Annotated in this window: 50 protein-coding genes (2 of these 50 only partly in view); 35 read left to right on the forward strand and 15 right to left on the reverse strand. The window is 60.6% G+C overall.

Features of this window, described 5'->3' with window-relative positions:
* Both V1T76_RS19330 and V1T76_RS19335 read right to left on the reverse strand, forming a co-directional pair.
* Positions 1-372, reverse strand: partial view of a V-type ATP synthase subunit D gene (locus V1T76_RS19330; protein WP_330562273.1) — the 5' portion only. 252 nt of this gene lie to the left of the window's left edge; only the first 372 of its 624 coding nucleotides appear in the window; its start codon is at positions 370-372; its stop codon lies off the left edge, out of view.
* Complete coding sequence (locus tag V1T76_RS19335) at positions 372-1,739, reverse strand: V-type ATP synthase subunit B (protein WP_330562274.1); 1,368 nt, start codon at positions 1,737-1,739, stop codon at positions 372-374. The genes V1T76_RS19330 and V1T76_RS19335 overlap by 1 nt, the downstream gene beginning before the upstream one ends.
* Before the next feature lie 679 nt (positions 1,740-2,418).
* Between V1T76_RS19335 and V1T76_RS19340 the strand changes: the two genes are divergently transcribed.
* Both V1T76_RS19340 and V1T76_RS19345 read left to right on the forward strand, forming a co-directional pair.
* Entirely contained in the window at positions 2,419-4,206 is a 1,788-nt protein-coding gene (locus V1T76_RS19340; RefSeq protein WP_330562275.1) for an ethylbenzene dehydrogenase-related protein, read from the forward strand.
* A 52-nt stretch (positions 4,207-4,258) separates the two neighbouring features.
* The gene (locus V1T76_RS19345) at positions 4,259-5,275 is read left to right on the forward strand and encodes a 2Fe-2S iron-sulfur cluster-binding protein (RefSeq protein ID WP_330562276.1); all 1,017 of its coding nucleotides are present in this window, start codon (positions 4,259-4,261) and stop codon (positions 5,273-5,275) included.
* A 25-nt stretch (positions 5,276-5,300) separates the two neighbouring features.
* Here V1T76_RS19345 and V1T76_RS19350 read toward each other — a convergent pair whose 3' ends face one another.
* The 3 genes from V1T76_RS19350 to V1T76_RS19360 all read right to left on the reverse strand — a co-directional run bounded on the left by V1T76_RS19350 (position 5,301) and on the right by V1T76_RS19360 (position 10,488).
* Complete coding sequence (locus V1T76_RS19350; RefSeq protein ID WP_330562277.1) at positions 5,301-8,207, reverse strand: bifunctional diguanylate cyclase/phosphodiesterase; 2,907 nt, start codon at positions 8,205-8,207, stop codon at positions 5,301-5,303.
* Entirely contained in the window at positions 8,207-9,010 is an 804-nt protein-coding gene (locus V1T76_RS19355) for a PstS family phosphate ABC transporter substrate-binding protein (RefSeq protein ID WP_330562278.1), read from the reverse strand. Before V1T76_RS19355 ends, V1T76_RS19350 begins: the two co-directional genes overlap by 1 nt.
* A gap of 443 nt (positions 9,011-9,453) precedes the next feature.
* Complete coding sequence (locus tag V1T76_RS19360) at positions 9,454-10,488, reverse strand: LacI family DNA-binding transcriptional regulator (RefSeq protein WP_330562279.1); 1,035 nt, start codon at positions 10,486-10,488, stop codon at positions 9,454-9,456.
* 230 nt (positions 10,489-10,718) lie between these two features.
* Between V1T76_RS19360 and V1T76_RS19365 the strand changes: the two genes are divergently transcribed.
* The 11 genes from V1T76_RS19365 (at position 10,719) to V1T76_RS19415 (ending at position 21,767) form a co-directional block, all read left to right on the forward strand.
* Positions 10,719-11,954, forward strand: coding sequence for an ABC transporter substrate-binding protein (locus V1T76_RS19365; RefSeq protein ID WP_330562280.1), 1,236 nt, complete (start codon positions 10,719-10,721; stop codon positions 11,952-11,954).
* 154 nt (positions 11,955-12,108) lie between these two features.
* The gene (locus tag V1T76_RS19370; protein ID WP_330562281.1) at positions 12,109-12,999 is read left to right on the forward strand and encodes a carbohydrate ABC transporter permease; all 891 of its coding nucleotides are present in this window, start codon (positions 12,109-12,111) and stop codon (positions 12,997-12,999) included.
* Positions 13,000-13,106: 107 nt separating this feature from the next.
* Positions 13,107-13,991 (forward strand): carbohydrate ABC transporter permease, encoded by an 885-nt coding sequence (locus V1T76_RS19375; protein WP_330562349.1) that lies wholly within the window; start codon positions 13,107-13,109, stop codon positions 13,989-13,991.
* Positions 13,992-14,002: 11 nt separating this feature from the next.
* Complete coding sequence (locus V1T76_RS19380) at positions 14,003-15,094, forward strand: ABC transporter ATP-binding protein (RefSeq protein ID WP_330562282.1); 1,092 nt, start codon at positions 14,003-14,005, stop codon at positions 15,092-15,094.
* 56 nt (positions 15,095-15,150) lie between these two features.
* Entirely contained in the window at positions 15,151-15,897 is a 747-nt protein-coding gene (locus V1T76_RS19385) for a sugar phosphate isomerase/epimerase family protein (RefSeq protein ID WP_330562283.1), read from the forward strand.
* Between the two features lie 9 nt (positions 15,898-15,906).
* Positions 15,907-17,028 (forward strand): Gfo/Idh/MocA family protein, encoded by a 1,122-nt coding sequence (locus tag V1T76_RS19390; RefSeq protein WP_330562284.1) that lies wholly within the window; start codon positions 15,907-15,909, stop codon positions 17,026-17,028.
* An 11-nt stretch (positions 17,029-17,039) separates the two neighbouring features.
* The gene (mgrA, locus tag V1T76_RS19395; RefSeq protein ID WP_330562285.1) at positions 17,040-18,086 is read left to right on the forward strand and encodes an L-glyceraldehyde 3-phosphate reductase; all 1,047 of its coding nucleotides are present in this window, start codon (positions 17,040-17,042) and stop codon (positions 18,084-18,086) included.
* Positions 18,083-19,681 carry a glycoside hydrolase family 43 protein gene (locus V1T76_RS19400; protein WP_330562286.1) on the forward strand — a complete coding sequence of 533 codons (1,599 nt, stop codon included), beginning with the start codon at positions 18,083-18,085 and terminating at the stop codon, positions 19,679-19,681. Before mgrA ends, V1T76_RS19400 begins: the two co-directional genes overlap by 4 nt.
* Before the next feature lie 43 nt (positions 19,682-19,724).
* Entirely contained in the window at positions 19,725-20,780 is a 1,056-nt protein-coding gene (locus tag V1T76_RS19405; protein ID WP_330562287.1) for a sugar phosphate isomerase/epimerase family protein, read from the forward strand.
* Between the two features lie 153 nt (positions 20,781-20,933).
* Positions 20,934-21,116, forward strand: coding sequence for a hypothetical protein (locus tag V1T76_RS19410; RefSeq protein ID WP_330562288.1), 183 nt, complete (start codon positions 20,934-20,936; stop codon positions 21,114-21,116).
* Between the two features lie 3 nt (positions 21,117-21,119).
* Positions 21,120-21,767 carry a Fic family protein gene (locus tag V1T76_RS19415; RefSeq protein ID WP_330562289.1) on the forward strand — a complete coding sequence of 216 codons (648 nt, stop codon included), beginning with the start codon at positions 21,120-21,122 and terminating at the stop codon, positions 21,765-21,767.
* Between the two features lie 40 nt (positions 21,768-21,807).
* Here the strand turns inward: V1T76_RS19415 and V1T76_RS19420 are convergent, their stop codons facing one another.
* Positions 21,808-23,022, reverse strand: coding sequence for an ROK family transcriptional regulator (locus tag V1T76_RS19420; RefSeq protein WP_330562291.1), 1,215 nt, complete (start codon positions 23,020-23,022; stop codon positions 21,808-21,810).
* Positions 23,023-23,118: 96 nt separating this feature from the next.
* Between V1T76_RS19420 and V1T76_RS19425 the strand changes: the two genes are divergently transcribed.
* The 5 genes from V1T76_RS19425 to V1T76_RS19445 are packed head-to-tail and all read left to right on the forward strand — an operon-like array spanning position 23,119 to position 28,233.
* Entirely contained in the window at positions 23,119-24,363 is a 1,245-nt protein-coding gene (locus V1T76_RS19425) for an extracellular solute-binding protein (protein ID WP_442970149.1), read from the forward strand.
* Between the two features lie 24 nt (positions 24,364-24,387).
* Positions 24,388-25,281 (forward strand): carbohydrate ABC transporter permease, encoded by an 894-nt coding sequence (locus tag V1T76_RS19430; RefSeq protein WP_330562292.1) that lies wholly within the window; start codon positions 24,388-24,390, stop codon positions 25,279-25,281.
* A complete protein-coding gene (locus V1T76_RS19435) occupies positions 25,278-26,117 on the forward strand; it encodes a carbohydrate ABC transporter permease (RefSeq protein ID WP_330562293.1) in 840 nt (279 codons plus the stop codon). The genes V1T76_RS19430 and V1T76_RS19435 overlap by 4 nt, the downstream gene beginning before the upstream one ends.
* A gap of 23 nt (positions 26,118-26,140) precedes the next feature.
* Positions 26,141-27,283: an ABC transporter ATP-binding protein gene (locus V1T76_RS19440; RefSeq protein ID WP_330562294.1), complete on the forward strand. Its 1,143-nt coding sequence runs from the start codon at positions 26,141-26,143 to the stop codon at positions 27,281-27,283.
* The gene (locus tag V1T76_RS19445) at positions 27,280-28,233 is read left to right on the forward strand and encodes a glucokinase (protein ID WP_330562295.1); all 954 of its coding nucleotides are present in this window, start codon (positions 27,280-27,282) and stop codon (positions 28,231-28,233) included. Before V1T76_RS19440 ends, V1T76_RS19445 begins: the two co-directional genes overlap by 4 nt.
* A gap of 20 nt (positions 28,234-28,253) precedes the next feature.
* Here the strand turns inward: V1T76_RS19445 and pcaQ are convergent, their stop codons facing one another.
* Positions 28,254-29,174 carry a pca operon transcription factor PcaQ gene (gene pcaQ, locus V1T76_RS19450; protein WP_330562296.1) on the reverse strand — a complete coding sequence of 307 codons (921 nt, stop codon included), beginning with the start codon at positions 29,172-29,174 and terminating at the stop codon, positions 28,254-28,256.
* A gap of 92 nt (positions 29,175-29,266) precedes the next feature.
* On the opposite strand from pcaQ, the gene pobA reads away from it, so the two are divergent.
* The 7 genes from pobA to V1T76_RS19485 all read left to right on the forward strand — a co-directional run bounded on the left by pobA (position 29,267) and on the right by V1T76_RS19485 (position 35,392).
* Positions 29,267-30,436, forward strand: a complete 1,170-nt coding sequence (gene pobA, locus V1T76_RS19455; protein WP_330562297.1) for a 4-hydroxybenzoate 3-monooxygenase — start codon at positions 29,267-29,269, stop codon at positions 30,434-30,436.
* Positions 30,436-31,227 carry a 3-oxoadipate enol-lactonase gene (gene pcaD, locus V1T76_RS19460; RefSeq protein ID WP_330562298.1) on the forward strand — a complete coding sequence of 264 codons (792 nt, stop codon included), beginning with the start codon at positions 30,436-30,438 and terminating at the stop codon, positions 31,225-31,227. The genes pobA and pcaD overlap by 1 nt, the downstream gene beginning before the upstream one ends.
* Positions 31,220-31,624, forward strand: coding sequence for a 4-carboxymuconolactone decarboxylase (gene pcaC / locus V1T76_RS19465; RefSeq protein WP_330562300.1), 405 nt, complete (start codon positions 31,220-31,222; stop codon positions 31,622-31,624). Before pcaD ends, pcaC begins: the two co-directional genes overlap by 8 nt.
* A 13-nt stretch (positions 31,625-31,637) precedes the next feature.
* Positions 31,638-32,366, forward strand: a complete 729-nt coding sequence (gene pcaH, locus V1T76_RS19470) for a protocatechuate 3,4-dioxygenase subunit beta (protein ID WP_330562301.1) — start codon at positions 31,638-31,640, stop codon at positions 32,364-32,366.
* A gap of 2 nt (positions 32,367-32,368) precedes the next feature.
* The gene (gene pcaG, locus V1T76_RS19475; RefSeq protein ID WP_330562302.1) at positions 32,369-32,989 is read left to right on the forward strand and encodes a protocatechuate 3,4-dioxygenase subunit alpha; all 621 of its coding nucleotides are present in this window, start codon (positions 32,369-32,371) and stop codon (positions 32,987-32,989) included.
* Positions 32,990-33,187: 198 nt separating this feature from the next.
* Positions 33,188-34,024 carry a 3-keto-5-aminohexanoate cleavage protein gene (locus V1T76_RS19480; RefSeq protein ID WP_330562303.1) on the forward strand — a complete coding sequence of 279 codons (837 nt, stop codon included), beginning with the start codon at positions 33,188-33,190 and terminating at the stop codon, positions 34,022-34,024.
* A gap of 54 nt (positions 34,025-34,078) precedes the next feature.
* Positions 34,079-35,392, forward strand: a complete 1,314-nt coding sequence (locus tag V1T76_RS19485; protein ID WP_330562304.1) for a lyase family protein — start codon at positions 34,079-34,081, stop codon at positions 35,390-35,392.
* A gap of 13 nt (positions 35,393-35,405) precedes the next feature.
* On the opposite strand, the gene V1T76_RS19490 is transcribed toward V1T76_RS19485, so the two are convergent.
* Entirely contained in the window at positions 35,406-36,305 is a 900-nt protein-coding gene (locus V1T76_RS19490; protein ID WP_330562305.1) for a LysR family transcriptional regulator, read from the reverse strand.
* Between the two features lie 202 nt (positions 36,306-36,507).
* Here V1T76_RS19490 and xdhA point away from each other — a divergent pair, with 202 nt between their 5' ends.
* The 6 genes from xdhA (at position 36,508) to maiA (ending at position 45,250) form a co-directional block, all read left to right on the forward strand.
* A complete protein-coding gene (gene xdhA / locus V1T76_RS19495; RefSeq protein ID WP_330562306.1) occupies positions 36,508-37,971 on the forward strand; it encodes a xanthine dehydrogenase small subunit in 1,464 nt (487 codons plus the stop codon).
* 17 nt (positions 37,972-37,988) lie between these two features.
* Entirely contained in the window at positions 37,989-40,331 is a 2,343-nt protein-coding gene (xdhB, locus tag V1T76_RS19500) for a xanthine dehydrogenase molybdopterin binding subunit (RefSeq protein ID WP_330562308.1), read from the forward strand.
* 3 nt (positions 40,332-40,334) lie between these two features.
* Positions 40,335-41,189, forward strand: a complete 855-nt coding sequence (gene xdhC / locus V1T76_RS19505; RefSeq protein ID WP_330562309.1) for a xanthine dehydrogenase accessory protein XdhC — start codon at positions 40,335-40,337, stop codon at positions 41,187-41,189.
* Positions 41,190-41,257: 68 nt separating this feature from the next.
* Positions 41,258-42,841, forward strand: a complete 1,584-nt coding sequence (locus V1T76_RS19510) for a xanthine/uracil/vitamin C permease (RefSeq protein WP_330562310.1) — start codon at positions 41,258-41,260, stop codon at positions 42,839-42,841.
* Between the two features lie 66 nt (positions 42,842-42,907).
* Positions 42,908-44,287: a guanine deaminase gene (gene guaD / locus V1T76_RS19515; protein WP_330562311.1), complete on the forward strand. Its 1,380-nt coding sequence runs from the start codon at positions 42,908-42,910 to the stop codon at positions 44,285-44,287.
* Positions 44,288-44,605: 318 nt separating this feature from the next.
* Positions 44,606-45,250 (forward strand): maleylacetoacetate isomerase, encoded by a 645-nt coding sequence (gene maiA, locus V1T76_RS19520; RefSeq protein WP_330562312.1) that lies wholly within the window; start codon positions 44,606-44,608, stop codon positions 45,248-45,250.
* 12 nt (positions 45,251-45,262) lie between these two features.
* Here the strand turns inward: maiA and V1T76_RS19525 are convergent, their stop codons facing one another.
* The 7 genes from V1T76_RS19525 to V1T76_RS19555 all read right to left on the reverse strand — a co-directional run bounded on the left by V1T76_RS19525 (position 45,263) and on the right by V1T76_RS19555 (position 53,386).
* Positions 45,263-47,053, reverse strand: coding sequence for an ABC transporter ATP-binding protein (locus V1T76_RS19525; protein ID WP_330562313.1), 1,791 nt, complete (start codon positions 47,051-47,053; stop codon positions 45,263-45,265).
* Positions 47,054-47,117: 64 nt separating this feature from the next.
* A complete protein-coding gene (locus tag V1T76_RS19530) occupies positions 47,118-48,068 on the reverse strand; it encodes an acetamidase/formamidase family protein (RefSeq protein WP_330562314.1) in 951 nt (316 codons plus the stop codon).
* Positions 48,058-49,686: an ABC transporter substrate-binding protein gene (locus V1T76_RS19535; protein ID WP_330562315.1), complete on the reverse strand. Its 1,629-nt coding sequence runs from the start codon at positions 49,684-49,686 to the stop codon at positions 48,058-48,060. The genes V1T76_RS19530 and V1T76_RS19535 overlap by 11 nt, the downstream gene beginning before the upstream one ends.
* Before the next feature lie 71 nt (positions 49,687-49,757).
* The gene (locus V1T76_RS19540) at positions 49,758-50,678 is read right to left on the reverse strand and encodes an ABC transporter permease (RefSeq protein ID WP_330562316.1); all 921 of its coding nucleotides are present in this window, start codon (positions 50,676-50,678) and stop codon (positions 49,758-49,760) included.
* Between the two features lie 2 nt (positions 50,679-50,680).
* Positions 50,681-51,595, reverse strand: coding sequence for an ABC transporter permease (locus V1T76_RS19545; protein WP_330562317.1), 915 nt, complete (start codon positions 51,593-51,595; stop codon positions 50,681-50,683).
* Positions 51,573-52,175: an ANTAR domain-containing response regulator gene (locus tag V1T76_RS19550; protein ID WP_330562318.1), complete on the reverse strand. Its 603-nt coding sequence runs from the start codon at positions 52,173-52,175 to the stop codon at positions 51,573-51,575. Before V1T76_RS19550 ends, V1T76_RS19545 begins: the two co-directional genes overlap by 23 nt.
* The gene (locus V1T76_RS19555) at positions 52,172-53,386 is read right to left on the reverse strand and encodes a transporter substrate-binding domain-containing protein (protein WP_330562320.1); all 1,215 of its coding nucleotides are present in this window, start codon (positions 53,384-53,386) and stop codon (positions 52,172-52,174) included. The genes V1T76_RS19550 and V1T76_RS19555 overlap by 4 nt, the downstream gene beginning before the upstream one ends.
* A gap of 681 nt (positions 53,387-54,067) precedes the next feature.
* On the opposite strand from V1T76_RS19555, the gene V1T76_RS19560 reads away from it, so the two are divergent.
* The 4 genes in view from V1T76_RS19560 to V1T76_RS19575 are tightly spaced (at most 28 nt apart) and all read left to right on the forward strand, a layout consistent with a single transcriptional unit that may run on beyond the window.
* Positions 54,068-54,784 (forward strand): FadR/GntR family transcriptional regulator, encoded by a 717-nt coding sequence (locus V1T76_RS19560; protein WP_330562321.1) that lies wholly within the window; start codon positions 54,068-54,070, stop codon positions 54,782-54,784.
* Complete coding sequence (locus tag V1T76_RS19565; protein WP_330562322.1) at positions 54,774-55,781, forward strand: ABC transporter ATP-binding protein; 1,008 nt, start codon at positions 54,774-54,776, stop codon at positions 55,779-55,781. The genes V1T76_RS19560 and V1T76_RS19565 overlap by 11 nt, the downstream gene beginning before the upstream one ends.
* Positions 55,778-56,878: an ABC transporter ATP-binding protein gene (locus tag V1T76_RS19570; protein WP_330562323.1), complete on the forward strand. Its 1,101-nt coding sequence runs from the start codon at positions 55,778-55,780 to the stop codon at positions 56,876-56,878. Before V1T76_RS19565 ends, V1T76_RS19570 begins: the two co-directional genes overlap by 4 nt.
* Before the next feature lie 28 nt (positions 56,879-56,906).
* Positions 56,907-57,671, forward strand: the 5' portion of a protein-coding gene (locus V1T76_RS19575; protein WP_330562324.1) for an ABC transporter substrate-binding protein. Its footprint extends 741 nt past the window's final position; the window shows 765 of its 1,506 coding nt (coding positions 1-765); its start codon is at positions 56,907-56,909; the stop codon falls past the right edge of the window.

Here is a 57,671-nt window from a genome sequence, read left to right on the forward strand (position 1 = left end):
CATGCCTTCGACATAGGGATCTACCCAATGCGGCCGAGCCAGACGGGAATAGGGTTGCGTCTGGACCTCAAGGTCTTCCAGCACCGGCAGACGGGTTCCGGAGAGGTTCTGTTCGCCCACAACGGCCTGCTTCAGCACCACCAGCCCTTCCAGCGGCACATGTTTGTTGGCGAGCATCGGCAAGGCCCGCGCAAGAGCGTTGAAGCGCTCCTCATATTCCGCCTCGAGCCGGGTGACCGTTTCCTTGGCCTTGGCACGCTCAGCCATGATCTGGAGCCGCTTCAGCTCAAGAGACGGCAGGAAGCGCCTGTATTCAGAGAGCTGTCCGCTTTCCCGGGCCAGAGACGACTTGTTGAGCGCCAGCCTTGCCATCAGGCTGCCTCCTCGTCAGAGGTGCCGCCGGCAGGTTTCTTTTGCGGGAAATACTTGTCGATCAGCGCCTGTTTCATCAGAAGCTGTTCCGGCTGGAAACATTCGGCAAGCGTCTGCCAGCACAGGTCGAGCGCTTCCTCCAGGGGTATGGCGACGGTGATATCCATGAAGCGCTGGCGGAACAGGCCACCGAACTTCAGAAGCTGGCGGTCGTATTCCGACAATTCAAAGGCCATCGACTGTTTCTGTTCCGCATCGCGCGCTCCGGAATAGAAGCGGATCATGGTGTTCATGATCTGGTTGTGGTCCTCACGCGTCACCTTGCCGATGACATGCTGCTTCAATCGAGACAGCGAGCCGAAGGGATCCAGCACCCCGCTGTGCAGATAGAACTGGCCTTCGGTGATATAGCCGGTGTTGTCCGGCACCGGGTGGGTGACGTCGTTGCCCGGCATCGTGGTGACCGTCAGGATGGTGACCGAGCCCGAGCCCTTGAAGTCGCACGCCTTTTCGTAGCGGCGTGCCAACTGGGAATAAAGATCGCCCGGATACCCCCGGTTCGCGGGCACGCGCTCCATGGCGATGGAGACTTCCTTCATGGCATCGGCGAAGGCGGTCATGTCTGTGAGCAGCACCAGCACGCGCTTGCCTTCCTCAACGGCGAATTTTTCCGCCACCGCAAGCGCCATATCCGGAACCTGTAGGCGCTCGACCACCGGATCGGACGCCTGGTTGATGAACATAACGGTGCGTGGAAAGACGCCTGCATCCTCGAACTGCTGCCGGAAGAAGGCATAGTCGTCGAAGATCAGACCCAGGCCGCCGAACACCACTATGTCCGCGTCTGCCTGAATGCCGATACGGGCCAGAAACGGGTTATAGGGTTCGCCGGACACCGAGAAGATCGGGATCTTCTGGCTTTCCACAAGGCAGTTGAAGATGTCGATCATCGGCACGTCGGTGCGGATCATGCGCGAGGCAAGCACGCGCTTCATCGGGTTTGCCGAGGGGCCGCCGATCGGGACGGAAGGATCGCTGGAAAGATCCGGTCCCCGATCAATCGGCTGACCGGCCCCGTCGAACACGCGGCCCAGGATATTGTCGGAATAGGTAACCTTGGCCGGCTCGCCCAGGAAGCGCACGGATGCGTTGTTTGCCAGGCCCTTGGTACCTGAGTTGACCTGCAGCGAGACCATGTCCCGGTCGATATTGATGACCTGCGCGAGAGACGTCGCACCATTGCCCGCATCGACCATCGCCAGATCGCCGAGACAGGGACGCCCTTCCGAATCGCTCTTTGTCGAAGACACCTGAATGCGAATGATATCGCCAACGATATCGACAATCCGCGTATGGGAGACCAGCATCTACGCCCCCTTTGAGAATGAAGGTCATTCAAACCGGGCCGGACCCGTTTTGCTGCAACGCACACCATCTTAGGCGGGTTTTTCAAACTCGCACAACCGATACCTTGGTGCCGCTCCGGTCTCGCTTCAACTGGAATGAAGTTAAAAGAGAAATGACCACAGTCGTATGACCTGCATCAAAATCGCGAAGAACAGGTCAGGCGTCTCCCTCTCGCAGTTTCACTCGAAAGGTTAACCGCAGTTGACGGCGGCCAGACGGCGCAGCCTCGTGAGACAGGCAAAGGACTTTCGAAATAAAAGAATAGGAGAGATGGACAAGGATCAAAACGCGAGGTTTCGCAAGCACAGCTTGAAACACCACCCGAAATTTAGTTTATAAATCAAAACATAATTCTTATATATTTCCAGAATCTTCCTGACCCTATCTCCCAGATGCGACAAATTAAGAAAACTATCAAATATCTCAACATAATCTTCTAATTCTCTTCCCCAAGGTAATTTATTAATGCATCCACCATCCTGCCCGGATAGGTTTAAAGCTAGTTGTATCTGCCATTTTTTCTTCACTTTTGTTAAAATGTGTTATTTTTTGGGCGCAGAGCTTTGATATTTTCCGACATCCGGTTGCACAACCCATGCCGGTAACCCGGTCGCAACGCTGGCGGCCCTGGAGGAAACGTTGACGGACCAAGTGACAGATCACGCCCTCGAACTGCCCTCATCGTCCAAGACTAACGGTCCAGCCCGTTCCGGTCAGCCCGGCAATCCAGCCAAAAGCGCGCCCAGGCGGCCGGAAGACCGTAGCCCTCCGGTACGCAGCGACATCGGAACAATCCTCCTGCACTGGACGCTGGTCGTCGCGATTGTCACCAGCCTGCTGACCGGCATGCGCCTGTCGGCAGATGCGGAAAACGCCTGGTTCTCGAAACTGTTCGAACCGATCCTGCCACAGGGCGAAATCTGGACCTGGCACTATGTGTCCGCCGTCTTCGTGCTGGCGCTCATCTTCGCCTATGCCGCCTATATGACGCTTGGCCGCCTGAAACGGCGCATTTCTTCGAAAAAGATCGTTGTGCTGACGCTTCCCGCCAGCACGAAACTGCGTCTGGCCGCTGTCAACGTCATTGCCTACTGGGTTCTGTTTGGTGCCGTGCTCACCCTGTCCGCAACTGGCGTCCTGCTCTATCTCGGACATGGCGGCATCTGGGTAACGGTGCATTACACCGCCGCCCTCGTGGTGCTGACCTATATCGTTGCCCATGTGGTGCTGCACTACTGCTACGGCGGTGTTGCCCAGTTGCTGCGTCTGTTCCGTCCGCAGTCCCTGCGCCGGTTCCCGGGCATGAGCCGCCATCCGCTTGCGCTTGCCCTTGCCCTCGGCGCGGTCGTTCTGGTCGCTGCCGTCAGCCTCGATTTTGCAACGCGAGACAGCCTTTTTGTCGCTGAAGGCGCCACGCTGCCCGTGCTTGACGGCAAGCTGGACGATGCAGTCTGGCAGTCCGCGCCTCCGGTTTTCATCAGGACCCAGCAAGGTTCGAACCTGAATGGAACGGGCGAGTCGACGGTCGAAGTCCGTGCTGTGCAGGTGGGTGACAAGATTGCCTTCGCCTTCCGCTGGGAGGACAAGAACCGTTCCCTGAAAAGGCATCCGCTGATCAAGCGTGAAGACGGTTGGCACATGCTGAACAACCGGGCCGATATTTCGGATGAGACCGCCTATTACGAAGACAAGTTCTCGGTCGCCTTTTCGACCACTGACACCTTTGGCGGCGGTGGTGCAACCCACATGGGGCCGAAGCCTCTCGGCGACAAACCGGCAGCCTTCAACAGCCGCGGCCTGCATTACACCACCGACGGCAGCCTGGTTGACGTGTGGCAGTGGAAAGCCGCGCGCGGCGGCATGCTGGGACGTGTCGACGACATGCATTTCTCGACACCGGTGGAACCGAATGAGGCCCAGGCCGCCGGCAAGAGCCGATACAGCGCCGGCTACAATCCCGACGAGGGCAAGGCGTTCTACGTCTACAATTACATCGGCGATCCCGAGACCCATTACCACGGCACGGTTGGTGTGCACCGGCTTCCGAACGACTACAAGAAAATGAGCGCACTGATGGGCACCATCGACCTGGCCACCGACGCGATCGCGGACGAGGGGTCGCAGTGGTGGATGTTCGAAGAAGAAAGCGTGCCCTACTCTGAGGAAAAAGATGCCGAAATTCCCGTTGGCACCGTTATTCCCGGCGTTCTCATCCAGGGCGAATATTCCGGCAGCCGGGCGGATCTCCTGGGCGGCTCCAAATGGCAGGACGGCTACTGGACGCTTGAAGTCGTCCGGGACATGGACACCGGCCAAAGCCAGGATCTTGCCATGAAGGATGGGCTGTTCATGTGGGTCTCCGTGTTCGACCACAACCAGACCCGTCACACCCGTCATTCACGACCCGTTCGGCTGACCTTCAATTGAGCCCCGCCTTTCCCGTCCTCCCCTGACGTTCTTTCAACGGATGTAATCAGACATGTCGAAAAGCACCTGCACGGTCACCATCAACGGGAAGGCCATCAAGGCCAACGTCGGCGATACGCTGATCGACGCCGGCCTCGGCGGGCGTCTTGTCATTCCGCACGACTGCTGTTCCGGCCAGTGTGAAACGTGCCGCGTACGTGTCTTGAGCGGCCAGATCGACGACATGGGGACAAGGGAAAAGGACACGGTGCTGGGGTGCCTGTCGGTTCTGGAAGGGGATGCCGAGATCGCGTTCGATCCGGTACCGCTCGTGAAGACGACCAAGGGCACGGTGGAAAGCATCCGGTCGATCAAGGACGACTACCTTGAAGTCCGGATCAGGACAGCGCGGCCGGTGCCCTGGTTGCCGGGCCAATATCTGCGCGCGACTTTTGCCGGCTATCCGCCGCGCGACTACAGCCCGACGACGCCGCTCAACCTGGATGCGGAAGAAAATGTCCTCGTGTTTCACGTCAAGGTGTATCCGGACAGCGTCGTGTCCTCGAAGCTGGGCAAGGAGATTGCCAAGGGGCATGCCGTGAAGCTGCGCGGGCCCTTCGGCAACGCGTTCCTGCGGCGGCAGCCCAACCCGATCCTGCTCACCTCGACCGGCACCGGTTTTGCGCCGATCTGGTCGATTGCCGTTGCGGCGAGCCTCGGGCAGCCCAGCCGAGAAATCCGGATCATCGCCGGGTCGAGGACACGGGACGGGATTTATATGCGCGACGCGGTTCGCTGGCTGCAAAGCCGGGGCATTCCCATCACCCTGACAGCCAGCGACGGGGATGGCGAGACGGTGAGCACTGCCCGGCCGCACGAACTTGCCGGCCAATTGACGCCCGATCATGTCGTCTATTCGGCCGGCGCGCCGTCTCATGTCGACGCCATGCGGGAAATCGCACTGAACGCCGGGGCGACATTCTACGCCGACCCGTTCTTTGTGGCGGAAGAAGACAGCGGCCTGCTGGCCCTTGCCGGAAACCTGCTGCGCAAGGCTTCCGCCCCCTTCAACTCGGCCTCGGCCGGCTGAAAAACTGCCGAAGAGCTCCTGAAACCTACTGGGCAGCCGTCGTCAGCGACCGCTCCCCGGCAAAGATCAGCTCTTCAGTGCTGTCGACCGGCATGGGTCTGCCGAGATAATAACCTTGTGCCTCGGTGCAGCCGATTTCGGTTAGCATGTCGAGAAGCTGTCTCGTTTCCACACCTTCGGCAGTGGTGGTCATATTGAGATTGTTGGCGAGTTCGATGACCGCTTTCACGATAGATATGGAATCGTCTGAATATGCCATCGACCGGACAAAGGATTGGTCGATCTTGATCTTGTCGAACGGGAACCGGCGCAGGTAGCTGAGCGAGGAATAGCCGGTGCCGAAATCGTCCATGGACACCTTCACGCCCAGCGACTTGGCCTGGTGCAGCGAGTCCAGAACGTCTTCGGAGTCCGTCAGAAGCACGCTTTCGGTCACTTCCAGCTCCAGCCGCTCGGCCTTGAGGCCCGTTTTCACCAGGGCTTCGATCAATACCGGGCCGAAGGCATGACCGCGTAGCTGCCGGGGAGACAGATTGACCGCAACCCGCAAATGATCCGGCCAGGTGGCTGCGATCCGGCAGGCTTCCATCAGCACCCATTCGCCCAGTTGGCTGATCAGGCCCGTGTCTTCGGCAAGCGGAATGAAATCGGCCGGCGAGACCATGCCGCGCTTCGGGTGGTTCCAGCGTACAAGTGCTTCGAAACCGGAAATCCGGTCATCCGCGAGTGTGTATTGGGGCTGGAAGTAAAGCTCCAGCTCGCCATTGGCGACCGCGGTTCTGAGATCGGTAATGAGTTCACGCCTGTCGTTGACGGCCGTGCCCATGTCCGTCTCGAAGAAGCGGTAGGTGTTGCGGCCGTCTTCCTTGGCCCGGTAAAGCGCAAGATCCGCCTGCTTGAACAGTTCGTCCCCCGCGGTGCCGTCGGCCCTGGCAATGGTAATGCCGATACTCACACCGATGACGATTTCATGGTCGGTAATCTGGAACGGCTGAGAAATCTCCCAGATGACCGACTGGGCCAGTTCCTCGACATCCTTCAGCCTGGATGGCAGCCCGGTGAGGATCGCGAATTCGTCCCCCCCCAGACGCACGACAACATCCTTGCGGCCGATCAGCTTGCGCAGACGCTCCGCCACCTGACGCAGCAATTCGTCGCCAATGGGGTGGCCAAGGCTGTCGTTGACGGTCTTGAACTCGTCCAGATCAAGGCAAAGAATGGCGAACTCGCCGCCTTTCACCAGCTGCTGGTTCAACAGCATGTCCAACTGGTCGCGGAACTCGATACGGTTCGGCAGCTGGGTCAGAAGATCGTGCCGCGCCAGGAATGCCAGCCGGTCACGCGCTTCCTGCCGCTCGGTGATATCCTCGGAAATCGCGACCCAGCCGCCTTCCGCCAGAGGCTGGCGAGTGGTCAGAACGATCCGGCCGGAGCTGATCTTCACCATTTCGGTGCTTTGCGAGCCACTTGCATACCTGTGATCCGGCAGGCGGGATTCGTAGAGCGCGGTTTCCCCGGGTTCGACGGCTTCCACTTTCTGAAGCGTGGCGAGCTGGGCGGCCGTCATGCCCGGCGTTACCTTGCCCGGTTCCAGCTGGAACAATTCCGCGTACCGCTGGTTCGAGACGATCAACCGGCCATTTGCGTCGAACATGCACAGGCCATGCGACATGTTGTTGAGCGCTGCGTCAAACAGGACGTTCTGCTCGCGCAACTGGGCTTCCTGAGAGCGCAGGATGGAGTTCTTCTCGTGCACGTGCTCGCGCAAGGCGTCGCGCTCTTTCACCGACCGCTGCAGGGAAACGACGGAGCGGGCAATGTCGCCGACTTCATCCATACGTCCCGTCCCCACGACCTCGCTTTCGAAATCGCCCGCGGCAATGCCGGTCAGAACCCGGGTGATCTTGGTCAGCGGCCGGGTAATCTGCCGGGACATCAGAAAGGCGACCGCGGCGAAGGCCACAAGCGCAATCAGACCGAACAGGAACAGCCGCCGAAGCAGCTTGGCTTCTTCTTCCGTTCCGATTCGCGTCAGTTTGTTCTGGACTTCGGTCAGCGCCTCGATGGGCGTCATCGCGCAGACGGTGACCGGAACGACAGGAACGCCGCATTCGATGACTTGCTCACCGTTGACGGTGATATTGGGCGTTTCCTGAGACTGCGCCAGATCGGGCAGAGTGCCGCTGAAATTCGCGGTCGAGATGATCTTGCCGTCGAAGACGATTGCCATTTCAAAGGAATTGATCTTGGCAAGATCCGCCAGAAGCGGTTCTTCCGGCCGCAGCCAACGCTGCGCGACCAGGCCGCCGATCACATAGCCGAAGTCGTCAAAAACGGGAACGAAGGCGATCTGCGAAACTTCGTTGACCTTGTCTCCGGGCACGAAAACGCCCGTTTCGGACCGCGGCAAGATGCCGGAGTAGGTCAGTTTCTGACCAGGAAAGCTCTCCTTCAGCGATCTGGAAACCTCCCTGAAGAAGCTCAGACCCTGTATCCTGGAGCCGAGCTCGACAAGATCCGCCAAATAAGAGGAAGCCCCGATCACATGGCCTTCCTCGTCCAGCACGACGATGCCGTCCACGTCCGCCAGTTTTGCCGCTCGACCGAGCAGTTCCGACATCGCCACGACATTGCGGGATTCAACGGCCTTGGCAGTGTCGACCCTTTCAGAGAGGGCATTTATCCGGCGCAGTCTGTCCTGAAACAGGAACTCCATACGGGTTCCGGCAAGTTTCACATCCGCATTCAGGGTTTCCACAAGACGCGATCGGGAAAGCTCAAGCAACTCGGCTTCCTGCCGCTGCATGCTGTCTTCAAGCTGGAACGCTACCAGTCCGATTAGACCGGCAAAAGCGCACACCGCCGTGAAAACAGCGCCGTATGTGTAATGCCAGAGAAGGGACGAGTGACGGATCATGTGGACCAATTGCATTAGTTTCCGATGGGAACACCACCGTAGTTGCTGATCAATGTGTGAGCCTGACCGGACTGTGCGAAGTCGATGAAGGCTTTCATGTCCTCATCGAGCGTGCCTTCCTTGTAGATCAGCGCAAGGGTCACCGAACTCGGGTATTCGGGGTCAGTCGGATGATGACCGTCAATTTTCAAGACGTTCAGGCCGTCTTCGAGCGGCTTCGAATAGGGGCCGAAGGCGATTGCTCCCTCAACCTCGCGGGCACTGGCAATCGAGTCCTGGGTGGTCAGGGCCGTTTTCGAGCGCGGGGAGAATTCCAGCTCTGTCCAGCCCGGCATGGTTGCCCTCAACACCTGCAAGGTGCTGTCCGCATCTTCGCGCCGCACGAGGCGCACGCGCAGATCCGCTCCACCCAGTTCAGACCAGTTGGTGATGTCACCGGAATACAGCCTGACGAGCTCGTCACTGGTCAGAGCTTCAACGCCCGAGGAAGGATGCGTGAAGATTGCGCTGGGGATTTTTGCAATCGGCAGATAAACGAGGCCGTATTCCACCTCGCTGTCCTTTAGCGGACGCGCGACCCGGCCCAGGCGTTCCGTGCCTGAGCTGACCGCTGCGATGCCGCCGCCGGAACCGATGCTCGGCGGAATATCAAGATTTATACCGGGGTATTTTTCGGCGAAGCCAGCCCCAATTTCCTGAAGCATTTCAAGGCCATCGCCGGTACCGACAACTTTGAGCGAAGATTGCGCCGAAGAAGCATCAGTCTGTAGGAAGAAAGTGCAAAAGGACAATGCCAAGGCAAATGCCAGTCTACGCATTTTTATCACCCGAAAATTGACGATACTATCTAGAGTGACATATTCAAGTTAACTAAGTGCTAAACCCCCGCCAGAAATTACAATAAACATGTAAGCAAAATTACTTTTTCAAATAGAAATAAAATAATGCCGAAATCAAACGAAGCGCCTCTCCGGGCAATATTTGCCTAGCATGCATATTTTACCGGCATAGCATATTTGTTCGTCTAGCAAAGTGAAGGGTTCGGGTGACCTGACTGGAAGCTGGAAAGATGTATTCAGCCTCCCCTTAGTGTTTCTACCTTCATCGACGTAAAGTTGTATCAATTAATCTGTGGCAGGGTTTCAAGGTGAGCCAATTCACTGATCAACTTGCCAAGCCTCCCGTCGACACAACCGACACTGACCCACAACCCGCAGAGTTCTCTCACCTTTTCGCCCTTGGCCTGTAAAAAGGCCGGCTTTCACCAATTGGGAGCTGCCGCGCTGGCGCGTACAACCAGATCCACGTCAACGATGACCGGTTCGGTTGCAAAGGTCTGCGAACTCTGGGAAGCGTCGATACAATCCAGCAGCAGGGAGACGGCCCTGGCGCCAAGCTCCCGCCTGTCCTGACGAACGGTTGTGAGAGCCGGGACATAAAACTCGGACAGTTCGATATCATCAAAGCCGACAACCGAGATGTCCTCGGGCACGCGCAAGCCGTTTGAAGTCAGGGTCGACATCAACCCGAAGGCTACCTGGTCCGAGCAGCAGAAAACCGCAGTGGGGCGATCATTCATCGCCAGGATCTGCTCGCCTGCCTTTCGGCCGGAGTCGAGCGAGAAATCACCACGAATGATCCATTCTTCCCGCGCCGGCAGCTCCAGCCGGGTCCGTTCGGCCATCATGCCCTCGCGCCGGGCGTGGGTGAGGACGTTTTCCTGCGGGCCGGTTATATGGGCGATCTTGCGGTGACCGAGATCATAAAGATGTCGGACCGCCAGTTGCGCCCCGCGAACGTTGTCGCTGCGCACGGAAGGCAACGCGACGTCATGTGCCCATTCACAGGCAAAGACGATCTTGCCCGAAACGCCGTTGTCCTCGAACAGCTGCAATTCCTCGGGCGAGATGGCGCCATCGAGACAGATCATGCCGTCGATCTGGGCATCCAGAAAATAGTCAACCACGTGTTTGCCGCCCGTAGTGTGGTCCTTGGTGTCGGCGATCAGGACCGAATAATCCCGACTGCCGAAGGCCGCGCTGATGCCGGCCAGGATCTGGGAAAAGAACGGGTTGCCGAGGTTGGGCACCAGAACGAGAATGGCGCCTGCCTGCTGGGTGCGCAGATTGCGTGCCGCCCGGTTGACCCGGTACCCGGTGGACCGGATGGCCGCAAACACGGTTTGGCGGGTTGCCTCGGTCAAAAGTTCGGGATTGCTGAGCGCCCGGCTGACCGTTGCCGTCGATACTCCTGCCGCGCGGGCAACATCCTGAATCCTTGCAATTTTCTGGGCCAAGGCCTGCTCCGGTTTTTCTTGCTCAGGGGCCTGGACTGCCGCCGCCGCCCTGTCTTGTTCGTCCTTGAGGCTGTCAGGCCCTACATTCCGGGTTGACACAAGACCATTTCCCGAGAATGATGAAATGTAATCGATTACATATAGCACACAATAAAATGTAATCGATTACAAAAATGCGGTGGAGGCCGCATAGTGAGGACAATCGGACAATCCACGTTCGATGGGAGGAAATGATGAAAGCACTACGTGCAGTTTTTGCAGCTACCACCGCCCTTTGCGCAGCCACGGCCGCCAATGCGACCGACCTGGAAGTCACCCACTGGTGGACCTCCGGCGGCGAAGCAGCCGCGGTTGCTGAATTCGCCAAGGCATTCGATGCTACCGGCAACAAGTGGGTCGATGGAGCCATTGCCGGCTCCGGCGGCACAGCCCGGCCGATCATGATCAGCCGCATCACCGGCGGTGACCCGATGGGCGCGACCCAGTTCAACCACGGACGCCAGGCAGAGGAACTGGTGGAAGCCGGCCTGATGCGCGACCTCACGGACATTGCGGAAGAAGGCAAATGGAAGGAAGTCATCCATCCTTCCAGTCTGCTCGACAGCTGCACGCTGGACGGCAAGATCTACTGCGTGCCGATCAACATCCATTCGCAGCAGTGGCTCTGGCTGAACAACAAGGTTTTCGAGGACAACGGCCTGGCCGTTCCGACCAACTGGGACGAATACGCAGCTGCCGCACCGAAGCTTGAAGCGGCCGGCATCGTGCCGCTGGCCATGGGCCAGCAACCCTGGCAGACGACCCTGGCGTTCCAGGTGCTTCTGACCGCGCTCGCCGGACCGGAAGCCTATACAAAGATTTTCGGCGAGAAGGATGCCGAGCTTGCCGCCAGCGATGAGCTGGCAAAGGTTTTCCAGGCCGCCGCGACCGCTCGCGACATGTCCAAGGACTCCAACGTTCAGGGCTGGAACGATGCCACCACCATGGTCATCACCGGCAAGGCCGCAGGCCAGATCATGGGTGACTGGGCGCAGGGCGAATTCCAGGTCGCCAATCAGGTTGCCGGCGAGGACTACACCTGCCTGCCCGGCCTCGGCGTCAACGAGGTCATCATGACCGGCGGAGACGCGTTCTACTTCCCGAAAGTGGACGACCCGGCCATCACCGAAGCTCAGGGCGAACTGGCGAAGGTCATGCTCTCCCCGGAAACGCAGGTTGCCTTCAACCTGAAGAAAGGCTCGCTGCCCGTGCGCGGCGACGTCGATCTTGCGGCTGCAAACGACTGCATGAAGAAGGGTCTCGACATCCTGGCCAAGGGCAATGTCATCCAGTCTCCGGATCAGCTGATGTCGGCCGACAGCCTGACCCAGGTCAACGACCTGTTTGTCGAGTTCTTCAACAACCCGTCCATGACTGCTGAAGACGCACAGGCAACGTTCGCGTCGATCGTCGGCAACGCCGACTAAGGCAGCAGCAAGAGCCCGCCACCTGCCAAAGCCGCATCCTGTCACGTGTTGAGAGACTGTGGCGGCAGGTGGCGTCCTCCGGCCCTGCGCGCTCCGGTGCGCAGGGAGCATCCGGCCTTACCCTGGACGACGTCTCGACAAGGAAGTTTTCGGCATGTCCGCAGCTACGCGCCCCGCGAGGTGGCATCGGAACATCAGCGCCAAGGTGGCCGCGATTCCGATGATCATCACCGCCGTGGTGGTCTTCATCGGTGGAACCGCCTGGACGGTTCTTTATTCCTTCACCAACTCCAAGCTCCTGCCGCGTGAGAAATTCGTCGGCCTTGCCCAGTACGACCGGCTGTGGAGCAGCAGCAAGTGGCTGATTTCCATCGAGAACCTGGCCATCTACGGCGCTTTCTCGCTGGTTTTCTCGCTGCTGATCGGATTCATTCTGGCGGCTCTCCTCGACCAGAAGATCCGCTTCGAGGACACGTTCAGGACAATCCTGCTCTACCCCTTCGCGCTCAGCTTCATCGTTACCGGCCTTGCCTGGCAGTGGATTCTCAATCCCGACTTCGGCATTCAGCACGTGGTGCGCAGTCTCGGCTGGGAGAGTTTCAACTTTGACCCGCTCTACAATCCCGAGATCGTCATCTATGGCATCCTCATCGCCGGCCTTTGGCAGGGAACCGGGCTGATCATGTGCCTGATGCTGGCGGGTCTGCGCGGGATTGACGAGGACATCTGGAAGGCCGCCAAGATCGACGGCATCCCGATGTGGAAGACCTATCTCTTCATCGTCATCCCGATGATGCGCGGCATCTTCATCACTGCCATCGTGCTGATCGCCTCCGGCATCATCAAGGTCTACGACCTGGTCGTCGCCCAGACCGGTGGTGGGCCCGGCATCTCGTCCGAAGTTCCGGCCAAATACGTCTATGACGCCATGTTCCTGTCGCAGAACCTCGGCCAGGGCTTTGCCGCCTCCACCATGATGCTGCTCACGGTCATCATCATCGTCGTGCCCTGGGCCTATCTCGAATTCGGAGGCAAGCGGAAATGACCAAGGCGCCCCACCTCCTGAAAGGCTCCATGACATACGATACCGCGATGGAAACCGGCCCCGACCGGGCCCTGCGGCACGGCGACGGCACCTCGTCCGGGAACCGCATGGTTGAAGGCCCCGCCGGGCGCAAGCCGCGCAAGGTGCTGTCCCGCCGGAACATCCTGATCTACGGCACGCTGATCGTCGTCTGTCTTTATTACCTGCTGCCGCTTTACGTGATGATCGTCACCTCGCTGAAGGGCATGCCGGAAATCCGTCTGGGCAACATCTTTTCGCCGCCGGTGGAGATCACCTTCCAGCCCTGGGTAAAAGCCTGGGCGGAAGCCTGTACCGGCCTCAACTGCGATGGCCTGTCACGCGGCTTCTTCAATTCGGTCAGAATCCTGATCCCGTCGGTGATCCTGTCGATCGTGATCGCCTCGGTGAACGGCTACGCGCTTGCCAACTGGCGCTTCAAGGGGTCGGAAACCTTCTTCACCATCCTGATCGTCGGAGCCTTCATTCCCTATCAGGTGATGATCTATCCGATCGTGATCATGCTGCGGGAAATCGGGCTTTACGGCAGCCTGACCGGTTTGGTGATCGTGCACACCATCTTCGGCATGCCGATCCTGACGCTCTTGTTCCGCAACTATTTCGCTTCCGTGCCACAGGAGCTTTTCAAGGCGGCACGCGTGGACGGGGCCGGGTTCTGGGCGATCTATTTCCAGATCATGGTGCCGATGAGCCTGCCGATCTTCGTTGTCGCCATGATCCTGCAGGTGACCGGCATCTGGAACGACTTCCTGTTCGGCGTGATCTACACCAAGCCGGACCTCTATCCGATGACGGTGCAGCTGAACAACATCGTCAACTCCACGCAAGGGGTGAAGGAATACAACGTCAACATGGCCGCAACGATCCTGACCGGCCTCGTTCCCCTCACCATCTACTTCATCTCCGGAAAACTCTTCGTGCGCGGCATCGCCGCCGGTGCGGTGAAAGGCTAACGAGACACCCCATGGAACCAAGCATCTCCATCAAGAACCTTTCCCTGAGTTTCGGTAACCTTGACGTTCTGAAGGATCTTAACCTCGATGTCGGGCAAGGCGAATTTCTCGTGCTGCTCGGCTCGTCGGGCTGCGGAAAATCCACCCTGCTGAACTGCATTGCCGGATTGCTGGACGTCACCGGCGGGCAGATCTTCATCGGCGGGCGTAATGTAACCTGGGAGGAGCCCTCGCAGCGCGGCATCGGCATGGTGTTCCAGTCCTATGCGCTCTACCCCCAAATGACCGTTGCCGGGAACCTGAGCTTCGGTCTGAAGAACGCAGGCCTGCCCAAGGCGGAAATCAAGGAAAGGGTCGACCGGGCGGCCAAGGTCCTGCAGATCGAACCGCTGCTCAACCGCAAGCCGGCCGCACTTTCCGGCGGCCAGCGCCAGCGCGCCGCCATCGGCCGGGCCCTGGTGCGCGACGCGGACGTTTTCCTGTTCGACGAACCACTTTCCAACCTGGACGCCAAGCTGCGGGCGGACCTGCGGGTCGAGATCAAGCAGCTTCACCAGAAGCTCTCCAACACCATGATCTACGTCACCCACGACCAGATCGAGGCCATGACGCTGGCGGATCGGATCGCCATCATGCGTGGCGGACAGATCCTGCAGCTGGCCTCGCCCAACGAGATCTACAACCGTCCCGCCAGCAAATATGTGGCCGAGTTCATTGGTTCACCGACCATGAATTTCTTTGACGGTCATCTGGAAGAAACCGGCGGAACCTACCGCTTCACGTCCGGAGGAAAGACCTTCTCGATTGATGGTTACGCCTTCCAGGACGGCCCTCCGGCAGCAGGCCCGGCATGGTTCGGTATCCGGCCCGAGCACATGGTCAGCGGTGCGGAGGTGGAAACGGCCCCTGTGCGGTTCGACGGGCATGTGGAACTGGTGGAACCGCTCGGCTCGGACACACTGGTCCGCCTTACCATCGGCGACAGGACGCTTTGGGTGCGCATGGACGGACAGGCAACCATCCGGCACGGCGATGCCATCTCGGTCGGGTTCGATCCCACCCGCGCCAATCTTTTCGACAAGACAACGGAATCCCGGCTCTAGACCGGCGCTCACTCACTTCAGGCCCACTTTTCAGGCCCCACTTCAGGACACTCAAGATGGATATTTCCTTCCAGCTCTATTCCGCTCGCGACTTCACCCCCTGGGACGGCGTTCTCAAGCGGCTTGCCGACCTTGGCTATACCCAGGTCGAAGGTTTCGGCGGCAACTACGAGAACCCGGCAGCCTTCCGCGAGATGCTTGACGCGAACGGGCTCAAGATGCCGTCGGGCCACTTCTTTCCGATGGAGCAGTTCGAAGACGACCTCTCCAAAGTGATCGACACCGCAAAGACCCTGGGCATGGAGCGGATCTTCGTTCCCGCCGTTCCGCCGGAGCAGCGCATTCCGGACGCAGCCATGTGGCAGTCCATCGCCGGACGCCTGGAAACCATTGGCGAAAAGGTCCGCGACGCCGGGCTGCGGTTTGGCTGGCACAACCATGATTTCGAGTTCAAGGCCTGCCCTGATGGCCGTCTGCCGATGGATATCCTGCTGGAGGCTGCCCCATCCATCGAATGGGAAGCCGATATTGCCTGGATCGTGCGCGGCAACCAGGACCCGCTCGACTGGATCGAGAAATATGCCAGCCGCATCACCACGGCCCACGTGAAGGACATCGCGCCCGACGGCGAATGTGCCGACGAGGACGGCTGGGCGGATGTCGGTCAGGGAACCATGGACTGGCAGGGGATCTTGAAGGCGCTTCGCAATGTCGGGGTCGATCTGTTCGTGATGGAACACGACAAACCATCGGATTTCGACCGTTTCGCAACCCGCTCCATCGCAGCCTTCCGCGCCTATTGAGGTAACCCCATGAGCAAGACACTTGGCATCGGCATCCTTGGATGCGGAAACATTTCGGCCGCCTACATGCGCCTCTCTCCACTGTTCAGGGGCATCGAGGTGCGCGCCTGCGCCGACATCAATGACGTGGCCGCAAAAGCCCGCGCCGAGGAATTCGGCCTCAGGGCGGAAACCGTCGACGGCCTTCTGGCGGCAAGCGATATCGACATTATCGTCAATCTGACGGTGCCTGCGGTGCACTATGAAGTCTCCAGACGCGTTCTGGAGGCCGGCAAGCATGTATATTCGGAAAAACCGTTCGTGCTCAGCCTGGAAGAGGGCGAAGCCTTAGCCGTGATCGCAAAGGCAAAAGGTCTCCGGGTGGGCTCGGCGCCGGACACATTCCTGGGTGGAGCACACCAGCTTGTACGGCATCTGATCGACAGTGACGCGATCGGCAAGGTCACTTCGGGAACCTGTTTCGTGCAGAGCCCGGGCATGGAAATGTGGCATCCGAACCCGGACTTCTTCTTCCAGCCCGGCGGCGGTCCGATCCTTGATCTCGGGCCCTATTACGTTTCCAATCTGGTCCAGCTTCTGGGGCCGGTGAAGCGGGTCTGCGCCATGAGCTCCTCGGGCTCCGAATACCGCACCATCACCTCGCAGCCGCGTTACGGCGACAAGATCAAGGTGGAAACGCCGACGACCATTCACGCGGTGATGCAGTTCCAGTCCGGTGCCCAGATCACCTATTGCGCGAGCTGGGACGTCTGGCAGCACGGTCATTCCAATATGGAGCTTTACGGCCGAGAAGGCACGCTCCACGTTCCGGATCCGAATTTCTTCGGCGGCGAAGTGCGCATGACCGACAAGGGCAGCTTCGTAACGTTGTCGGAAGCCTGGCAGCATCCGTTCTCCAAGGCAAACGACCGCGGACACGCCAATTACCGGACGGCCGGTCTGGCGGATATGGCCCTCGGCATCCTGGAAAACAGGCCGCACCGTTGCTCTTTGGAGTTTGCTCTGCATGTTGTCGATGTGATGACGTCGATTCTCGCTTCCGGCGAGAGCGGAACGTTCATTGACATCAAAACCACCTGCGAGCGCCCGGAAGCCCTGGACCCGCAGGCGGCGAAGGCCCTTCTAGTCTAACGGGATAGCAAATGACCTGGACAGCAGCGGAAACGCGCTACGACACCATGGAATACCGCCGATGCGGGAAATCCGGCTTGAAACTGCCGGTGATCTCGCTCGGCCTCTGGCACAATTTCGGCGACGACACGCCGCTCGACACGAAACGGGAGATTGCCAGGACCGCCTTCGATCTCGGCATCACCCATTTCGATCTTGCCAACAATTACGGCCCGAAACCGGGTTCGGCGGAAACCGCCTTCGGCGAGCTGCTGCGGACGGACTTCGCGCCCTACCGGGACGAGATGATCATTTCGTCGAAGGCCGGCTACGAAATGTGGCCAGGGCCTTACGGCGAATGGGGCAGCCGCAAATATCTGATCGCGTCCTGCGACCAGTCCCTGAAGCGGATGGGGCTGGACTATGTCGACATCTTCTATTCCCACCGCTTCGACCCGCAGACCCCATTGGAAGAGACCATGATGGCCCTCGACCACATCGTGCGATCCGGCCGGGCGCTCTATGTCGGCATCTCGTCCTATAATTCCAAACGGACACGGGAAGCGGCTGCCATTCTGAAGGACCTGGGCACGCCATGCCTGATCCATCAGCCGAGTTATTCCATGATCAACCGCTGGGTCGAGGACGACGGACTGCTGGACACGCTCGACGACCTCGGCATTGGCTCCATCGCGTTTTCGCCGCTGGCGCAGGGCATGCTGACCAGCAAATACCTGAAGGGTATTCCGGAAGACAGCCGGGCGAACCAGGGCAAGTCGCTGAAGACCCAGTTCCTGAGCGAGGAAAACCTCGCCACCATCCGGGCGCTCAACGACATCGCCGAGAAACGGGGACAGACGCTGGCGCAGATGGCGCTGGCGTGGGTGCTGCGCAACGGCCGGGTGACATCGGCGCTCATCGGTGCAAGCCGCGCCAGCCAGGTGAAGGACTGTGTCGGCGCGGTTGCCAATCTCCAGTTCTCCCAGGACGAACTTAAGCTGATCGGGGAAACCACCCGCGAGGCGGATATCAACCTGTGGGCTGCCTCGGCGGAACGGAAAGGACCAAGCCGGAAATGATCCGAAATCCCATCCTGCCGGGCTTCAACCCGGACCCTTCGATCTGCCGGGCAGGCGATGACTACTTCATCGCCACCTCGACCTTCGAATGGTATCCGGGCGTCCAGATCCACCGGTCGAAAGACCTGGTCAACTGGGATCTGGCCTGCCGGCCTCTGAACCGGGCGAGCCAGCTCGATATGCGCGGCAACCCGGACAGCGGCGGCATCTGGGCGCCGTGCCTTTCCTATGCGGACGGCCGGTTCTGGCTGGTCTACACCGACGTCAAACGGTTGGATGGGAATTTCAAGGACGCGCACAACTACATCGTCACGGCCCCTTCCATCGAGGGGCCGTGGAGTGACCCGATCTACGTCAGTTCGCACGGGTTCGACCCGTCACTGTTTCACGATGACGATGGCCGCAAATGGTTCCTGGTGCTGCAATGGAACCACATCTCCAATTCCGTCGGCGGACATCCGCGTCATCCGGCCTTCGACGGCATCCTGCTGCAGGAATGGTCGGAAACCGAAGGGCTGAAGGGCGAAATCCGCAAGATCTTCTCCGGCAGTCCGCACGGCCTGACAGAGGGCTCCCATCTTTATAAGCGGGACGGCTGGTACTATCTGACCGTTGCCGAAGGCGGCACCGGCTATGGTCACGCCGTCACGATGGCCCGGTCCCGGTCCATCGACGGGCCATACGAGCTTCATCCGCAGACCCATCTCATCACGTCCAAGGACTCGCCGGACGCACCGCTGCAGCGGGCGGGCCATGGCCAGATCGTCGAAACGCCGGACGGCAAGGTCTACCACACGCATCTGTGTTCCCGGCCACTGCCCGGACGGTTCTCGCCGCTGGGGCGGGAAACCGCGATCCAGAAATGCGAGTGGCGGGACGATGGCTGGCTTTACCTGGAAGATGGCGGCACTGTTCCGAAGGTCGAGGTGCCGGGCCTGACTGCGGCAGCCCCCCGTTCACCTCAACGGGTGGACCGCAGTTTCACCGGAGACAGCTTACCGCCGGAGTTCCAGTGGTTGCGCACGCCTTATCCGGAGCGTCTGTTCACGCTGACCGGAACCGCCCTGCGCCTGACGGGACGGGAAAGTGTCGGCAGCTGGTACGAGCAAGCGCTGGTGGCCCGGCGGCAGGAACACCTCAGCTACCGCGTGGAAACAACGCTCAACGACTATGCGCCGACGACCTACCAGCAGGCGGCCGGACTGACGACCTATTACAACCGGCACAAGTTCCATTTTCTGGCTGTCAGTTGGACGGAACGGCTCGGCCGCTGCCTGACGATCCTTTCCTGCCCAGGCGACTGGCCGGACGGGCGCATGTCGTTTCCGGCAGACCCGGTCGCACTTGCGGAAGGGCCGGTCGAGCTTGCAGTTGAGGTCGATGGGGCCGCCCAGCAGTTCTTCTGGCGTCAAGAGGGCCGCGACTGGACGGCCTTCGGGCCGGAGCTCGATGCCAGCGTGATTTCGGATGAAGGCGGACGCGGTGAACATGGCTCCTTTACCGGTGCCTTTGTCGGTATGCTGGCCTTCGACATAACCGGACAGGGCAAGACCGCCGATTTCAGCAGATTTTCATATGTACCAGAGGGAACGTAAGGCAACCGACCTTGCAAACCCCGTTTAGACTAGGGAGATATTCATGGCTGGACTGATCAAGGGGCCCGCAATTTTCCTGGCCCAGTTTGCCGGAGACGACGCTCCGTTCAATTCGCTTCCCGCAATCGCCAAATGGGCCGCGGGCCTCGGCTACAAGGGCATTCAGATCCCGACCTTCGACAGCCGCCTGTTCGATCTCGACAAGGCTGCCGAAAGCGAAGCCTATTGCGACGAGGTCAAAGGCATCTGCGCCGACGCCGGCGTCGAGATTACCGAGCTTTCGACCCATCTCCAGGGCCAGCTCGTGGCGGTACATCCGGCCTATGACCTGGCCTTCGACGGCTTTGCGCCATCGCAGGTTCACGGCAACCCCAAAGCCCGGCAGGCCTGGGCAGTCGACCAGATGAAGAAGGCGGCGATTGCCAGCAAGCGGCTTGGCCTCACTGCGTCCGTCAGCTTCACCGGGTCGCTGGCGTTTCCCTATCTCTACCCCTGGCCGCAGCGCCCCGCAGGGCTCATCGAGGAAGCGTTCAAGGAACTGGCTGCGCGCTGGAAACCGATCCTCGATGTCTATGACGAGAACGGCGTCGATGTCGGCTATGAAATCCACCCTGGCGAGGATGTCTTCGACGGCGCAACCTTCGAGATGTTCCTGGAGGCGCTCGGTGGTCACAAACGTTGCCAGATCAACTACGATCCGTCGCATTTCCTGCTGCAGCAGCTCGACTATCTGGCGTTCATCGACATCTATCACGAGCGCATCTGCGCCTATCACGTGAAGGATGCCGAGTTCAATCCGGACGGCCGCCAGGGCGTTTATTCCGGTTATCAGGGCTGGGTCAACCGCGCCGGCCGGTTCCGGTCCCTGGGCGATGGCCAGGTGGATTTCTCCGGCATCTTTTCCAAGCTCGCCCAATACGACTATGACAGCTGGGCCGTTCTGGAATGGGAATGCTGCCTGAAGTCACCCGAACAGGGCGCTGCGGAAGGCGCGCCCTTCATCGAGCACCACATCATCGAAGTCACCGACAAGGCCTTCGATGATTTCGCCGGCGGCGAGACCGACCAGGAACAGATCCGCAAGATGCTGGGGTTCTAGAACAACTCAATGACGTATTCTGCAACAAAAATTGAATCAGCAATTTCGCGATGTTCACGGAAATTTAGAGTCCTGCGTGGGAAAATTCCCACAAAAGCGCTAATTACCGTTGTATGATTCTTACAGCTACTGATTTGGTTAGGAGGATGGATCATGGCAATGCTGTCGATCAAAACCGATGACGGCCTTCTCCAGAAGCTCTCGGAGAGCGCCCAAAAAAAGCTTACGAAAGAACAAATTAAGAAGCAAAGGGTATCAATTGTATTTGCTGGCATGCCCAAAAATAGCGGCATGACTAAGGTAGAAATCGAAAAGGTTCTAGCTGAAAGCGAATAATCTTTGATACTGTTCGATCTAGATCCAACAGAATACAGTCCAAACTATCAGGCGCTTCAAGTTTCAAACTTGAAGCGCCAATATGATTTTTTAAAATCAATAGTTGAAGCTTCAATAGCTACAAATAGAATTTATGTCTCACAGACTGTCTTAAAAGCATTTAATTTTCACGCAATTGTTTGCCTTCACTCGGACGCCGGTCAATTCAGGCGCTGCGAAGTCAACTTAGGCACCGCGAAAGATGCTCATGAGCCACCTATGTGGATTTATGTGCAAGCCCTAATGGATGATTTCGTTAACCAAATAAATACGAATATTGCCACGGCCGACCCGGTTGTTTTAGCCAGCTTTGCGTTGTGGCGACTGAATTGGATACATCCCTTCATAAATGGGAACGGCAGAACTGCTCGGCTGACGGCATATTACATATTGTGTATGCGCGCAGGAGGTATGATAAAGGGCGCAACAACACTACCAGAACTTCTTAGACGTCATAGAGGTGAAAAGGCTGACCCATACGTCGCAGCGTTGAAGTTGGTAGATGCCGGTTACAAAGTTGGCAAATTAGATTTGACGCCACTACACAATCTTGTGTCTGAATTACTTAGTGAACAATTAGATAGCGAAGACGCGCCGCCGGAAGATTTTTAGGAATCGGCTCAATTATCTGTAACATAAAAATAACCTCAACTCATAGCAGCAAGTGCGAGACCGAAGGGGCGTAGAGGGCGTCGACGGCGGCGGCTGTCGCGCCGAGGGCAACCGCTGTTGCGCCTGAGGTGCCGATACGGATCCTGCCTTCTTCCGGTGAACCGTCAAGGCGGCGGGGAAGCGGGGAGGCGCTGTCGAGGAGTGCCTGAAGGAACTCCGGACAAATGATGCCCCCGAGGATCAGCGCTTCCGGGTCGAGCATCATTTCGATCATGTTGATCATCTGGCGCATGAGCGGCGCGACATCGGCGATCCAGCCAAGGACCGCCGGGTCGCCTTCAGCAAACAGGGCCTCGATCCGCGCGACGGACCCCGGCTCGGTCGGCTCCAGGCCAAGTCTTTCGCACAACGCGTTGAGCGACAGGTACCGTTCGAGGCAGCCGGCGTTGCCGCAGGAGCAGGCAGGACCTTTCGGGTCGATCACCACATGGCCGATTTCACCGGCGTTTTTCGATGCCCCAGGATAGAGCGCACCATTCAGGACGAAGCCGGCCCCAAGGCCCATGCCGAACTGGATGAAGGCGAAGCTGTTGAAGCTGCGGCCAACCCCGTAAACATGCTCGCCCAGCGCCGCGGCGGAGGCATCGTTCTGCAAGACCACAGGCAGGCCGACCGCCGACTGCAGCTCTGCCAGGTTTTCCTGCGAGCCGAAGTCCGAAAAGGTGGTGGCGTCCGTTCCGCTCGATGACTGCGCGCCGGTTTCGAAGGGCCCGGGTGCGGCGAGGCCGACGCCAAACAGGCGTTTGGCCATGGCCGGATGGACCCTGCGGAAGTCTTCGACCATCGACAGGATCCGGCTGTTGGCGGACTCAGGTGTGGCTGCGGCCATGGGGGCGGCCGACTGCCAGACAATGCTGCCCAGAAGATCGCAGGCAATCGCCGTCACCGACAGCCGGTCGACGTGAAAGCCCAGACTGTAGGCATGATCGGGCTTGAGCTTGACCATCATGCCGGGATGGCCGCGCCCCCTGGCCTTCTGGGCATGCATTTCGACAATACCGCGGCTTTCCAGCTCGCCGACGATGTTCTGCACCGTCTGGCGGGAAAGCGACGTGATTTCAGATATTTCCGTACGACCGATCGGCCCGCGAGTGCGGATGACTTCCAGCACCACGCGGTGATTATGCGTCTTGGCACGGGTGAGGTTGGTCCCGCTGGTGCGGAAGGAGGCAAGGATCGGCGCGCTGTCGTTCATGGCGCCAATAGACCAGAAATTATTTTTTCTATCAATTTGACAAAATAAAAAAATCAAACATAGGATGCTTCGCCTACACAAAAACCGGAGGGCGAGATGAACACGTTTGGAAAGATGATTTTGGGGTCCGCCTTTGCGACCCTGGCCATGACCACGACGGCATTGGCCGACACCACATTGAATGCACTTTTCATGAGCCAGGCGGCTTACAGTGAAGACGACATCAAGTCGATGACCGCCAAGTTCGAGGAAGCCAATCCCGGCGTCACCGTGGCGCTGGAATTCGTCCCCTACGAGGCCCTGCACGACAAGATCATTGCCGCGGCAGGCGCGGGTGACGACGGCTACGACGTTGTCCTGTTCGACGTGATCTGGCCAGCCGAGTTTGCAACGCGCGGCTTCCTGCAGGATGTCACCGATCGTATTCCGGCCGACTATACCGACAAGGTTTTCGACGGCGCCTGGACCACGGTCGAATATGACGGCAAGCGCTACGGCATGCCGTGGATCCTCGATACGAAATACCTCTTCTACAATGCCGACATGCTGGAAGAAGCCGGTATTTCCGCACCGCCCAAAACCTGGGCCGAACTGGCGGAACAGGCCAGGCAGATCAAGGACAAGGGCATTGTCGAATATCCGCTGGTCTGGAGCTGGTCGCAGTCCGAGGCGATGATTTGCGATTTCACCACACTGACGGCGGCCAATGACGGCACTTTCTTCGAAGAGGGCCAGCCGGCCTTTACCGCGGGCGGTGCCAAGGATGCCGTTACCTTCATGAAGGCGACGCTCGACGAAGGCCTGACCAATCCGTCTTCACGCGAATATTTCGAAGAAGACGTCCGCCGCGTGTTCTCCAACGGCGAAGCGGCCTTTGCGCTCAACTGGACCTACATGAACGCCCTGGCCAACGATCCCAAGGAAAGCAAGGTTGCCGGCAAGGTGAAGGTTGCGCCCGCACCGGGTGTCGAAGGCAAGTCCACCGCCTCCAGCGTGAACGGCTCCATGGGTCTCGGCATTCCAGCCAACAGCCCGCACGCGGACGAAGCCTGGGCCTATATCTCCTTCCTGACCCAGAAAGACGTTCAGGACGATTTTGCCAAGCTCAGCCTGCCGATCTGGAAGGCCTCCTATTCCGAACCCAAGGTGATGGAAGGTCAGGAAGACCTGATCGCGGCGGCCAAAGAGTCCATCGCAGTCATGTATCCGCGTCCGCTGGTACCGTCCTACACGGAGGTTTCCGACATCCTGCAGAAGAACATCCATCAGGTCCTGCTCGGGCAGGCGAGCGTGGATGAAGCGCTGGAAGCGGCTGCAAGCCGCGTCAAGCGCATCCGCTAAGCTGCGGATGACAGGAGACTGACAATGCTTGGCCGACGCCAGAAACGCGAAAAATGGATCCTTCTGGCGCCGGCCCTTGCCGTCCTCGCGCTGATCACCCTGATACCGCTGGCCAACACACTGTGGCTCAGCTTCACCGACACGCGCATTTCAGCACTGCCGGAGCCGGTGCATTTCATCGGCCTGGAAAACTACGTCTACGCGCTTACCGATCCCGATTTTCAGGATGCCCTCTTCCGGACGCTCTATTTCACCATCGTCTCGGTGGGACTGGAAGGTGTTCTGGGTGTCGCCGTTGCCGTGCTGCTCAATCAGGAATTTCGCGGTCGGACGCTGTTGCGGGCGCTGATCATTCTACCCTGGGCGGTGCCGACCATCGTCAACGCCGTTGCCTGGCGGCTGATCTATCATCCTGACTACGGCGCGCTGAACTCGCTGCTGTTTCAGCTCGGCATTATTTCAGACTACCGAAGCTGGATCGGCGATCCGGCAACGGCGATGAACATGGTGGTTCTGGCCGATGTCTGGAAAAACTTCCCGCTGGTGGCCTATGTCGCCCTGGCAGCCCTGCAGACCGTGCCGGAGGATCTCAGCAAGGCGGCCGCCATCGAAGGCGCCGGTCCCTGGAAACGCTTCCGCTCGATCACCCTGCCGTGGATTGCGGGTCCGCTGATGGTGGTGATGGTGCTGCGAACCATTGAGGCCTTCCGCGTCTTCGACATCATTTACGTAATGACGGGCGGTGGCCCGGCAGACAGCACCAAGACCGCGAGCTTTTACGTCTACCAGGAATATTTCAATTACCTCAGAAGCGGCAGCGGCGCGTCCTATGCGGTGCTCGTCGCCGGGATCAGTGCCGTGCTGATCGTCTTTTATTATTCCGCGACCAAGCGGCAGACGGCGGGAGGTGCAGCATGAAACGCTCGCTCGTTCAATCCATCCTGCTTTATGGCTGCGCCCTGCTGCTGGCAGCCTTCACCGCAGGCCCCCTGCTCTGGCTTGCCGTGATGAGCATCAGCGCGCCGACGGACCTGACCGCAGTGCCCCTGCACTGGATCCCCTCGCAACTGGACTTCAGCCGGTATGCCGCGCTGCTCAGCCTGGACGGCGGCAACGGCGAACGCTTCCTGAGCGCGCTGCGCAACTCGATCCTGACAGCGGGCGGTGCCACGGCGGCCGCGCTTCTGCTGGCAATTCCGGCCGCCTATGCCTTTTCCCGGCGGCAGGCGTCTATGGTGCTGCTGTTCGCGTTTCTCGCAACGATCATGATGCCGCCGATCACCTATGTGCTGCCGCTCTATTCGACATTCAGCAGCCTTGGCCTGCTGAACCACACGGTGACGTTGATCATCGTCTATACGGCCATGCTGCTGCCCTTTGCTACCTGGCTGATGAAGGCCAATATCGACGTTCTGCCGGTGGAAGTGGAACAGGCCGCCTTCATGGAAGGTGCGGGAACCGCCTATACGATCCGACAGGTGGTGCTGCCGCTGGCCCTGCCGGCCATTGCCGCCACCGCGATGCTGTCCTTCCTGGTGGCCTGGGACGAGTTCTTCTACGCCCTGATTTTCACCAACGACCTCAGCGCGAAGACGCTGCCCGTGGCGATTGCGGATTTCTCTGCCGGGCGCGTCACCGACTACGGCGTCATCGCCTCGGTCGGCGTTCTGGCGACCCTGCCGCCCGCCATTCTCGCCATCGCTTTTCAGAAATTCATCGTCTCCGGGCTCGTCGCCGGATCCGTCAAGGGCTGACTCAAGCAGGAGACTGAAAAGGAATGAACGCTGCAATGACGCAAGATCCCATCCTCAAAATCAGCAGCCTGCAGAAGAGATATGGCGACGTCGATGTCCTCAAGGACATCAATCTTTCCATGATGCCCGGTGAGTTTCTCGTTCTCGTCGGGCCGTCCGGCTGCGGAAAATCGACGCTGCTGAGCTGCATTTCCGGCCTGACCGACATTTCCTCCGGCACGATCCACATTGCCGGCAAGGACCGAACCAACGACGAACCGGCAGACCGGGACATCGCCATGGTGTTTCAGTCCTACGCTCTGTTTCCCAACATGAGCGTTGAACGCAATATCGGCTTCGGCCTTGAAGTCCGGAAGGTGAATGAGGCGGAGAAAAAACGGAAGGTGGCCGAGGTCGCGGATCTTCTGAAAATCGAGCACCTGCTGCACCGCCGCCCCGCGGAGCTTTCCGGCGGACAGCGCCAGCGTGTTGCCATGGGCCGGGCCCTGGTCCGTGAACCGAAGCTGTTTCTGTTCGACGAACCGCTGTCCAATCTCGATGCCAAGCTGCGCGTGACCATGCGCACGGAAATCAAGCGCATCCACCAGACGACGGGCGCTTCCATCGTCTATGTCACCCATGACCAGATCGAGGCCATGACGCTGGCCAGCCGGATCGTGGTGATGAAGGACGGCGTGGTTCAGCAGATCGGCACGCCGCAGGAGATCTACAACACGCCGGTGAATGCCTTTGTCGCCGATTTCATGGGTGCACCGTCGATGAACCTGATGACAGGCACGGCAACGCGCGAAGGCGATCATGTGCGGCTGCAGATCCCGACACCGGAAGGCCCACCGCTGGAACTGGTCGATTATGGCCCGGGACCGAAAACCCTTACCGCCGGCGGTACCGCAGAGCTCATCATCGGCCTGCGTCCGGAAGCCATGACGGATCTCGGCATGCGGGCCAGCGGTATCGACGGGCGCACCCTGCAAAGCGCCGACTGCCTTCTGGATGTGGTCGAACCGGCCGGGGCCGACACCTATGCGGTGATTCAGCTCGGAGGAACGGAGGCCGTTGCCCGGCTGTCCGCGGATGCACCTGTCGCCGCTGGCCAGCGTGTGCCGATTGCTTTCGATCTTTCCAAGATTTCCTATTTCGACATTGCATCAGGTAACCGCATATGAGCATTCAACGAGGCCTTGCCGCCGATATCGGCGGCACCAACACACGACTGGCGCTGGTGGAAAACGGCAAGGTTCTGGAAGACACGATCGCGCGGTTCCGCAATGCGGATTTCGAAACGCCGGAAGCGGCCATCGGCCGCTATCTGTCGGAGGCTGGAAGGCCGGCCTGCGCGTCCGCCGTCATTGCCATCGCGGCGCCCATCGACGGTCCTGCCATCCGCATGACCAACCACCCATGGACGTTCAACGCCGACTGCCTCGGCACGGTTCTGGGCAACGCGCGGATCACCTTCCTAAATGATTTCGAGGCGCTGGCCTATTCGCTGGACAATGTTCCTGCCGATCGGCTTCAGCCCGTCCATCAGCCCGAGGCGAAGCTGCGCAGCAATGCGACACGGCTGGTTGTCGGGGCCGGAACCGGTTTCAATGCGGCCGCGCTGTTTCACACACCCACCGGCCTTCATGTGGGCACCGGAGAATGCGGCCACGCGACACTGCCCGTCGAAACCGAAGACGAACTGCGTCTCTGGAAATATCTGGCTCTCAACCGCGGGCGAGCCTCCGTCGAACGGGCGTTGTCCGGCAGCGGCCTCAAGGAAATCCACGAGTGGTATTGTCTGGAGCAGGGCCTGTCGCCGCGAGACCTCTCACCTGCCGAGATTGCCGAGCGGGCCAATTCCGGGGCCGATCCGCTTTGCGTTGCCGCTGCCCGCCAATGGGTGACCTTTCTCGGCAGGGTCATCGGCGACCTGTCGCTGGTGTTTCTCTCCCTCGGTGGCATCGTGCTGACGGGCGGTGTCACCCGGAGCCTGGCGAAGTTTCTGACGGAACCTGAGTTCATCACTGCCTTTTGCGCGAAGGGCCGCCAGCAAAAGCTGGTTTCCGGCATTCCGGTTCATCTGCTTGATGACGATTTCGCCGCGCTGGCGGGGTGTGCGGCACGCATGTAGATGACAGCGACGGCTTCCCGTCAGGATTTCAACCCAAGCTCCTCAATCACTGACTGTACCGCCAACCGGAAAACCTGTTCCTCCGCGCCCGGCTGGGTGTCTGGACGCGTCATCAGGCCGACGGGGCCCTTTGTCATGTCGGTGTCGAACGGCAGGCGGACCAGGTGGCCGTCGGCGGTTTCGTTCTGGACGACGCCGGACGAAATGATCCAGACCGCATCGGTCCGGCGGGTATAGACCCTGCCGAAAGCACCTGACACGGTTTCGATCTTGTTGGGGATGTCACCGACGCCATTGGCAATCATGAAGCGCTCGACCAGCGGGCGGATCGCCGCGCCTTCCGGTGGATAGAGCACCGGCCATTCGACGATGCGCTTGATGTCGGGGTTTTCGAGAAGCGGATGCCCGGTCCGGACAATCACGTCGACACGTTCGGAATAGAGCTGGGTGAAGGACACACCTTCCATGGCAACCGGTCTGCCGAGACGGCCGATCACCAGATCGAGCTTGCCCATCTTCAACCGGTCGATCAGATAACCATGCGGACCATCCATGATCTGGACCATCACATTGGGCGTCAGTTCGGAAAATTCCTTGATCACCGGGGGCATGAAGCTGGCCGCGACACTGGGCAGAACGCCGACCTTCAAGGTGGGCCGGGCGTGTTCGCCCTCCTTCTCGACCCCGTCCAGCCCCTGTTGCAGGCTTGCCAGCGAGATCTGCGCGAAATGCAGGAACACCTTGCCCTGCTTGGTCAGCGCGATACCAGCCCGGTTTCGCGTCATCAGGCTTGCACCGATGATGTCTTCCAGTTCCTTGAGCGTTTTGGAGATCGCCGGCTGCGTCAGGTTCAACTTGTCGGCGGCCAGTTTCAGACTGCGCTCCCGGGCGATCTCGACGAAACACTGGATATGCCGGAACTTGATGCGGCGGTCGATCATTTAGTTTCTCTTTTTGGAAAGAAAGAAGCTGAATATCTCATTTTACTTCCCATTTTCGATCATTCAATATCCTTTCAACAAGGGAGGATCGGATGCGAACTCAGGTTGTCATTGTCGGCGGTGGACCGTCCGGCCTGCTGCTCGGGCAGCTTCTTCATCGGAAAGGCATCGAGACCATCATTCTGGAGCGCAAGACGCGCGAATATGTACTTGGCCGCATCAGGGCCGGCATTCTGGAAACGGGTCTCGTCAACATGATGCGCGAGGCCGGTGTGGCCGAGCGGATGGACAAGGAATGCTTCGTCCATGACGGCACCTGCATCTCGTACGAAAACGAGATCTTCGACATCAACTTCCAGAAGCTGATCGGCCAGAATGTCGTTGTCTACGGCCAGACGGAAGTCACGCGTGATCTTTACGACGCCCGGGATGCGGTTGGCGGTCAGACGATTTTCGAAGTCGAGGGGGTCGAGATCCGCGATGCTGACACGGATGCGCCCTATGTCACCTTTACCGTGGATGGCAGCGCGCGGCGGATCGACTGCGATTTCGTGGCCGGCTGCGACGGCTTTCACGGTGTCAGCCGCAAGACCATTCCAGACACCGTGCGCAAGGATTACGAGAAGGTGTTTCCCTTCGGCTGGCTGGGCGTTCTGTCCGAGACGCCACCGGTGCATGAGGAACTCATCTACGCAAATTCGGCGCGCGGCTTCGCGCTTTGCTCGATGCGCAACGAGAACCTGTCGCGCTACTATGTCCAGTGCAATGTTAACGACGACATCTTCGAATGGACCGACGAGAAGTTCTGGGATGAATTGAAACGCCGCGTGCCGGAGGCAATTGCCGACAAGCTGGTGACCGGGCCTTCCATCGAGAAGTCCATCGCACCGCTCAGGTCCTTCGTGTGCGAGCCGATGCGCTGGGGCCGCCTGTTCCTGTGCGGCGATGCCGCCCATATCGTGCCACCAACCGGCGCCAAGGGCCTCAACACCGCCGCCTCCGACGTGCATTACCTCTATGAGGGTCTGGTGCATTACTATCAGGACAAGGACAGCCACGGCATCGATACCTATTCGGAAAAGGCCCTGGCACGGATCTGGAAAGCGGAGCGCTTCAGCTGGGCGACCACCAACATGTTGCACCGGTTCCCCGACCAGTCCGACTTCGACCTCAAGATGCAGCGGGCGGAGATCGAGTCGCTGCACCACAATGAAACCGCGCAGAAATGGTTCGCGCAGAACTACGTGGGACTGCCCTACTGATGAAGATCGCGCGTTTGCCTGCTGCCGACATTCACTGGCGCGAAGATGGCGACCCGGACGGCACGCCGATAGTCTTCGCCAACTCGCTCGGCACAGATTTCAGGCTCTGGGACAAGGTCATCGACCTTTTGCCGGAAACCGGCCTCCGGCTGATCCGTTTCGACAAGCGCGGCCACGGCCTGTCATCTTGCCCAAGCGGCCCCTACTCCATGGAAGATCTCGCGAAGGATGCGGAAGACCTGCTCGATCACCTTCAGATCAGCTCCTGCATCTTCGTGGGTCTGTCCATCGGCGGCATGATCGGCCAGCTTCTGGCGCACCGGCAGCCGGAGCGCATCAAGGGCCTGGTGCTTTCGAACACCGGTGCAAAGATGGGCGAAGCCGCCATGTGGCAGGACCGCATTTCAAAGATCCGCGCAGGCGGTATCGAAAGCCTTGCCGATGCTATTCTGGATCGCTGGTTTTCGGCGGATTTCCGCCAGACAGCCGAGTGTCTGGCCTGGCGTCACATGCTGGTCCGCACCCCGGTCGAGGGTTACATCGGCTGCTGCCAGGCGATTGCCGGCACGGATCTGACGGACAGCACCTCAGGGCTTGGCCTGCCCGTGCTGGGGATCGGCGGCAGCGAGGATCTTGCCAGCCCGTCCGCCATGGTGCGCGCCACGGCAGCTCTGGTGACGGGAAGCCGTTATGTCGAAATTTCCGGCGCGGGGCACCTGCCCTGCGTCGAAAAGCCGGATGTCTTTACCGGCCATCTCATGACTTTTCTGAAGGAGGACCTCCATGTCTGAGCGTTTTGAAACCGGCATGAAGGTCAGGCGGTCGGTGCTTGGCGATGAACATGTCAACCGGGCAGAAGCCGCCAAGACGCCATTCGATGAGCCGTTCCAGACCCTGATCACCGAAGGGGCCTGGGGCACGGTGTGGGCGTCGGAGGGGATCAGCCGGCGGGAGCGGTCGATGCTGACGCTCGCGCTGCTGGCGGCGCTCGGCAATTTTGAGGAAATTGCCATGCACATCCGGGCCACCGCCCGCACCGGCGCCAGCAAGCAGGATGTGCTCGAGGCGTTTCAGCATGTGGCGATCTATGCCGGTGTGCCGCGTGCCAACCAGGCGCTGAAGATCGCCAAGGAAACTTACGCCGAAATGGAACGCAATGGCGAGAAGCTGACCGCGACAGGCGGTTAACGGAGGAGATACGATGTTGAAACCCGGACCTTTCTATCAGCGGGACCGCGAGTGGCATCCGCCTGCGCATACGCCGAATTACAAGACCAGCGTGTCGCGGTCGCCGCAGTATTCGATGATCAGCCTGGAAAACAACGTCAGCGAGATCACCGGGCCGACGTTCGGCCACAACGACATCGACCCGCTCGACAAGGATCTGATCTACAACTACGCCAAGGCAGGCGAAAGCGCGATTGGCGAGCGGATCATCCTGCATGGCCGGGTGCTGGACGAAAACGCCAAGCCGGTCCCGAACACCCTGGTGGAGATCTGGCAGGCCAATGCGGGCGGACGCTACCGGCACAAGAAGGACACCTATCTTGCGCCCATCGACCCGAATTTCGGTGGCTGCGGCCGCACCCTGACCGACGAAAACGGCTATTATTATTTCCGCACGGTGAAACCGGGCGCCTATCCTTGGCGCAACTGGGTGAACAACTGGCGGCCGGCGCATATTCACATGTCGATCTTCGGCACCGCCTTCTGCCAGCGCCTGATTACGCAATGCTATTTCGAAGGCGATCCGCTGATCGCCAAATGCCCGATCGTGAACACCATTCCCGATCCGGCAGCCATTGAGCAGCTTGTCGCCAAGCTCGATCTCAACGCCACCATTCCGCTCGACACGATTGCCTACAAGTTCGACATCGTCCTGCGCGGACGCCGCTCGACCCTGTTCGAAAACCGGCCGGAGGGCAACTGATCATGACGCAGCAACTCGACTATCTGAAGGAAACGCCTTCCCAGACGGCCGGACCTTACGTTCACATCGGCCTGGCTCCCGGTGCCGCCGGTTTCGACATCTACCGGCAGGAACTGGGCTGGGACATTGCCGGACCCAACGCCAAGGGCGAACGCATTCGTGTTGAAGGTGTTGTCATCGATGGCATGGGCTCGCCGATCAAGGACGTGATGCTGGAAACCTGGCAGGCCAACAGCGAGGGCATTTATGCCCATCCCGAACATGCCGGCGACGTCGAAGACGGATTTCGCGGCTGGGGCCGGGTCATCACCGATTTCGAGACTGGCGAATGGGGGTTTGACACCGTAAAACCCGGCCCGGTGAAGCTGCCGGGCGGCAAGGTTTCCGCACCCCACATCAGCCTCTGGATTGTCGCACGCGGGATCAACGTCGGCCTTCAGACGCGCCTTTACTTCGAGGACGAGGCCGAAGCCAACGCCGCCGACCCGGTCATCAATCTGATCGAATGGGAAAAGCGTCGCCAGACCCTGATCGCCCGGAAGACCGAGCGTGACGGCAAGACGGTCTACCGTTTCGAGGTCAAGCTGCAAGGCCCGGATGAAACGGTGTTCTTCGATATTTGAGAAGGCACAAAACAACTCCTCCTCATCCTGAGGAGCTTGGCCACGCCAAGCGTCTCGACGGATGGGCGGCACATTCCGAGTATGTGGCCCATTCTTCGAGACAGCGCGGAAGCGCTTCCTCAGGATGAGGGAGAGCAAAGCAACAGTCGCCGTGCTCCTTGCACGGACGACGCTGGCGAAACCGGAACGGCGTGAAACATGTCCAAACCCTGCATCATTTGTGTCGCGATCACCGGTTCACTGCCGAAGAAGGAAAACAACCCGGCGGTACCGATCACCATCTCGGAGCAGGTGGAAAGCACTCAGGCTGCTTTTGATGCTGGCGCGACCATCGTCCACGCCCATGTGCGCAACGACGATGCGACGCCGTCCTCCGATCCGGAGAAGTTCGCAAGGCTGAAGGAAGGCCTGGAAAAACATTGCCCGGGCATGATCATCCAGTTTTCGACAGGAGGCCGTTCGGGTGCCGGGAAGGAACGCGGCGGCATGATTGCCCTGAAGCCCGACATGGCGTCACTTTCGGTCGGCTCCAACAATTTCCCGACCCGGGTCTATGAGAACCCGCCGGATCTGGTCGACTGGCTCGCCAGCGAGATGCGCACCCATAATGTCAAACCGGAGATCGAGGCGTTCGACCTGAGCCACATTCATCAGGCGGCCGCCATGAACCGGGACGGGCGTATCCCCGGCAAGCTCTATGTGCAGTTCGTCATGGGCGTGAAGAACGCCATGCCGGTCGACCGGGACGTTTTCGACTATTACATCAAAACCGTTGAACGGCTGGCACCGGACGCGGAATGGTGCGCGGCCGGGATCGGCCAGAATCAGCTCACGCTCAACGAGTGGTGCATTTCCTCAGGCGGGCATACCCGCACCGGCCTTGAGGACAACATCCGCCTCGACCGGGACACCCTTGCCCCGTCGAATGCGGCGCTTGTGAAACGGGCGGCGGATCTTTGCGAGACATACGAGCGCCCCGTCGCCACCTGGCAGCAGGCGCGCGAGATCCTGGGACTGCCGCTGAAGGCGGCTTGACCCGCCTATCCACTTGGCTCTCAATAAGGGCCCATCCAGAGACCCAGCCGAGCCATGCCCCTTTCGCTTTTTTCCAGCCAGATCCACGCCGCCCTCTTTGCAGACAGTGAGCTGACCCGGCTACTCGATGACGGCAGCGATGTCGCTCATATGATCGCCTTCGAGCGGGCCCTGGCGACCGTGCAAGGTCGGCTGGAGATCATCCCGGCACAGGCCGCGCGGGAGATTTCGGAGAAGCTCGCCGGCGTTCATATCGAGCCTGCCCGCCTTGCGGCCGGTACAAGATCCGCCGGTGTGCCTGTTCCAACGCTTGTGGCAGAACTGCGCAAGCAGCTCAGCGCCGACGCCGGGGCGTGGCTGCACTGGGGCGCGACCAGCCAGGACGTCATCGATACGGCGATGGTTCTGCAGGCGAAAGTGGCACTCGAAATCTTGGGCGCGCGGCTGGAAAAGCTGATCGACACGCTTGAACGGCAGAGCGCGCGCCATGCGGATCAGCTCATGGCGGGACGTACCCGCAGTCAGGTGTCGACGCCAATCACCCTCGGCTACCGGACCGCGCAATGGGCCCATCCGCTGATCGACGCGGAAAATGCGCTGCCCGCGCTCAGGGCCTCCGTGCTGCGCGTCCAGTTCGGCGGCGCATCGGGCGTCAACAGCGCAATCGCCCCGGATGGAACCGCCGTCTCGGCAGCCCTTGCAAGGGAACTCGGCCTTGAGGACAGCCCGTCGTGGCACGTCAACCGGACGCCTATTCTGGCGCTTGCCGGCTGGCTGCAACAGGTTACCTCGGCCCTTGCCAAGATGGCGGGAGACCTGGCGCTTTCCGGGCGCACCGACATTGCGGAGCTTTCCAGCGGCACCGGCGGCGGGTCATCGACCATGCCGCAAAAGGCCAACCCGGTGCAGGCCGAGACCATCCAGGTGCTCAACACCATTGCCATTGCCGCACAGGCCGGACTTGCCGCTGCCGCCAGCCCGCTGGAGGAGCGCGACGGGACAGCGTGGCCGCTGGAATGGCATTTCCTGCCGCAGATGCTGCTGGCCGCAGGTGCGGCGCTGGTTCACGCGGAGGAACTTGCCACCAGCCTGCAGGCGAATGAGGCCAATCTGGCTTCTACGTTGGAGTCGAACCCGGAAATCATGGCCGAGACCGCCAGTTTCGTCCTCGCCCGCAACGGCGTCTCCCGCGCCGAGGCCAAGGATCTTGTCGCGGCAGCGGCAAAAGATGCGGCCCCCTTTGCCGAAGCTCTTGCAAGGATCGCCCCTGTCAGCCTCGACTGGCAGACGGAACTGGACCCGCAACAGGTTGTTGCACCGGCAAAAGACATGTCGACCCGGATCTTTCAGGCCCGTCGCAAAGGCTGAACGGGACCACGCCCTACCCGGCCACATCCGCGTTGCTGATCACGAAATCCACGAAATGGCGGATCTTCGGGTCCTGAAGGCGCCTGTGTGGATAGAGGCAGCCGAAGATCGTCGGTGGCGGCGGCGTGTCCTTCAGGATCTCCACCAGACGGCCGCTTTCCAGATGCTGGGCAACGTCGAACCTCGGTTTGTTGACGATCCCATATCCTGACAGGGCCCAGTCGGTGAGAACGTCGCCATGGTCGGCATCCATCTTGCCGGAGACCTGAAGCTTGCGCGGCCCGGCCGGTGTCTGAAGGACCCAGTAATATTCCGGCGAGCGCGGGTAGCGCAGCAGCAGGCAATTGTGCTCGTCGCTCAGGAGGTCGTCCGGCGTTTGCGGTGTGCCGTGCTTTACCAGATAGTCCGGCGCGGCGCATAGAACCCTCGGGCAATCGGAGATCTTGCGAAGCTTCAGGTTGGAGTCCTGCGGAGTGCCTATGAAAAAGGCCACATCCAGACCGTCGGACAGAATATCGACCTTGCGGTCCGACAGGCGCATGTGCACTTCCGTTGCGGGAAATTTTTCCACGAAACGCGGCACCAGCGGTGCGATGATGCGCCGGCCAACGCCAAGCGGCGCCGTGACCCTTATGACCCCACGCGGCGTATCGGAGAAGCTGGCGACGGCAGCCTCTGCATCCTCGATCGATTCCAGTGCTTTTACCGCATAATCGTAGAACACCTTGCCGACCTCGGTCGGTGTCAGGGATCTTGTGGTGCGGTTGAACAGGCGCACGCCGAGATGCTTTTCCAGCTCCTTGATGCGCTTGCTGGCAACCGCCGGTGTCAGGCGCAAGTCGCGCCCACCGGACGTGATGCTGCCCAGTTCGACCACGCGGGTGAAGACGCGCAGGGATTCCAGATAGGACATGGCCTCTTCCCTCGATTTAGAATTCTCGCGTGATTACAAGATGCTGGTTCTGATAACCGACTTTCGTCGCATTTCATGAGCCGCAGTATCGCACGACTATTTTCAATGATTTGTTGAAAGTATTTCCGGAATCACCGGATTTTTTGTGAAGATCGCGAGGCGTACCGTCCTGGGTTGAGAGAAGACTTTGCCCGAGGACGCGATGACCCACCGCACGGAAATCCGGTTTCTGCTGAACGGCGCCGACGTAACTGTTACGGATGCACCTGCCGACAAGACCCTGCTCGACTACCTGCGTCTGGAGCGCCGGTTGACAGGCTCCAAGGAAGGCTGTGCGGAAGGCGACTGCGGCGCCTGCACGGTGCTGGTTGGCAGGCTGACCGGCGGCGTTCTGAAATATGAGACCGTCAATGCCTGCATCCGGTTTCTGGCGTCGCTCGACGGTTGCCATGTGGTCACCATCGAGCATCTGAGGGGAGAAAACGGCGGGCTGCATCCGATCCAGCAGGCGATGGTCGATTTCCACGGCAGCCAGTGCGGCTTCTGTACCCCCGGTTTCGTCATGTCGCTCTATGCGCTGTGGATGGGCAATCCGGAACCGACAGAAACCGAAGTCGAAAGCGCGATCCAGGGCAATCTCTGCCGCTGCACCGGCTACCAGCCGATCATCGCTTCCGCCATGGCCGCCAACCGCTACGGCTCGCCGGCACAGGATTTCCTGGAAACGGAACGGACAACCATCACCGAGCGGCTGACAGCGCTTTCCGACGGCCGCCGTGTCATTACCGGCCCGGAACATAACCGTGCCATCCTGCCCGCGGATGTCGCCGACTTCGCAGCTGTTCTGGAGGAGTACCCGCAGGCGACCATCGTCGCGGGTTCGACCGACGTTGGTCTCTGGGTCACCAAGTTCATGCGCCCCATCGGCCCGGCCGTCTTCATCAGCCACCTTCAAGAGCTGAAATCGGTCACCTTGAGCGACACCGCGCTGGAGATCGGCGCGGGCGTCACCTACTCGGAAGCGCAGGAGACCATCTGCGCGATTTTCCCGCATCTGAAAAGCTATTGGGACCGGATCGCCGGTCAGCAAGTGCGCAACATGGGCACCATCGGCGGCAACATCGCCAATGGATCGCCCATCGGCGACACGCCGCCGGTTCTCATCGCGCTCGGAGCGCAGATCGTCCTGCGCAAGGGCGACCGCCAGCGCAGCCTGCCGCTGGAGCAGTTCTTCATTGAATACGGCAAACAGGACCGGGCGCCGTCCGAATTCGTCGAGAGCATCCTGATCCCGCGGCCTCGGCCCGGCCAGCTTCATGCTGCCTACAAGATTTCCAAGCGCCGCGATGAAGACATTTCCTCGGTCGCCGCCGGTTTCAATGTGACTGTTTCCGAAGGCCGTATCACCGATTGCCGTCTGGCGTTCGGCGGCATGGCTGGCACGCCGAAGCGGGCTGCCAAGGCGGAAGCCGCGCTGCGGGGCCAGCCCTGGGGGGAAGCCGCGTTCCTGGCTGCCGGCAAGGCCCTGGAAGCCGATTTCACGCCGCTGTCCGACTGGCGCGCCTCTGCCGAGTACCGGGCAACTGCCGCGCGCAACCTGCTGCAGCGTTTCTTCCTGACCCATGACGAAACGACCACGGAAGCGGTCGACCTGCTGACGGCTTGAGATTTGAGGCGAACCACATGAAACACGACATCATCACGGACGCCAAGACGTCGATCAGCGGCGCTGTCCACACCGACCGCCGCCACGACAGCGCGGAAAAGCACGTCTCCGGCCAGGCCGAATATTGCGACGACATCGCCGAGCCGCAGGGAACGCTGCACGCCTATCTCGGCACGTCCACGGTTGCCCACGGGCTGATCAGATCCATGGATCTGGAGGCGGTTCTGGCAGCTCCCGGTGTCATCGGTGTGCTGACGGCGGACGATGTTCCAGGTCACAACGACATCAGCCCCACGGGCCAGAACGACGAACCGGTGTTCCCGGTCGGCAGGACGGAATTCCACGGCCAGCCGCTGTTTGCCGTCATTGCGACGAGCCGTGATGCCGCCCGCCGGGCCGCGGAACTGGCGAAGATCGACTATGAGGTCCTGTCGCATGCGCTTGATCCGGTCAGCGCGATGGAGGCCGGCTATCCGCATGTCACCGCGCCGCTGAAGCTGGAACGCGGCGATATTGCACCAGCCTTCGACACGGCGAAAAACCGGATCAAGGGCCGGATGACGATCGGCGGCCAGGACCATATGTATCTTGAAGGCCAGATCGCCTTTGCCATTCCGGGCGAGGACGACGACGTTGTGGTCCATTGTTCCACCCAGCATCCAAGCGAGGCGCAGCATATGGTTGCCCATGTGCTCGGCGTGCCGTCGAACGCGGTGACGGTCAACGTCCGCCGCATGGGCGGCGGCTTCGGCGGCAAGGAAAGTCAGATGAACCTCTTCTGCTCAGTGGCTGCCATCGCCGCAAAGAAGTGGAACCGCCCGGTGAAGATCCGCCCGGACCGCGACCAGGACATGACCGCAACCGGCAAGCGGCACGACTTCGTCGTCGACTATGACGTCGCCTTTGACGACAGCGGCCGGATCGAGGCTGTCGACGGCACCTTCGCTGCCCGCTGCGGCTATTCCTCGGACCTTTCCGGCCCGGTGACAGACCGCGCGCTGTTTCATGCGGACAATGCCTATTTCTATCCGAATGTCCGGCTCACCAGTCGGCCGATGAAAACCAACACAGTCTCCAACACCGCCTTTCGCGGCTTCGGCGGGCCACAGGGCGTGGTCGCCGCCGAACGCATGATCGAGGAGATCGCCTATGCGCTCGGCAAGGACCCCCTGGAAATCCGCAAGGCCAATTTCTACGGCGACCGCAACGACGGCCGTCTCCTCACCCCCTATCATCAGGAGGTTAAGGACAACATCTTGCCGCGCTTGATCGGAGACCTTGAAAGCTCCTCCGACTACCAGGCCCGCCGCGAGGCGGTTCTGCAGCACAATGCCCGTTCCTCCATCATCAAACGGGGCATTGCGCTGACACCGGTCAAGTTCGGCATTTCTTTTACAGCCACCTGGTACAATCAGGCCGGCGCGCTGATCCACATCTACAATGACGGATCGATCCACCTGAACCATGGCGGCACCGAAATGGGCCAGGGCCTGAACACCAAGGTTGCCCAAGTCGTGGCAGATGCCTTTCAGGTGGATTTCGAGCGTATCAAGATCACCAAAACGACGACCGAGAAGGTGCCGAACACATCGGCAACCGCCGCCTCGTCGGGCTCCGACCTCAACGGCATGGCTGCCCTGAACGCAGCCGAACAGCTGAAGGAACGGCTGGTCGCCTTTGCCGGCGAGCGCTGGAACACCGGGCCGGAGACCATCCGCTTCCATAACAACATGGTCGAGATCGGGTCCGAACTGGTGTCCTTCAACGACCTCGTACGCCAGGCCTATCTGGCCCGTGTGCATCTGTCGGCTGCCGGTTTCTACAAGACGCCGAAGATCCACTGGGATCGCGCCGCCGGAAAGGGCCGTCCGTTCTACTATTTCGCCTATGGCGCATCCTGCTCGGAGGTTTCCGTCGACACGCTGACCGGGGAATACCGGGTGGAGCGGACCGATATCCTGCATGACGTCGGCAAGTCGCTGAACCCGATCCTCGACAAGGGCCAGGTGGAAGGTGCCTTCATTCAGGGCATGGGCTGGCTGACGACGGAAGAGCTGTGGTGGGACCAGGCCGGACGCCTCAGGACCCACGCGCCTTCGACCTACAAGATTCCGCTCGCATCCGACCGGCCACGCCAGTTCACCGTTAAGCTTGCCGAATGGTCGGAAAACAGGGAACGCACCATCAAGCGCTCCAAGGCCGTGGGCGAACCGCCCTTCATGCTGGGGGTGTCCGTCTTCGAGGCGCTTTCCATGGCCGTTGCCAGTGTCGCCGATTACCGCGAATGCCCGCGCCTGGATGCCCCGGCAACCCCGGAGCGGGTGCTGATGGCCATCGAACGATTGAAAAACCGGGAGTAAGTCATGACACTGCGCTCCAGTCAGGCCGAAAGCTTCTTCGGCTCAGCCCATCCGATTGTCCGTGTCGTGCTGACACGGGTCCGGGGATCGTCTCCCCGGGAAGCCGGAACGGAGATGTTCGTTGCCCCGAACAGCCTCTATGGCACCATCGGCGGTGGACAACTGGAGCATATCGTCATTACCCAGGCCCGTTCCATACTGGCCGACGGCACGCTTTCCTCCAGGCTCGACTTGCCGCTCGGCCCGGAAATCGGCCAGTGCTGCGGCGGACGGGTGGAAATATCACTTGCACGCATGCGCAAAGCCGAACGACAGGCAGTCATCAGCCGCCTGCGGGACGAGGACGATGCGCTGCCGCATATCTATGTCATGGGCGCGGGACATGTCGGCCGGGCGATTGCCAACCTGCTGCAGCATGCGCCGGTTCACTGCGTTCTGGTCGACATGCGCAAGGAAGAGCTGGCGCAATGCCAGGCGCGGGTGGACATGCGCCTGCGGGCCATTCCGGAAGTGGAAATCTATAACGCGCCCGCAGGCAGCGCCTTCATCGTGCTGACCCATGACCACGGCCTCGACTTCCTGCTGACGTCGGCCGCGCTGGAAATCGGTCATGCGTCCTACGTCGGCATGATCGGGTCCGCTACCAAACGCGCCAAGCTGCGCTCCTGGTGCAACAGCCATTGCAATGGCCTTTCCATCGACCGGCTGACCTGCCCAATCGGCGCAACCGCCAGCCGGGACAAGCGCCCCGAAATGATTGCCGCTTTTGTCACCGCAGAAGTTCTGGCCGCCCTGACAACGGGCGCAAGAGCCGCCGGCGACACGGAGGAGGCTGCGCTGCTGGAAGCCGCGCAGTGAAACAACGGCTGCCCTGTCCAATGGGAGATGGAACAGGACTGCTGTCTTACCCTGAAAGGAGACCCGATATGCGGGTTGGGAGGAACGACTACACTCTGTTTTCGAGGGGGGATTTCAGCGCCTTCTGGGCGCTGTTCACCGATAACCTTGTAAACCTCATGGTCCTGGCGGGTATCTGCCAGTTCGTATTCCAGATGCCGGCGGATATTGTCTACGGCAAGATCGTACCGGGTGCCGCCATAGCGATCCTGGCCGGTGTTGCCGCCTATGTCCTTCTGGCGAAACGCGCCGCCGCGCAGCACGGCCGGGACGTGACCGCGCTGCCTTACGGCATTTCGACGCCTGTGATGTTCGTCTATCTCTTCGGCGTCATCGGACCGATCTACTGGGCGACCAACGATCCGGTTCTCGCCTGGCAGGTCGGCATCGGCGCAGGCTTCATGGGCGGCATCGTCGCAGCCCTCGGGGCGCTTGTCGGCCCCTGGCTGAAGAAGGTGACCCCACGCGCGGGCATGCTCGGTACCTTGTGCGGCATCGCGCTGGTGTTCATCGGCACGGTGCCACTGGCAACGGTGTTCGAAAACCCGTTCATCGGCTTTGCGTCGATGATCATCATCCTGTGGGGCCTCGTCGGCCGGTTCCGCCTGCCGTTCAACATTCCGGCCGGTCTGCTTGCCCTCATGGTCGGCACCGGAGTGGCGCTGGCCACCGGTCAATCGTCGATCAGCTTCGAAGGTGTCGGCTTCTATCCGCCGGTTCCCTATGTCGGTGACCTGATCGCCGGGATCCAGCACCTCTTCAACCATCCGGAGCTGTTCCTGGTTCTGGTGCCGGTGCAGATCTACAATTTCATCGAAACGATGAACAACGTGGAGAGCGCGGAAGCAGCCGGCGACCACTATCCGGTGGCAACCTGCCAGATCACCGACGGTGTCGGCACCATGATCGGTGCGCTTTTCGGTTCACCCTTCCCCACCACAGCCTATATCGGTCACCCGGCCTACAAGCGCATGGGCGCTCATGCGGGCTATGTCATCGGTGTCGGCGTGGTCATACCGCTGGCGGCCTTCTTCGGCCTGCTTGCCTTCCTGAACAACCTTATCCCGGTGGCTGCCGCTGCCCCCGTTCTGGTGTTCGTCGCGCTCAGCCTGATCACCAACACCGCCCATGCGGTGCGCACGGACCATATGGCCGCCGTCACCATCGCGATGATGCCGCATGTCTCCAGCTTCCTCATCATCAAGTGGGGCTCGCTGATCGGTGCGCTCGGCGCGACAGGGGCCACAGGCATGCTGGCCCTCGGTGACCCGAAACTGACGGCGGCCCTGCTGCAGCAGGGCGCCCATTACGAAGGTCATCTGGCGCTCAGCCAGGGGGCAATCCTGACGGGTCTGATCTGGGGTGCCATCGTTGCCAGCGTCATCGACGGCAAGTTCCGCAATGCCGGCGGCTTTGCCTTTGCCGCCTTCGCCATGGCCTCGGTCGGGATCATCCATTCCGCCACGTTGCACTGGCCGGAACTCACCACCGTCAGCCTCGGCTATCTGATCGCCGCCGCCTTTCTGTTCATCTACCCGATCTTCCACCGTGAAGACGCGGCGGAGCCGGAAGCCGAACCGATCGCCACTGCCCAGGTCAGTCCGGGCGAATAAACCAGACCTAAAACCACTTCGGGGCGGATCTTCCGCCCCGAACTCCGACAAACGGGACCTTTCTCGATGCCTTCCGACCGTCTTTTGCTTCGTGGCCGCCTGCTGACTTTCTCTGCCGAGCCGCAATCCCCGGACGAAACTTCCGCTTTCGATTACATCGAGGATGGCGCACTTCTGATCGAAAACGGTCTCATCCTGCGGCGTGGCAGCTATTGCGATGTGGTTGCCGGGGCGGGCGATGCGGAAATCATCGATCACCGGCCGAACCTGCTGATGGCAGGCTTCATCGACACCCATATCCATTTCCCGCAGGTGCAGATCGTCGCGTCCTGGGGCGCGCAACTTCTGGACTGGCTGAACACATACACCTTCCCGGAAGAGACCCGCTTTGCGGATGATGGCCATGCTGCCGCCATGGCCTGCCGCTTCTTCGACCTGCTGACCGACCATGGCACCACGACGGCCGTTGCCTACTGTTCGGTCCACAAGGTGTCGGCGGAGGCCTATTTCGAGGAAGCCGAGCAGCGCAACATGCGCATGATCGGCGGCAAAGTGCTGATGGACCGCAACGCCCCGGACGGGCTGCGCGACACGCCGAAATCCGGCTATGACGACACCAAGAAGCTGATCGCCAAATGGCACGGGAGAGGACGGGCGAGCTATGCCATCACACCGCGCTTTGCGATCACTTCGACCCCTGACCAGATGGAGATGGCGGGCGCCCTCGTCGCGGAACACCCCGATTGCTTCATCCAGACGCATCTGTCGGAAAACCGAAACGAGATCGCCTATACGCTGGAGCTTTACCCGGAGGCGCGCGACTACCTTGATGTCTACCAGCGCTACGGTCTCCTGTCGGACAAGATGCTGCTCGGGCACTCGATCCACCTGCAACAGCGCGAGATCGACGCGCTGGCCGAAACAGGCGCCCGGCCGGTGTTCTGCCCGACATCGAACCTCTTCCTCGGAAGTGGCCTGTTCGATGATGCGGGTTTGCGCTCGAAGGGCATCGTCAACGCCATTGCCACCGACATCGGCGCCGGCACCAGCTATTCCATGCTGCAGACACTGAACGAGGGCTACAAGATCCTGCAGCTCCAGGACCAGAAACTGCATCCCTTCCGCGCCTTCCACTGGATTACCCGCGGCAATGCCGTCGCGCTTGGCCTGGAAGACAGGATCGGCACCCTGGACGAAGGTACCGAAGCCGACATCGTGGTGCTGGACAGCCGCGCCACCGAACCGATGGCGCTGCGCATGGAGCGCGCCTCGACGCTGGCGGAGGAGCTTTTCGTTCTGCAGATGCTGGGCGACGACCGGGCTATCGACGAGGTCTATGTCGCCGGCAAGGCGCAGAAGGGAAAGGCTCCGGCGGTCCCCCAGCCTGCGCGGTCACAAGAGCGCCAAACATCTTCTGCCCGTGAAAAGCATCACGTGCCGTCCTGATCCACGGCCCCCACGCCAAACTCAAGTGTCACCCCGGGCCGAGCAATGCGAGACCCGGGGCCCACTCAATACCAGAGCGTCTTTATTTCCCGGCTGAGGCTCGGGGAATTCTCCATCGCTTCTGCAAGCCGCACCGCGAGTGGGCCCGGATCGGCGCTGCGCTTGTCCGGAGTGACCTCCGGTGGAGATAAGATAACGGCATGGACCTCTTCGCCGGCTCAGCAAAAAACGGCTTTTGATGCCGTTCGGCTCACACGGACTTGCCAATTCGGGGCCAAATAAGTGTATCAATGCACTCCGTGTTGCTGGGAGGGATTCGTGGCAAAAGATATTGTTTTATTTGACTACTGGCGGTCCTCGGCGAGCTACCGCGTGCGTATCGCGCTCAATTTGCTGAAGCTCGAAGCCGAATACAGGCCGGTGAACCTTCTGACCCGGGCTCATCTGGAAGACGACTATCTCGCTCTCAACCCTCAGGGCCTGCTGCCGGCGCTGATTGTCGACGGCAAGACGCTGACGCAGTCGCTGGCCATCATCGAATATCTGCACGCGACCACGCCCGGTTCCACCTTGATGCCGGAAGACGTCGACGGCCAGTACAAGGTGCGCCAGCTCTCCTATGCCATTGCCATGGAAATCCACCCGGTCTGCAATCTCGGTATTGTCGGCCATGTGGCTGAACTGACCGGCGGTGGCGATGATGCCAAGAAAGCCTGGATGCAGCGCTTCATCGGCAAGGGCCTTGCCGCCTTCGAGAACCTTCTGGATGACAACGGCCCGTTCTGCCACGGCGACACGCCGACCATGGCCGACTGCTGCCTGATGCCTCAGCTTTATAATGCCAACCGCTGGGGCGTGGATGTCTCAGGGTTTCCGAAAATCCTGCGCGCCGCTGCGGCCGCAGAGGCGCTCCACGCGTTCAAGGACGCCCACCCGGACGCCATCGGCGCACCGCCCGCCTGAAACAAGCTGATCTCACCCGGTTCGAGATGCGGCGACCAGATGCCGGTCGCCGACATCCAGATAGCGCACCCGCTCAACCGATTGCCCGAGCGGCAAAACCGGTGAAGGGATTTCGCCCGTCGGCACATCGAAAACGGTGCGCCGGCGTTTTGGATCGGGGATCGGCACCGCCTTCAACAGCCGCTTGGTATAGTCGTGCTGCGGGTTTTCGAACACCTGCCGGCGCGTGCCCATTTCCACGATCTGGCCGAGATACATGACCGCGATGCGGTGTGAGACCTGCTCGACCACCGCCATATCGTGGGAAATAAACAGATAAGAGAGTCCCAGGTCCTCCTGCAGTTCCTGGAAAAGATCCAGAACACGGGCCTGCACCGAGACGTCGAGCGCGGATACGCTTTCATCCGCGACGATAACCTTGGGCGAAAGAGCCAGCGCACGGGCGATACAGATACGCTGGCGCTGGCCGCCTGAAAATTCGTGCGGATGGCGGGACATCATGTCGGCCGGCAGGCCGACACGCTCGAACAGCGACACCACCTTTTCCTTCAACTCCTTGCCGCGCGTCAGACCATGAATCACCAGTGGTTCTCCGACGATATCGCCGACGGTCATGCGGGGATCGAGCGAGGCATAGGGATCCTGAAAGATCATCTGCATGTCGCGCCTGCGGCGCTGCTGTTCTTGCGCGCTGCCGAGACCGACGTGATGTCCGGCAATCCGGATGGCTCCTTCCCAGGGCACCAGGTTCATCAGGGCCTTGCCGATGGTGGACTTGCCGCAGCCGCTTTCACCGACCAGACCCAGGGTCTCGCCTGGAGACAGATGAAAGGAGACGCCTTCGACCGCATGCACGCGGGACGTCACCCGGTTGAGCAAGCCGCCGTGCAGATCGAAGCGGACCACAAGATCTTCCACCTCGAGAACCGGCGCTTCCGGCTGGTCCGTTTTGCGGGCCGCGCTGTCGACACCGGTCATGGCGCCAAGCTTGGGCACGGCATCCAGAAGGTGCCGCGTGTAAGTGTCTGCCGGACGTTCGAAAACGTCGGAAGCCGTGCCGGTTTCCACGATATTGCCGTGGTTCATGACGATCACCCGGTCGGCCATTTCCGCCACGACGCCCATGTCGTGGGTGATCATGATGACGGCCGTGCCGAAATCACGCTGCAGGTCGCGGATCAGTTGCAGGATCTGCGCCTGGATCGTCACGTCCAGCGCCGTCGTCGGCTCATCGGCAATCAGCACCTTCGGATTGCAGGCCAGCGCCATGGCGATCATCACCCGCTGGCGCATACCGCCGGAAAGCTCGTGCGGGTATTGTTTCAGCCGTCGTGCCGGTTCCGACAGACGCACAGATTCCAGCATTGCCAGCGCGCGCTTGTTGGCTTCACTGCCCGAGACATCCTGATGGGCCAGGATCGCCTCGCGCAACTGGCGGCCAACCGTCAGCACGGGATTGAGCGAGGTCATGGGCTCCTGAAAGATCATGGCGATGTCGCCGCCGCGAATGCGGCGCATGGCGTCCTCGTGAAGTTTGGTCAGATCCTTGCCCTGAAACAGAACCTCGCCGCCGGAAACCCGGGCCATCGGTTCGGGCAGAAGCGCCATGATGGAAAGAGCCGTGATCGACTTTCCCGAGCCGGATTCGCCCGCGATACACAGGGTTTCGCCGCGCTTCAGGTCAAACGACAGGCCCTTGACCACGGTCTTGCGGCCGGACGGTGTCGCGACATCCGTGCGCAGGTTTCTGACGGAAAGAACGACGTCTTCGGCAACAGTTTCGTGGTCTGGCTGGCTGGACATCCGGACGCCCTGGTCTTTCTTGAACTCTGGAAAACGGGCGGCGGCTCACCGCCGCCCGGCTGCATTACTGGAGAACGACTTTCGGGAAGTAGAACGAGACCACCCAGTTGGGCATGTCCACGATTTCCGAAATCCTGAGATCGCCGCAGACCGAGCACAGCATGTAGGCATCGACCGCGCTGTAGCCGTGACGGGCGCACAGGAGATCGATCATGTTGGACACGGCTGCCTGGGCTCCCTCGAACAGATCGGTGCCGATACCGGTGGTGACTTCGTAGCCCATCTCGTCGAGATGGCGGGTCACCGGGCCCGGGGTTTCGAACCGCGGCATGCTGAGGTTGGCCCCCTTGATCAGGTCCAGTTCGACCACCGTGTTCATCGGGCTTTCGATCGCAGTTCCGCAGACCTCGCCATCGCCCTGCGCCGCATGAGTGTCGCCGATGGAGAACAGGGCTCCGGCAACTTCCACCGGCAGGTAGAGCGTTGTTCCGGCGGCAAGATCGCGAATGTCCATGTTGCCACCGACCCGCCGGGGCGGAACGATGGAATGAAGACCTGCTTCCGCCGGAGCGACACCGATGGTGCCGGCAAACGGCTTCAACGGCACCTTGCCGAACGGTGCAAAGGCCGACGTGCCCAGCTTGTCCTTGTCATAGGACCAGACATGCAGGGCCGGATCCTTGAACTGGTCTGCCAGCAATCCGAAACCCGGAATGTTGGCGGTCCAGCCGAAACCGGACGGCTTGAACTCGTGGATCTTGACCACCAGTGCGTCGCCCGGCTCGGCCCCATCCACATAGATGGGGCCATTGACCGGATTGATCTTGCCGAAATCCAGCGTCGAGACATCCGCAACAGTGCTTTCGGGCGTGAGCTGCCCGGCCGAACTGTCGAGACATTCGAATTCCAGCACCGTGCCCGGTGCCACCGTTTCGACCGGGGCATTGGAATTGTCCCAACCGAAGTGGTGCTGTGCCGCGTGGATCGTGTAAGCGGCCTTGCAGTTACTGCACATCTTTCGCCCAAACGTAGTCGTAGTTGACGGGAATGTGGACCGGATCGACGAAGATGGCGTCAGGGCCACCCAGCCGCTCGGACCGCATCGTGAAACGCTGCTCGTGGAAGACCGGCGCCCAGGCCGCATCGTCCATGACCGAAATGAAGATCTTGCGCCAGGCTTCCTCGCGCTCGGCCTTCTGTGCCGGATCGGTCATGCTATCAGCAGCTGTTGCCTGCTTATCCAGCTCTTCGTTGCAGTACCAGGACCAGTTCCAGCCACCCTTGACCGCGCCGGCACAGCCCAGGATCGGGCCGTAGAAGTTGGACGGATCCGGGAAGTCGGCGATCCAGGCCATGCCGCCGGACCAGATCATCGGTGCCTGATCGGGTTCACCGCCGGCCGCGATCACATTGGCCTGGGCCAGGGCCTTGATGTCGGCCTTGATGCCGATTTCGGCAAGGTCGGCCTGGATGGACTGGGCAATGCGCGGGTTCGGGTCGGTGTTGTAGACATAGAGTTCGGTCTCGAACCCGTCAGCCAGACCGGCCTCGGCCAGAAGCGCCTTGGCGGCTTCCGGATCATAAGGATAACCGGTGTACTCGTTGTCATACCCCGGCATGCTCGGCGGCAGCGGCTGGTTGGCCGGCACGGCGCGACCGTTGATGATGCGCACCACGCGATCCTTGTTGATCGCCATGTTGACGGCCTTGCGCACTTCCAGCTTGTCGAAGGGCGGCATCTTAACGTTCATGGTGACATAGCCGGTGTGCAGCTGGCCGCCTTCGATGATCAGGTCCTTGTATTGCGGGTCCTTGGTCACTTCCAGGAACTTCGCCGGCGGAATGCCGTCGCCCGGAATGTCGGCTTCGCCGCGCTGCAAGCGCAGAAGGGCAACCACAGGCTCCTGGCCGACCTCGAAGGTGATTTCGTCCAGCTTGGGCACGCCTGCGCGCCAGTAGTCCTCGTTGCGCTTGAATACCAGTCGCTGACCGAGCGTCCATTCTTCCAGCGAGAACGCACCGGTGCCGACCGGATGCTTGCCGAAGTCGGCGCCCCATTCCTCGACGGCCTCTTTCGGCACGATGGACGAGAAGTTGATGGCCATCACATGCAGGAAGGTCGCGTCCGGGCGGGACAGTTCGATCTTGACCGTGTAGGGATCGACGACAGTGACACCTTCCAGGCTGGTGGCATCGCCGGACGCCATGGCATCGAAGCCCTTGATGGAGCCGAAGAAGCCCGCGCCCGGGCTCTGGGTGGCCGGGTTGGTGACGCGGTCGAGCGAATATTTCACGTCTTCCGCCGTCATTTCGCGGCCGTTGTGGAACTTCACGCCTTCGCGCAGCTTGAAGGTGAACACCGTGCCGTCGTCGGAAATCGTGTAGTCCTCGGCAAGGTCCTTCATCAGGTTTGTGGTGCCGGGCTCATAATCCATCAGGCCGTCGAACAGGCTCTTGATCATCGACCAATTCTGCCAGTCGTAGCCGATGGCCGGGTCAAGCGTGGAGACGTCGTCCTTGTAGGTGACGATCATCGATCCGCCCTGCTTGATGTCGTCCGCCAGAGCGGATGCCGATGTCAGGGCGGTGGCGGCGAGAAGGGCGGCAGCCCCTGCCAATACTGTCTTCTTCATAGTCCAACCTCCGGTTCTTACGGTGATGTGCCGGGCCGCTCTTTTGACGGCTTCCCGGCGGTTGCCGCGCGTCAGCGCAGCTTGATCCTCGGATCAATCAGGGGGGCGATCAGGTCGGCGAGGAAATTGCCGGCAACAATCGCGAATGCGGATACGAGCGTGACGCCCATGATGATGGGAATGTCGACCCTCTGGATGGCCTGCCAGGCGAGCTGGCCGATACCCGGCCAGCCGAACACGCTTTCAACCACCACGATGCCGCTCATGAAGAGGCCGATATCGATCCCGATCATGGCGATGATCGGCAGCAAGGCGTTGGGAAGGGCGTGACCGAACAGCACCTGCCAGCGTTTCAGGCCCTTGGCCCGGGCGGTGCGGATAAAGTCCTGGCGCAGCACGTCTATCATGGAGGAGCGCATCATGCGCGAGTACCAGCCGGCGCCCAGGAACCCGAGGGTCAGCGACGGCAGCACCATGTGCATGAAGGTGCCGTAGCCGCCGATGGGGAACCAGCCGAGCTGCACCGAAAAGACATAGAGCAGCAGGATGCCGATCACGAATTGGGGCGAGGACACCCCGACGAAGGAAAGGACCATGAGGCTCGTATCTGTCGCCGTATTGCGGCGCAAGGCTGCGACGAGCCCCATGGTAAGTCCGATCGCCAGTTCGCAGACGATGGCGCCAACCATGAGAAGAAGCGTTGCCGGCAGACGCGACCAGATGAGCGCGCCGACTTCCGTCTTCTGCAGATAGGAGCGGCCGAGATCGCCCTGAAGCAGTCCGGTGAGATAACGGAAATACTGCTGGTAGAACGGCAGATTGAGGCCAAGCTGCTCGCGAATGTTCTCGACCGTCTGCGCGGTGGCGCTGCGGCCTGCGATCTGGCGGGCCGGATCGGCCGGGATCAGATAGAGCAGAATGAAGGTCAGGAAGGTGATGCCGATAAGGATCAGCACGGACTGGAACACCCGGCGCAGAATATAACCGCCCATGATCAGTGCCTCCCCTTCTGTGTCGGATCGAGCACTTCACGCAGCGCATCGCCCAGCAGGTTGAAGCCCAGCGCCAGCGCGATGATGGCGACACCCGGGAAGAACACCAGCCAGGGGGCCGAGGTGAAATAGGTCTGGTTCTCGTAGATGATATTGCCCCAGGAGGGTGTCGGCGGCTGAACGCCGATGCCCAGATAGCTGAGCGTTGCTTCCAGAAGCACGGTCGTCGAGATGCCCAGCGTGCCGAAGACGACGATGGTCGACAGAAGATGCGGCAGGATGTGGCGGAACAGGATGCGGAAGAGACCTGCGCCCATGGCCCGTTCGGCCAGGATGAATTCCCGCTCCGACAGTGACCTGGTTTCGGTATAGACGACACGTGCCATCTGCACCCAGTTGACCATGGCAATCACCATGGCAACGATCCACAGCGAGGGCCGGAACAGGGCCGCCAGGGTGATGGCAAGCAGCAGTGCCGGGAAGGCCATCATCAGATCGGTAAAGCGCATCAGCACCGTTTCCACCCAGCCCCGGAAGAACCCGGCGAGAATGCCGACAAAGGCGCCGACCGCAACGGCGATCCCGTTGGCGACGATCCCGATGATCAGCGAGGTCTGCGCGCCGTAGATCAGTCGCGACAGGAGATCGCGCCCGAGCAGATCCGTGCCCAGCCAGAAGGTTTCGTTCGGCGGCAAGGGCGCGCCTTCCAGGGTCAGGCCTTCGAAGAATTGTTCCGCCGGATCGAAAGGCGCAACGAAGGGGGCGAAAACGGCAGCCCCGACGATCACGCCGACCAACAACAGAGCGAATACGGCGAGTTTCCTTTGCAGGAGACGTCGCCAGACGCCTTTGGGGGTTTCTGGGGCGGCAGCTTTCACGGTATCCGGCACTGCTTCAGGCTTCACGTCGGCCGGCATTCTGCCCTCCTGAGCGCGCCAGCAGATCGAGCGCGACGTCTTCCATGGTTTGCCGGCTTGCCATCGCCATATCCTGCAAGAGTTTGTAGGCGGATTCGGCGTCGCCGCCCTGGTGCTGCATGAGCAGGATGATGGCTTCGGCCACCTGGGGCCGGCAGGCAAGGCGCGCTTCCAGTTTTGCGATCCTGTCTTCCGATGCGCGGCGCATGGCGAATGTTCTCGTGGCCACGACCAGCGCGCCATAGACACCGCTGGAGGCAATGGGCTTGCTCAGATGAGCGATGGCACCGCGCCGGATGGCCCATTCGACACGGCCCGGCGCCTCGCTGCCCATCAGCGCGATCATTGGCATCGGGAGCTCTTCCACCGGCCAGGGGAACTGCGCATCATGGCCGGCATCGGCATCGAAGATCACCAGATCAGCCTGACGGGCTTCTTCCGGAAGTTCGGGCCAGGCGGTGGAGGTTGCGATGCCCAGACGGTCAAGCTGGCGGCAGACGGCATCCCTGTCGGAATGCGGCTTGTGCAGCACAGTTGCGGACCAGCCGCGGAAACTCGGGGTGCGGAACAGGCTGCTCATGACGATACCAGCCTCAATCTCGGCGTGTTGCCGTTGTCCGGAACTGGTGCTTCACCAGACGAACCGGCATTGCTTTCCAGCGGGTCATAATGAACCAGATAGGGGTCCGGTGCCAACGGTCCGGAGGTCTTTTCGATGATCCTGAACCGGGAGCGCGGACGTTCCGGACCGGTGGTTTCCACCACCGCGATCAGTGGCTGCAGGTAGGCGTGCTGCGTTTGCGGGTCGATGCGGATGTCGCGCAGCGGGGTCCGGTGCGGCCTGCGGCACAATTCCGCCAGGACATGATCCGGCGCATCCGAGCCGCAGGCCTCGATGGCGCGGGCCAGCAGCCAGACGGCCTCATAGGGCCCGACAAACATGGACGAGATCGACGCGTCCGGGCCGCGCAGGCCTTCCAGACGGCTCAGGAAATCCTGATTTTCAGGCGTGTCCAGCGTTTCGAAATAGGTCGAGGTGGACACAAGCCCTTCCGCGGCCGCACCAAGAACCGGCAACTCGGCTTCCGTCAGATTGCAACTGAGGATCGGGCAGCGGTTCGGCGCAAAGGCTGGATCTTCCTTCGCAAGCTGCTTCATGGCCCGCAGGAAGGCGTAACTGCTTTCGCCGATCAGGTTGTTGAAGATGAAATCGGGGCGTTTTTCGCGGATTTCAACGATCAGATGGTCGATGTTCTCGTCGCCGATGGCAACATAGCGCTCGCCCAGCACTTCGCCGTCACATCCCGCCAGAAGCTCGCGGGCGATGCGGTTGGTTTCCCAGCCCCAGATGTAATTGGAGCCGAGCAGGAAAGCCCGGCGACCGGATTCCGGAACGATGTGGCGGAAAAGCGGGACGACGCCCTGGTTCGGGCAGGCGCCGGTGTAGACAACCCGGTCATGGCTTTCGAAGCCTTCATAGGGCGTGGTGTACCAGAGCAGCCCGCGACCGCGCTCCATCACCGGCAGCACTTCCTTGCGGGAAGACGAGGTCTGGGTACCGATGATGTGCCGGCAACCGGCCTCGCGCATCATCCTTTCAGCTTCCACGGCGTAGTTTTCGGCAGCGCCTCTGGGGTCGCCATCCACGCGCAGAAAGCGGAAATCGAACAGGCCGGAGGCGTTGATTTCATCGATGGCGATCCGGGCGCCCCAATAGCCTTCCTGCCCGATCGCGGCATAGGAACCGGATTTCGAAAACAGAACGCCAACCGGTATTTCACCAAAGGCCATGTTTTACCCTGCCCTTCAGCCGAACGATGTGAACCGCGGAGCTGAACATAAAAAAACCCCGACCCGCAGGTGTCTACCTGCGACAGATCGGGGCGCAATTGCCGTGCGGCTGAACGATTGCCGCTATTTCGATAGTCAGGATCGCCGAAGAAAAAATTCTTGTCAATCGCCGCAAAGCTCAAAGATCAGCCACGCATAAAATTTCGTCACAAGCGACTGCGGTGACAAGCTGCCTCGAGCGAACCAATTTTGAGATTTGTTCCAATCCGAAGTTAGAGCATTAAGATTCGCCGTTTTGCTTGAAAAGAATAGCAAATTTATCGTCTGATTGAGAAATAAATGACCCCCTATAAGCGTACAGGCAACATAAAATTTCACCTTAAGAGACGACCCGTCGGAACTTCGGAACCGATTAAAATTTGTTCCCTAGCACAAATTTCAGGCAACCCCTCCAGGGGGATCTTTGAGCAAAGTGTCCACACCATCGGGTGCAGATCTTTTTTTATATATTTTACAAATACTTATTAAAATCAAAGTCCGCCCATCGCCTCGATATACCTGATCGGTCTGGCAGGGTCCCAACGCGGCCTCGGACGCATTCCAGCAAAAAGCACTACTTGCGCAGCTAAAAATATCGCGCCAATAATGCAACCAATTCAAATTGGTTCAAATTGGTATGGCATGAGCAGCACCGAGAAACCTTCCCAGCGCAATTCCAGCATGGCTTTGGAGCGGCTTCGGATCATCGTGGACCAGCTCACAGCCGAAGGCGCGGAGCAGCTTCCGACCGAGCGCGAATTGTCCGAAACCATCGGCGTCGGCCGCAGGGCGGTGCGCCGCGCACTGGAAGTGCTGGAGACCGAAGGCAAGATCTGGCGCCGGCAGGGAGCTGGAACCTTTGTCGGCAGCGAACCTGCCGAACCGGAAAAGCAGATCCTGTCGCTGCACGAAAATTCGAACATGCTTGAGGTGATGGAAGTCCGCTTGCAGATCGAACCCGTACTGGCGCGTCTGGCCGCCCTTCGGGCCGCGCCTTCCGATATCGCCGCCATGAGCGACCTTGCCGACCGGGTCGGCAAGGCGGAAGACATGGACAGCCGCGAACTGTGGGACAGTGCCCTGCATCGGGCCATTGCACGGGCTGCGCGCAACACGCTGTTCCTGGCTCTGTTCGATGTCGTTGACCGGGTCCGGCAGGATACCGCCTGGCGCCATGTGCGCGAAGCGCTGAGAACCGACGATGCCCTGACGCTCTACCGGTCGCAGCATGTCGACATCATCGCTGCCATCGCCAACCGGGATCCCATCACCGCGGAAAAAACCATGCGTGCCCACCTGCTGGCGCTGCAAGAGCGTCTCCTGTTCCAGAGTGCAAGCGAGGCGGCCAATGCCGACTGAAGCTCCGTTGAGCGCCCCCGTCCTGGAGGTTCAGGACCTCTCGCTCCGTTTCAAGGGCGCTCCGGCCAATATCGTTGATGGTCTGTCCTTTGCCGTCCGTCCGGGGGAAACCCTGTGCATCGTCGGAGAGAGCGGCTGCGGCAAGTCGGTTACCGCCCTGTCGCTGATGGGCCTGCTGCCGAAGGGCGTTGCCAGGGTCATGTCCGGTACGGCCACCTTTGGCGGACAGGATCTGCTGGCGCTGCCGCAACGGGCTCTGGCGGACCTGCGCGGCGACCGCATTTCCATGATCTTCCAGGAGCCGATGACTTCGCTCAATCCGTCTTACCGGATCGGCGACCAGATTGCGGAAATCGTGCTGCGTCACCGCCCGGTGAGCCGTGCCGAAGCCCGCGCACGTGCGCAGGAGATGCTGGAGCGGGTCAAGATCCCCGCCGCTTCCAGTCGGCTGGACGATTACCCGCATGAGCTTTCCGGCGGCATGCGCCAGCGCGTGATGATCGCCATGGCGCTTGCCAACGATCCGGTCCTGCTGATTGCCGACGAGCCCACCACAGCGCTGGACGTCACCATTCAGGCCCAGATCATCGACCTGATCGAGGACCTGCAGAAGGAAAGCGGAACAGCGCTGATCATGATCACGCACGATCTGGGTGTCGTTGCCGAAATCGCCGACCGCGTGTGTGTGATGTACGCCGGGCGTGCGGTGGAGGAAGGCCCGGTTGCCGCGATTTTCGACGATCCGCAACACCCCTACACCATTGGACTGATGAGCTCCGTCCCGTCGGTCGGGCCGCGTTCCGGCCGGCTGGCAACCATCGGCGGGATGGTGCCCGCCATCGACAACATGCCCGACGGCTGCCGCTTCGCCCCGCGCTGCCCCTTTGCCGGCCCGCGTTGTGACATCGCACCGCCGCTTGCCGAACTTGGCCCCGCCCACCGGGCCGCCTGTCACTATGCACCGCTGGAAAGCGCATTTGCGGAGGCTGCCGGATGAGCCTGACGACCCGGGACAAAATCATCGAGACACGCGCTGTTACCAAGAAGTTCGGCGGCCGCAAGAGCCTGTTCAAACCGGCAATCTCGGTCAGTGCCGTCAATGGCGTGTCGCTGGACATCAAGCGCGGAGAAACCTTCTCCATCGTCGGGGAAAGCGGTTGCGGCAAGTCCACCCTGGCCCGGCTTCTGGTCCGCCTGCTGACACCTTCGGAGGGCTCCGTTCTTTACGACGGCAACGACATCTCCGCCCTTTCCGAACAGGAAATGCGCCACTTGCGGAAGGATCTGCAATTCGTTTTCCAGGACCCGTTCTCCTCGCTCAATCCACGCATGAGCGTCGGTGCGCTGATCGAGGAACCGATGAAGGTCCACACCACGCTTTCGCGTGCCGAACGCCGGCAGAAGGTGGCTGAACTCCTGAACAGGGTCGGGCTTCGTCCCGCCTTCGCCAACCGCTATCCGCACGAGTTTTCCGGCGGCCAGCGTCAGCGCATCGGCATCGCCCGGGCGCTGGCCAGCGGCCCGAAGGTGATCGTCGGTGACGAGCCGGTCTCGGCACTGGATGTTTCGGTGCAGGCCCAGGTCATCAATCTTCTGGAAGACCTGAAGTCGGAATTCGACCTGACGCTGATCCTGATCGCCCACGACCTGGCGGTTATCCGCCACATGAGCGACCGGGTGGCGGTGATGTATCTGGGCGAAATCGTAGAGCTTGCTCCGAATGACGCGCTGTTCGACAAGCCTCTGCATCCCTACACACAGGCCCTGATGCGCGCGATCCCGATTGCCTCGCCGCACGGCCGGTCGATGAAGGCCGCCCTTTCGGGAGACGTACCCTCGCCGCTCGATCCACCCTCCGGCTGCCGCTTCCATCCGCGCTGTCCGCACGCAACCGATCTTTGCAGCCAGGAGAAGCCGGCACCTGCAACCGTTGCAGGGGACAGGACCGTTGCCTGCCACCACTGGGAAAAAATTGCGGACGCTGACCAGTCCCCGGTTCAGGAACCGCCAAGGAGCCCCAATGCGGAAAAGCGCTTTGCGCTGTTCCGGACCCGAAGCCAACAAAAAGAGCCGACGACGGCCGCAAGACCATAAATCGAGCCCTTCCGATAGGAGTACAAACATGCGTAAGGATTTCCTTGCCGCGCTGCTGCTCAGCGCAACAACCCTGGCAACGGCCGCCCAGGCCGCCGATCTTCGGATCGGCCTGCAGGACGACGCCGATGTGCTGGATCCCGATCAGTCCCGGACCTTTGTCGGCCGTATCGTCTACACGTCACTGTGCGACAAGCTGGTCGACATCACTCCGGATCTGGAAATCATCCCGCAACTGGCCACCGGCTGGAGCTGGTCCGACGACGGCAAGGTCCTGACCATGGACCTGCGCGAGGGCGTGACCTTCCACGATGGCACCCCCTTTGACGCGGAAGCCGTGAAGGCCAACATCGAACGCTCGAAGAACCTGCCGGAAAGCCGCCGCAAGAGCGAGGTCAAATCCATCGAAAGCGTGGAGGTTTCCGGCCCGCTTCAGGTCAAGTTCACCTTGACTGCACCGGACGCGACGCTGCTGGCCCAGTTTGCCGACCGCGCGGGCATGATGGTGTCGCCGACTGCTGCCGAGGCAGCGGGTGCCGATTTCGGCAACAATCCGGTCTGTTCCGGCCCGTTCAAGTTCGTTGAGCGCGTCCAGCAGGACCGGATCGTCCTGTCCAAGTTCGAAGACTACTGGAACAAGGACGCCATCAACTTCGACACGGTCACCTTCCTGCCGATCCCGGACACCACCGTGCGTCTTGCCAACCTGCGCTCCGGCGACATCGACATGCTGGAACGCCTTGCGGCAACCGACGTTGCCTCGGTCAAGGGCGATGCCAACCTGGGCTTCGCG

Source organism: Roseibium sp. FZY0029, from assembly GCF_036350355.1.
Taxonomy (GTDB): Bacteria; Pseudomonadota; Alphaproteobacteria; order Rhizobiales; family Stappiaceae; genus Roseibium.

What these genes read in the sequence shown, in the direction of transcription:
- V1T76_RS19335 (WP_330562274.1), bottom strand. Translation starts at nt 1,739, where the DNA reads ATGCTGGTCTCCCATACGCGGATTGTCGATATCGTTGGCGATATCATT.
- V1T76_RS19345 (WP_330562276.1), top strand. Translation starts at nt 4,259, where the DNA reads ATGTCGAAAAGCACCTGCACGGTCACCATCAACGGGAAGGCCATCAAG.
- V1T76_RS19350 (WP_330562277.1), bottom strand. Translation starts at nt 8,207, where the DNA reads ATGCAATTGGTCCACATGATCCGTCACTCGTCCCTTCTCTGGCATTAC.
- V1T76_RS19355 (WP_330562278.1), bottom strand. Translation starts at nt 9,010, where the DNA reads ATGCGTAGACTGGCATTTGCCTTGGCATTGTCCTTTTGCACTTTCTTC.
- V1T76_RS19365 (WP_330562280.1), top strand. Translation starts at nt 10,719, where the DNA reads ATGATGAAAGCACTACGTGCAGTTTTTGCAGCTACCACCGCCCTTTGC.
- V1T76_RS19370 (WP_330562281.1), top strand. Translation starts at nt 12,109, where the DNA reads ATGTCCGCAGCTACGCGCCCCGCGAGGTGGCATCGGAACATCAGCGCC.
- V1T76_RS19375 (WP_330562349.1), top strand. Translation starts at nt 13,107, where the DNA reads ATGGTTGAAGGCCCCGCCGGGCGCAAGCCGCGCAAGGTGCTGTCCCGC.
- V1T76_RS19380 (WP_330562282.1), top strand. Translation starts at nt 14,003, where the DNA reads ATGGAACCAAGCATCTCCATCAAGAACCTTTCCCTGAGTTTCGGTAAC.
- V1T76_RS19385 (WP_330562283.1), top strand. Translation starts at nt 15,151, where the DNA reads ATGGATATTTCCTTCCAGCTCTATTCCGCTCGCGACTTCACCCCCTGG.
- V1T76_RS19390 (WP_330562284.1), top strand. Translation starts at nt 15,907, where the DNA reads ATGAGCAAGACACTTGGCATCGGCATCCTTGGATGCGGAAACATTTCG.
- mgrA (WP_330562285.1), top strand. Translation starts at nt 17,040, where the DNA reads ATGACCTGGACAGCAGCGGAAACGCGCTACGACACCATGGAATACCGC.
- V1T76_RS19400 (WP_330562286.1), top strand. Translation starts at nt 18,083, where the DNA reads ATGATCCGAAATCCCATCCTGCCGGGCTTCAACCCGGACCCTTCGATC.
- V1T76_RS19405 (WP_330562287.1), top strand. Translation starts at nt 19,725, where the DNA reads ATGGCTGGACTGATCAAGGGGCCCGCAATTTTCCTGGCCCAGTTTGCC.
- V1T76_RS19410 (WP_330562288.1), top strand. Translation starts at nt 20,934, where the DNA reads ATGGCAATGCTGTCGATCAAAACCGATGACGGCCTTCTCCAGAAGCTC.
- V1T76_RS19420 (WP_330562291.1), bottom strand. Translation starts at nt 23,022, where the DNA reads ATGAACGACAGCGCGCCGATCCTTGCCTCCTTCCGCACCAGCGGGACC.
- V1T76_RS19425 (WP_442970149.1), top strand. Translation starts at nt 23,119, where the DNA reads ATGAACACGTTTGGAAAGATGATTTTGGGGTCCGCCTTTGCGACCCTG.
- V1T76_RS19430 (WP_330562292.1), top strand. Translation starts at nt 24,388, where the DNA reads ATGCTTGGCCGACGCCAGAAACGCGAAAAATGGATCCTTCTGGCGCCG.
- V1T76_RS19435 (WP_330562293.1), top strand. Translation starts at nt 25,278, where the DNA reads ATGAAACGCTCGCTCGTTCAATCCATCCTGCTTTATGGCTGCGCCCTG.
- V1T76_RS19440 (WP_330562294.1), top strand. Translation starts at nt 26,141, where the DNA reads ATGAACGCTGCAATGACGCAAGATCCCATCCTCAAAATCAGCAGCCTG.
- V1T76_RS19445 (WP_330562295.1), top strand. Translation starts at nt 27,280, where the DNA reads ATGAGCATTCAACGAGGCCTTGCCGCCGATATCGGCGGCACCAACACA.
- pcaQ (WP_330562296.1), bottom strand. Translation starts at nt 29,174, where the DNA reads ATGATCGACCGCCGCATCAAGTTCCGGCATATCCAGTGTTTCGTCGAG.
- pobA (WP_330562297.1), top strand. Translation starts at nt 29,267, where the DNA reads ATGCGAACTCAGGTTGTCATTGTCGGCGGTGGACCGTCCGGCCTGCTG.
- pcaD (WP_330562298.1), top strand. Translation starts at nt 30,436, where the DNA reads ATGAAGATCGCGCGTTTGCCTGCTGCCGACATTCACTGGCGCGAAGAT.
- pcaC (WP_330562300.1), top strand. Translation starts at nt 31,220, where the DNA reads ATGTCTGAGCGTTTTGAAACCGGCATGAAGGTCAGGCGGTCGGTGCTT.
- pcaH (WP_330562301.1), top strand. Translation starts at nt 31,638, where the DNA reads ATGTTGAAACCCGGACCTTTCTATCAGCGGGACCGCGAGTGGCATCCG.
- pcaG (WP_330562302.1), top strand. Translation starts at nt 32,369, where the DNA reads ATGACGCAGCAACTCGACTATCTGAAGGAAACGCCTTCCCAGACGGCC.
- V1T76_RS19480 (WP_330562303.1), top strand. Translation starts at nt 33,188, where the DNA reads ATGTCCAAACCCTGCATCATTTGTGTCGCGATCACCGGTTCACTGCCG.
- V1T76_RS19485 (WP_330562304.1), top strand. Translation starts at nt 34,079, where the DNA reads ATGCCCCTTTCGCTTTTTTCCAGCCAGATCCACGCCGCCCTCTTTGCA.
- V1T76_RS19490 (WP_330562305.1), bottom strand. Translation starts at nt 36,305, where the DNA reads ATGTCCTATCTGGAATCCCTGCGCGTCTTCACCCGCGTGGTCGAACTG.
- xdhA (WP_330562306.1), top strand. Translation starts at nt 36,508, where the DNA reads ATGACCCACCGCACGGAAATCCGGTTTCTGCTGAACGGCGCCGACGTA.
- xdhB (WP_330562308.1), top strand. Translation starts at nt 37,989, where the DNA reads ATGAAACACGACATCATCACGGACGCCAAGACGTCGATCAGCGGCGCT.
- xdhC (WP_330562309.1), top strand. Translation starts at nt 40,335, where the DNA reads ATGACACTGCGCTCCAGTCAGGCCGAAAGCTTCTTCGGCTCAGCCCAT.
- V1T76_RS19510 (WP_330562310.1), top strand. Translation starts at nt 41,258, where the DNA reads ATGCGGGTTGGGAGGAACGACTACACTCTGTTTTCGAGGGGGGATTTC.
- guaD (WP_330562311.1), top strand. Translation starts at nt 42,908, where the DNA reads ATGCCTTCCGACCGTCTTTTGCTTCGTGGCCGCCTGCTGACTTTCTCT.
- V1T76_RS19525 (WP_330562313.1), bottom strand. Translation starts at nt 47,053, where the DNA reads ATGTCCAGCCAGCCAGACCACGAAACTGTTGCCGAAGACGTCGTTCTT.
- V1T76_RS19530 (WP_330562314.1), bottom strand. Translation starts at nt 48,068, where the DNA reads ATGTGCAGTAACTGCAAGGCCGCTTACACGATCCACGCGGCACAGCAC.
- V1T76_RS19535 (WP_330562315.1), bottom strand. Translation starts at nt 49,686, where the DNA reads ATGAAGAAGACAGTATTGGCAGGGGCTGCCGCCCTTCTCGCCGCCACC.
- V1T76_RS19540 (WP_330562316.1), bottom strand. Translation starts at nt 50,678, where the DNA reads ATGGGCGGTTATATTCTGCGCCGGGTGTTCCAGTCCGTGCTGATCCTT.
- V1T76_RS19545 (WP_330562317.1), bottom strand. Translation starts at nt 51,595, where the DNA reads ATGCCGGCCGACGTGAAGCCTGAAGCAGTGCCGGATACCGTGAAAGCT.
- V1T76_RS19550 (WP_330562318.1), bottom strand. Translation starts at nt 52,175, where the DNA reads ATGAGCAGCCTGTTCCGCACCCCGAGTTTCCGCGGCTGGTCCGCAACT.
- V1T76_RS19555 (WP_330562320.1), bottom strand. Translation starts at nt 53,386, where the DNA reads ATGGCCTTTGGTGAAATACCGGTTGGCGTTCTGTTTTCGAAATCCGGT.
- V1T76_RS19560 (WP_330562321.1), top strand. Translation starts at nt 54,068, where the DNA reads ATGAGCAGCACCGAGAAACCTTCCCAGCGCAATTCCAGCATGGCTTTG.
- V1T76_RS19565 (WP_330562322.1), top strand. Translation starts at nt 54,774, where the DNA reads ATGCCGACTGAAGCTCCGTTGAGCGCCCCCGTCCTGGAGGTTCAGGAC.
- V1T76_RS19570 (WP_330562323.1), top strand. Translation starts at nt 55,778, where the DNA reads ATGAGCCTGACGACCCGGGACAAAATCATCGAGACACGCGCTGTTACC.